Annotated in this window: 57 protein-coding genes (2 of these 57 cut by a window edge); 32 read left to right on the plus strand and 25 right to left on the minus strand. The window is 66.7% G+C overall.

All coding sequences use genetic code 11. From position 1 onward, the window contains the following. Positions 1-263, plus strand: the final stretch of a protein-coding gene (gene hpnD / locus LGM89_RS20350) for a presqualene diphosphate synthase HpnD (protein ID WP_226273750.1). 571 nt of this gene lie to the left of the window's left edge; only the last 263 of its 834 coding nucleotides appear in the window; its start codon lies off the left edge, out of view; it ends in the stop codon at positions 261-263. Between the two features lie 17 nt (positions 264-280). Here the strand turns inward: hpnD and LGM89_RS20355 are convergent, their stop codons facing one another. From LGM89_RS20355 to LGM89_RS20365, 3 genes are all read right to left on the minus strand, one after another. Then, positions 281-1,501, minus strand: coding sequence for a DUF1501 domain-containing protein (locus tag LGM89_RS20355; protein ID WP_089495056.1), 1,221 nt, complete (start codon positions 1,499-1,501; stop codon positions 281-283). A gap of 67 nt (positions 1,502-1,568) precedes the next feature. Continuing rightward, a complete protein-coding gene (locus tag LGM89_RS20360; protein WP_226273751.1) occupies positions 1,569-3,071 on the minus strand; it encodes a DUF1800 domain-containing protein in 1,503 nt (500 codons plus the stop codon). A gap of 132 nt (positions 3,072-3,203) precedes the next feature. Further along, positions 3,204-3,482 carry a hypothetical protein gene (locus LGM89_RS20365; RefSeq protein WP_011352385.1) on the minus strand — a complete coding sequence of 93 codons (279 nt, stop codon included), beginning with the start codon at positions 3,480-3,482 and terminating at the stop codon, positions 3,204-3,206. A gap of 258 nt (positions 3,483-3,740) precedes the next feature. On the opposite strand from LGM89_RS20365, the gene ompR reads away from it, so the two are divergent. From ompR to LGM89_RS20385, 4 genes are all read left to right on the plus strand, one after another. After that, positions 3,741-4,475 (plus strand): two-component system response regulator OmpR, encoded by a 735-nt coding sequence (gene ompR, locus LGM89_RS20370; protein ID WP_006478565.1) that lies wholly within the window; start codon positions 3,741-3,743, stop codon positions 4,473-4,475. Between the two features lie 40 nt (positions 4,476-4,515). Beyond that, entirely contained in the window at positions 4,516-5,877 is a 1,362-nt protein-coding gene (locus LGM89_RS20375) for an ATP-binding protein (RefSeq protein ID WP_089445825.1), read from the plus strand. A gap of 189 nt (positions 5,878-6,066) precedes the next feature. Next, the gene (locus LGM89_RS20380; RefSeq protein ID WP_034181176.1) at positions 6,067-6,615 is read left to right on the plus strand and encodes a peroxiredoxin; all 549 of its coding nucleotides are present in this window, start codon (positions 6,067-6,069) and stop codon (positions 6,613-6,615) included. A gap of 76 nt (positions 6,616-6,691) precedes the next feature. Continuing rightward, the gene (locus tag LGM89_RS20385) at positions 6,692-7,219 is read left to right on the plus strand and encodes a carboxymuconolactone decarboxylase family protein (RefSeq protein ID WP_011352388.1); all 528 of its coding nucleotides are present in this window, start codon (positions 6,692-6,694) and stop codon (positions 7,217-7,219) included. Between the two features lie 131 nt (positions 7,220-7,350). On the opposite strand, the gene ispF is transcribed toward LGM89_RS20385, so the two are convergent. After that, the gene (gene ispF, locus LGM89_RS20390; RefSeq protein ID WP_226206875.1) at positions 7,351-7,836 is read right to left on the minus strand and encodes a 2-C-methyl-D-erythritol 2,4-cyclodiphosphate synthase; all 486 of its coding nucleotides are present in this window, start codon (positions 7,834-7,836) and stop codon (positions 7,351-7,353) included. 28 nt (positions 7,837-7,864) lie between these two features. Then, on the minus strand, positions 7,865-8,575 hold the full coding sequence (gene ispD, locus LGM89_RS20395; protein ID WP_011352390.1) for a 2-C-methyl-D-erythritol 4-phosphate cytidylyltransferase: 711 nt from the start codon (positions 8,573-8,575) through the stop codon (positions 7,865-7,867). Between the two features lie 107 nt (positions 8,576-8,682). Here ispD and mfd point away from each other — a divergent pair, with 107 nt between their 5' ends. The 4 genes from mfd to LGM89_RS20415 all read left to right on the plus strand — a co-directional run bounded on the left by mfd (position 8,683) and on the right by LGM89_RS20415 (position 15,136). After that, complete coding sequence (gene mfd, locus LGM89_RS20400) at positions 8,683-12,153, plus strand: transcription-repair coupling factor (RefSeq protein WP_089495058.1); 3,471 nt, start codon at positions 8,683-8,685, stop codon at positions 12,151-12,153. Between the two features lie 105 nt (positions 12,154-12,258). Beyond that, positions 12,259-13,479 (plus strand): acetylornithine deacetylase, encoded by a 1,221-nt coding sequence (gene argE / locus LGM89_RS20405; protein ID WP_226273752.1) that lies wholly within the window; start codon positions 12,259-12,261, stop codon positions 13,477-13,479. 60 nt (positions 13,480-13,539) lie between these two features. Continuing rightward, positions 13,540-14,559, plus strand: coding sequence for a threonine/serine dehydratase (locus LGM89_RS20410; RefSeq protein WP_089495060.1), 1,020 nt, complete (start codon positions 13,540-13,542; stop codon positions 14,557-14,559). 145 nt (positions 14,560-14,704) lie between these two features. Next, on the plus strand, positions 14,705-15,136 hold the full coding sequence (locus LGM89_RS20415; RefSeq protein WP_226273753.1) for a DUF3574 domain-containing protein: 432 nt from the start codon (positions 14,705-14,707) through the stop codon (positions 15,134-15,136). Positions 15,137-15,223: 87 nt separating this feature from the next. On the opposite strand, the gene LGM89_RS20420 is transcribed toward LGM89_RS20415, so the two are convergent. Beyond that, positions 15,224-17,740, minus strand: coding sequence for a penicillin-binding protein 1A (locus tag LGM89_RS20420; RefSeq protein ID WP_226273754.1), 2,517 nt, complete (start codon positions 17,738-17,740; stop codon positions 15,224-15,226). Positions 17,741-18,184: 444 nt separating this feature from the next. Between LGM89_RS20420 and LGM89_RS20425 the strand changes: the two genes are divergently transcribed. From LGM89_RS20425 to LGM89_RS20440, 4 genes are all read left to right on the plus strand, one after another. Further along, positions 18,185-18,865, plus strand: coding sequence for a PspA/IM30 family protein (locus LGM89_RS20425; RefSeq protein ID WP_226273755.1), 681 nt, complete (start codon positions 18,185-18,187; stop codon positions 18,863-18,865). Positions 18,866-18,953: 88 nt separating this feature from the next. Then, positions 18,954-20,120, plus strand: coding sequence for a tetratricopeptide repeat protein (locus tag LGM89_RS20430; protein ID WP_226273756.1), 1,167 nt, complete (start codon positions 18,954-18,956; stop codon positions 20,118-20,120). Between the two features lie 232 nt (positions 20,121-20,352). Further along, entirely contained in the window at positions 20,353-20,784 is a 432-nt protein-coding gene (mscL, locus tag LGM89_RS20435; RefSeq protein ID WP_006487991.1) for a large conductance mechanosensitive channel protein MscL, read from the plus strand. 333 nt (positions 20,785-21,117) lie between these two features. Further along, positions 21,118-21,564, plus strand: coding sequence for a hypothetical protein (locus LGM89_RS20440; RefSeq protein WP_027784713.1), 447 nt, complete (start codon positions 21,118-21,120; stop codon positions 21,562-21,564). A 66-nt stretch (positions 21,565-21,630) separates the two neighbouring features. Here the strand turns inward: LGM89_RS20440 and LGM89_RS20445 are convergent, their stop codons facing one another. Beyond that, entirely contained in the window at positions 21,631-22,524 is an 894-nt protein-coding gene (locus LGM89_RS20445; protein WP_226273757.1) for an NAD(P)-dependent oxidoreductase, read from the minus strand. A 135-nt stretch (positions 22,525-22,659) separates the two neighbouring features. Between LGM89_RS20445 and LGM89_RS20450 the strand changes: the two genes are divergently transcribed. Both LGM89_RS20450 and LGM89_RS20455 read left to right on the plus strand, forming a co-directional pair. Next, a complete protein-coding gene (locus tag LGM89_RS20450; RefSeq protein WP_089495065.1) occupies positions 22,660-22,869 on the plus strand; it encodes a dodecin in 210 nt (69 codons plus the stop codon). A 220-nt stretch (positions 22,870-23,089) separates the two neighbouring features. After that, positions 23,090-24,019 (plus strand): LysR substrate-binding domain-containing protein, encoded by a 930-nt coding sequence (locus LGM89_RS20455; RefSeq protein ID WP_006762467.1) that lies wholly within the window; start codon positions 23,090-23,092, stop codon positions 24,017-24,019. A gap of 92 nt (positions 24,020-24,111) precedes the next feature. Here LGM89_RS20455 and LGM89_RS20460 read toward each other — a convergent pair whose 3' ends face one another. Beyond that, positions 24,112-25,524, minus strand: coding sequence for an 8-oxoguanine deaminase (locus tag LGM89_RS20460; RefSeq protein ID WP_089425650.1), 1,413 nt, complete (start codon positions 25,522-25,524; stop codon positions 24,112-24,114). Positions 25,525-26,045: 521 nt separating this feature from the next. Between LGM89_RS20460 and uraH the strand changes: the two genes are divergently transcribed. Further along, positions 26,046-26,399, plus strand: a complete 354-nt coding sequence (gene uraH / locus LGM89_RS20465; protein ID WP_011352401.1) for a hydroxyisourate hydrolase — start codon at positions 26,046-26,048, stop codon at positions 26,397-26,399. A gap of 52 nt (positions 26,400-26,451) precedes the next feature. Then, positions 26,452-27,645 (plus strand): urate hydroxylase PuuD, encoded by a 1,194-nt coding sequence (locus LGM89_RS20470; protein WP_039342830.1) that lies wholly within the window; start codon positions 26,452-26,454, stop codon positions 27,643-27,645. Between the two features lie 92 nt (positions 27,646-27,737). Here the strand turns inward: LGM89_RS20470 and LGM89_RS20475 are convergent, their stop codons facing one another. Together LGM89_RS20475 and LGM89_RS20480 are read right to left on the minus strand one after the other, a co-directional pair. After that, complete coding sequence (locus LGM89_RS20475; RefSeq protein ID WP_089495068.1) at positions 27,738-28,154, minus strand: ACT domain-containing protein; 417 nt, start codon at positions 28,152-28,154, stop codon at positions 27,738-27,740. A 72-nt stretch (positions 28,155-28,226) separates the two neighbouring features. Then, positions 28,227-29,147 (minus strand): LysR substrate-binding domain-containing protein, encoded by a 921-nt coding sequence (locus LGM89_RS20480; RefSeq protein ID WP_226273758.1) that lies wholly within the window; start codon positions 29,145-29,147, stop codon positions 28,227-28,229. Between the two features lie 133 nt (positions 29,148-29,280). On the opposite strand from LGM89_RS20480, the gene LGM89_RS20485 reads away from it, so the two are divergent. Further along, positions 29,281-30,096: an aminotransferase class IV family protein gene (locus tag LGM89_RS20485; protein ID WP_226273759.1), complete on the plus strand. Its 816-nt coding sequence runs from the start codon at positions 29,281-29,283 to the stop codon at positions 30,094-30,096. A gap of 31 nt (positions 30,097-30,127) precedes the next feature. Here the strand turns inward: LGM89_RS20485 and LGM89_RS20490 are convergent, their stop codons facing one another. Beyond that, positions 30,128-30,532, minus strand: coding sequence for a RidA family protein (locus LGM89_RS20490; protein ID WP_226206885.1), 405 nt, complete (start codon positions 30,530-30,532; stop codon positions 30,128-30,130). 151 nt (positions 30,533-30,683) lie between these two features. On the opposite strand from LGM89_RS20490, the gene LGM89_RS20495 reads away from it, so the two are divergent. Continuing rightward, positions 30,684-31,649, plus strand: a complete 966-nt coding sequence (locus LGM89_RS20495; protein WP_226273760.1) for a LysR family transcriptional regulator — start codon at positions 30,684-30,686, stop codon at positions 31,647-31,649. A gap of 81 nt (positions 31,650-31,730) precedes the next feature. On the opposite strand, the gene LGM89_RS20500 is transcribed toward LGM89_RS20495, so the two are convergent. From LGM89_RS20500 to LGM89_RS20550, 11 genes are all read right to left on the minus strand, one after another. Further along, positions 31,731-32,243 (minus strand): ureidoglycolate lyase, encoded by a 513-nt coding sequence (locus LGM89_RS20500; protein ID WP_043187989.1) that lies wholly within the window; start codon positions 32,241-32,243, stop codon positions 31,731-31,733. Continuing rightward, positions 32,240-33,253 carry an allantoicase gene (gene alc / locus LGM89_RS20505; RefSeq protein WP_011352409.1) on the minus strand — a complete coding sequence of 338 codons (1,014 nt, stop codon included), beginning with the start codon at positions 33,251-33,253 and terminating at the stop codon, positions 32,240-32,242. Before alc ends, LGM89_RS20500 begins: the two co-directional genes overlap by 4 nt. Before the next feature lie 62 nt (positions 33,254-33,315). Continuing rightward, a complete protein-coding gene (uraD, locus tag LGM89_RS20510; RefSeq protein ID WP_089473075.1) occupies positions 33,316-33,837 on the minus strand; it encodes a 2-oxo-4-hydroxy-4-carboxy-5-ureidoimidazoline decarboxylase in 522 nt (173 codons plus the stop codon). After that, positions 33,834-34,787 (minus strand): allantoinase PuuE, encoded by a 954-nt coding sequence (gene puuE, locus LGM89_RS20515; protein WP_089456400.1) that lies wholly within the window; start codon positions 34,785-34,787, stop codon positions 33,834-33,836. The genes uraD and puuE overlap by 4 nt, the downstream gene beginning before the upstream one ends. A 148-nt stretch (positions 34,788-34,935) precedes the next feature. Next, positions 34,936-35,727 carry an aspartate/glutamate racemase family protein gene (locus LGM89_RS20520; protein ID WP_226273761.1) on the minus strand — a complete coding sequence of 264 codons (792 nt, stop codon included), beginning with the start codon at positions 35,725-35,727 and terminating at the stop codon, positions 34,936-34,938. Positions 35,728-35,737: 10 nt separating this feature from the next. After that, positions 35,738-37,222 carry an NCS1 family nucleobase:cation symporter-1 gene (locus LGM89_RS20525; protein ID WP_226206887.1) on the minus strand — a complete coding sequence of 495 codons (1,485 nt, stop codon included), beginning with the start codon at positions 37,220-37,222 and terminating at the stop codon, positions 35,738-35,740. A 150-nt stretch (positions 37,223-37,372) separates the two neighbouring features. Then, positions 37,373-38,077, minus strand: coding sequence for a GntR family transcriptional regulator (locus tag LGM89_RS20530; protein WP_206136224.1), 705 nt, complete (start codon positions 38,075-38,077; stop codon positions 37,373-37,375). Positions 38,078-38,383: 306 nt separating this feature from the next. Next, positions 38,384-39,322, minus strand: a complete 939-nt coding sequence (gene ldcA / locus LGM89_RS20535; protein ID WP_089495075.1) for a muramoyltetrapeptide carboxypeptidase — start codon at positions 39,320-39,322, stop codon at positions 38,384-38,386. 111 nt (positions 39,323-39,433) lie between these two features. Next, a complete protein-coding gene (gene tadA, locus LGM89_RS20540; protein WP_089473077.1) occupies positions 39,434-40,030 on the minus strand; it encodes a tRNA adenosine(34) deaminase TadA in 597 nt (198 codons plus the stop codon). After that, the gene (locus LGM89_RS20545; protein WP_006478536.1) at positions 40,027-40,428 is read right to left on the minus strand and encodes a DnaJ family domain-containing protein; all 402 of its coding nucleotides are present in this window, start codon (positions 40,426-40,428) and stop codon (positions 40,027-40,029) included. The genes tadA and LGM89_RS20545 overlap by 4 nt, the downstream gene beginning before the upstream one ends. A gap of 282 nt (positions 40,429-40,710) precedes the next feature. Beyond that, a complete protein-coding gene (locus LGM89_RS20550) occupies positions 40,711-41,931 on the minus strand; it encodes an MFS transporter (RefSeq protein ID WP_226273762.1) in 1,221 nt (406 codons plus the stop codon). Positions 41,932-42,254: 323 nt separating this feature from the next. Here LGM89_RS20550 and LGM89_RS20555 point away from each other — a divergent pair, with 323 nt between their 5' ends. From LGM89_RS20555 to LGM89_RS20595, 9 genes are all read left to right on the plus strand, one after another. Next, entirely contained in the window at positions 42,255-43,025 is a 771-nt protein-coding gene (locus tag LGM89_RS20555) for a GntR family transcriptional regulator (protein WP_089495077.1), read from the plus strand. After that, the gene (locus LGM89_RS20560; protein WP_226273763.1) at positions 43,022-44,761 is read left to right on the plus strand and encodes a fumarate reductase/succinate dehydrogenase flavoprotein subunit; all 1,740 of its coding nucleotides are present in this window, start codon (positions 43,022-43,024) and stop codon (positions 44,759-44,761) included. The genes LGM89_RS20555 and LGM89_RS20560 overlap by 4 nt, the downstream gene beginning before the upstream one ends. 10 nt (positions 44,762-44,771) lie before the next feature. Next, on the plus strand, positions 44,772-45,017 hold the full coding sequence (locus tag LGM89_RS20565) for a ferredoxin family protein (RefSeq protein WP_089456406.1): 246 nt from the start codon (positions 44,772-44,774) through the stop codon (positions 45,015-45,017). A 31-nt stretch (positions 45,018-45,048) separates the two neighbouring features. Then, positions 45,049-46,044 (plus strand): HEAT repeat domain-containing protein, encoded by a 996-nt coding sequence (locus tag LGM89_RS20570; protein WP_226273764.1) that lies wholly within the window; start codon positions 45,049-45,051, stop codon positions 46,042-46,044. Continuing rightward, on the plus strand, positions 46,041-46,328 hold the full coding sequence (locus tag LGM89_RS20575) for a gamma-butyrobetaine hydroxylase-like domain-containing protein (RefSeq protein ID WP_226273765.1): 288 nt from the start codon (positions 46,041-46,043) through the stop codon (positions 46,326-46,328). Before LGM89_RS20570 ends, LGM89_RS20575 begins: the two co-directional genes overlap by 4 nt. A 97-nt stretch (positions 46,329-46,425) precedes the next feature. Next, positions 46,426-47,310, plus strand: a complete 885-nt coding sequence (locus LGM89_RS20580; RefSeq protein WP_226273766.1) for an NAD(P)-dependent oxidoreductase — start codon at positions 46,426-46,428, stop codon at positions 47,308-47,310. A gap of 50 nt (positions 47,311-47,360) precedes the next feature. Continuing rightward, positions 47,361-47,852 (plus strand): NUDIX hydrolase, encoded by a 492-nt coding sequence (locus tag LGM89_RS20585; protein ID WP_226273767.1) that lies wholly within the window; start codon positions 47,361-47,363, stop codon positions 47,850-47,852. Positions 47,853-47,968: 116 nt separating this feature from the next. Then, complete coding sequence (locus LGM89_RS20590; RefSeq protein WP_089495083.1) at positions 47,969-48,433, plus strand: acetyltransferase; 465 nt, start codon at positions 47,969-47,971, stop codon at positions 48,431-48,433. A gap of 255 nt (positions 48,434-48,688) precedes the next feature. Continuing rightward, positions 48,689-49,306, plus strand: coding sequence for a PolC-type DNA polymerase III (locus LGM89_RS20595; RefSeq protein ID WP_089461220.1), 618 nt, complete (start codon positions 48,689-48,691; stop codon positions 49,304-49,306). A gap of 393 nt (positions 49,307-49,699) precedes the next feature. Here the strand turns inward: LGM89_RS20595 and LGM89_RS20600 are convergent, their stop codons facing one another. Beyond that, on the minus strand, positions 49,700-50,614 hold the full coding sequence (locus LGM89_RS20600; RefSeq protein WP_226273768.1) for a LysR family transcriptional regulator: 915 nt from the start codon (positions 50,612-50,614) through the stop codon (positions 49,700-49,702). Between the two features lie 161 nt (positions 50,615-50,775). Here LGM89_RS20600 and LGM89_RS20605 point away from each other — a divergent pair, with 161 nt between their 5' ends. The 4 genes from LGM89_RS20605 (at position 50,776) to LGM89_RS20620 (ending at position 53,952) form a co-directional block, all read left to right on the plus strand. After that, positions 50,776-51,525, plus strand: coding sequence for an SDR family NAD(P)-dependent oxidoreductase (locus LGM89_RS20605; RefSeq protein WP_089461221.1), 750 nt, complete (start codon positions 50,776-50,778; stop codon positions 51,523-51,525). Positions 51,526-51,645: 120 nt separating this feature from the next. After that, positions 51,646-52,506: an alpha/beta fold hydrolase gene (locus LGM89_RS20610; protein ID WP_226206894.1), complete on the plus strand. Its 861-nt coding sequence runs from the start codon at positions 51,646-51,648 to the stop codon at positions 52,504-52,506. Between the two features lie 32 nt (positions 52,507-52,538). Continuing rightward, positions 52,539-53,285: an SDR family NAD(P)-dependent oxidoreductase gene (locus tag LGM89_RS20615; RefSeq protein ID WP_226273769.1), complete on the plus strand. Its 747-nt coding sequence runs from the start codon at positions 52,539-52,541 to the stop codon at positions 53,283-53,285. A 34-nt stretch (positions 53,286-53,319) separates the two neighbouring features. After that, positions 53,320-53,952, plus strand: a complete 633-nt coding sequence (locus LGM89_RS20620) for a glutathione S-transferase family protein (protein ID WP_226273770.1) — start codon at positions 53,320-53,322, stop codon at positions 53,950-53,952. A gap of 338 nt (positions 53,953-54,290) precedes the next feature. On the opposite strand, the gene guaA is transcribed toward LGM89_RS20620, so the two are convergent. Both guaA and LGM89_RS20630 read right to left on the minus strand, forming a co-directional pair. Then, positions 54,291-55,910 (minus strand): glutamine-hydrolyzing GMP synthase, encoded by a 1,620-nt coding sequence (gene guaA, locus LGM89_RS20625; protein WP_089431228.1) that lies wholly within the window; start codon positions 55,908-55,910, stop codon positions 54,291-54,293. Between the two features lie 116 nt (positions 55,911-56,026). Beyond that, positions 56,027-56,106, minus strand: partial view of a hypothetical protein gene (locus LGM89_RS20630; RefSeq protein WP_226273771.1) — the 3' end only. The gene runs 538 nt beyond the window's last position; the window shows 80 of its 618 coding nt (coding positions 539-618); its start codon lies off the right edge, out of view; it ends in the stop codon at positions 56,027-56,029.

A 56,106-nucleotide genomic window follows, 5' to 3' on the forward strand; every position in this document is an offset into this window, starting at 1 on the left:
TACTGAACCGCCGCTACAGCCCGGCCTTCACCGAATTGCTGCAATTCCAGACGGCCCGCGCGCGCGAAGCACTCGTGGCCGCCGAAGCGGCGATCCCGGCATCCGAACGCCGCGCCCAGCGCACGCTGCGCGCGCAGATCGCACTGGCCGGCGCGCTGCTCGACGAAATCGCGCGCGACGGATACCAGGTGCTGCATCAGCGCATCGCGCTGACGCCGATCCGCAAGCTGTGGATCGCGTGGCGCACCGCGCGCCGTCGCTGATCCTCACGCCTCACGCCTCACGCCTTCAACAACGGCAGCGTATCGAAGCGCTGCTGCAGCACGCGGGTGGCATCGAGCCCCCACCATGGCCCGAGCACGGTCGCGTAGAGCTGGCGGAAATCGACCGCGACCGGCAGGTTGCCGTTGCCGTCGAGCCGCCCGAGCGCCGGCGGCGCACCGTACAGCCCGCCGGCCACGCGGCCGCCCATCACGAAATGCGGCGCGGCCGTGCCGTGATCGGTACCGTTACTCTGGTTCTCGCGCACGCGCCGCCCGAATTCCGCATACGTCATTACGAGCGTCTGGTGCCAGCGCCCCAGTTCGATCAACGCGCCGCGCATCGCGCTCATCCCTTCCGCGAACTGCTTGAGCAGCGCGGCCTGCTGCCCCGGCTGGTTCTGGTGCGTATCGAAGCCGTTGAGCGTCAAGCGCAGCACCGCGACGCCATCCTGCGCGCCCGGCCCGGACGCTTCGCACGCGGCCAGCACCTGCATCGCGGTCTTGACCGACGTGCCGAACGCGCCGGCCGGAAAGGCAGTCTTGAATTCACGCATCCCACCACGCGGACGCAGCCGGTCGGCCGCCTTCACGATGTCGTTCTCGACGTCGATGATGTGGGCGAGCGCGGGGTTCTGTTCACGCAGCGACGACGGCTCGGCAAGCCGGGCCGCACGAATGAACTGCGCGGGATTGACGAGCGCGATCGCACGCGCACCGTTCGAGAGCGGCCCCATCTCGGCACTGCCGAGCACGACGCCGTCGGCGGCGAAACCGGGCGGCACGGGCGCCTGCGCGAACGTGCGCGTCAGCCAGCCTTCGTGCAGATATTGATCCGAGCGCGACGCGGTATCCCAGATCTCGATCGAGCGGAAATGCGACAGGTTCGGCTGCGGATAGCCGACGCCCTGCACGACCGCGACCTGCCCGTCGCGCCACAGCGGCATCAACGGCGCGAGCGACGGATGCAGCCCCGTGTGTGCGTCGAGTTGCAGCACCTGCTCGCGCTTGATGCCGATGCTGCGGCGGAACTGGTAATACAGCGGGTCCGCATACGGCACCACCGTGTTGAGGCCGTCGTTGCCCCCCTTCAGCTCGACGAGGATCAGCACGTTCGTGTACCCGGCCGCCGATGGGCGCCCCGCCTGCGCCACGGAAGCCGCCATCGCAGGCGCCTGCCACATCGACACGCCGGCCGCGGCCGCGGCGCCCGTCAGCGTCAGAAAATCACGTCGGTTCATCGCGCATCCTTTGGTTCACCGTCCGACACGTTTGCCGCACCGGCTCCCCGCTTCATCGTCGTTCGAATCATTTCAGTTGATAGGCCGGATCCATCAGCAGCGCCTCGAGATACGCGCTGCCGGTCGAATCCGTGTCGATCGCCGCGACCGGCGACAGTTGCAGCACCGCATGTTGCAGTTGAAGCTCGGTCGACAAACCGGCGATCGCCTGCGGCCGCGCGCGATATTGCGCCAGCCAGCGTTCGAGGTCGAATCGCAGGCCGGCGCGCGCGGGCTTGGCAGGTGTTCCGTGCATGCCGGCAGCGGACGCCGTCTCGACCGCCGGCATCGCATGCGCGCGGGCATTCGGCGGCGGCACCATCGCATGCGCCGGCGGGTGCATGCCGGCCGTCTCCGTCGCGCGGAACAGTTGCTCGACGAACTGCTTGCGCGCGAGCAGCGTGGCGCTGTTGATCCACAACGCGCCGCCCGGCCAGCCCTTCACGTTCGGCGGATAGAACAGGTTCTGCCCGAGCGTGCGCACGGTGTTCGCGAGCATCTGCGGATCGCCGTATGACACGTCGAACAGCCGCACCGACCCGACGACGAACTCCACGGGCGACTTGACGAGCACGCCGCGATTGCGAGGATCCCAGAAGGCGTCGGTCGACCACAGCGCGGCGAGCGTCGCGCGAATGTCGTAGCCGCTCGAACGAAACCGTTCGGCCACCGCATCGAGCGCGCCCGGATCGGGCGTATCCGACACGAACTCGCGCCACAGCTTGGCGGCGATGAAACGCGCGGTACCGGGCCGCTTCAGCAGGATGTCGAGAAAGCCGTCGCCATCGAACGGCCCGGTTTCGCCGAGGATCGTCTTGTCGCCGGCGTCGTGCAGATCCGGCCGAACCTCGAAGCGATACGTATCGGGATCGACCGTCCAGCCCGTCATCGCGCGCGCGGCTTCGGTCACGTCGTATTGCGTGTAATGCCCTTCGCCGAGCGTGAACAGCTCCATCACCTCGCGCGCGAAATTTTCGTTCGGGCGCCCCTTGCGATTGCTCGCGCCGTCGAGGTACTGCAGCATCGCCGGATCCTTCGCGACCGCATGCAGCAGCACGCCGAAGTTGCCGAGCGCCTCGCGGCGAAACAGCGCGTTCTGCACCGCCATCGTCTGCGGGTAAGGCACCTTGTCCTGCCCCGACGTGAAGTGCCCGTGCCAGAACAGCGTCATGCGTTCGGTGAGCGGCGACGGCGTGACGATCATCTCGTTGACCCACGCCGCGCGCAGCGCATCGTACCGAACGTTGCGCTCGCGCTGCTCGTCGCGCCGCATGTCGGGCGTCAGCGCCTGGCGCTGCGCGCGCGTCGGCGGCAACTCGGCGATCCAGTCGGGCCAGGTCGTGACGGGATCGCGGCGAACGTTGCCGAGCGTGTCGGCCACGACTTGCGCGCGCGTCATGCCGACGACGCGCGCGACATCGGCGGGCGCGGGAGAAAAACCGGTACGACTCAGGAAAAACAATGCATCGTCGGCGTCGAGCGGCGACTGCATGGCGGGCGACGGCGCCGGTGCGGCAGCGTTCGCTTTCATCGTCATGGACTCCCGGAGCGCACCGGCGGTGCGGATGCCGGTACAACGGCAATCGGCAGGCGAAAGTTGACGGAAAAATTGCTACGAAACTTTTCCGCGCGGTGAATTCCGCGCAGGGAGAAAGACGGCGTGTCAGCGCTTGTACAGCTCGCGAACGGCGTCCTCGATGTGCTGGCGCAAAAGGTGGCGTTCCTCGGGCGTCATGTGCCCGTCGCGGCGGCGCTGTTCGAGATCGGGAGGCACGGCGGAACGAACCGTCATCTCGGCGGTACGATCGGACTGCGGCGCTTTGCCGCGCGGCAGCTTGCGCGACGATGCGCCCTGCTCGGGGCGCTGCGCATACGCGAAGTTCGACGCATACGGACCGGCGAGCGCGATCGTCAGCATCAGTGCAATCCGGGCAGATCGCATGACCGTCCTCGCTTCTTTGGTCGATTTGTTCCCTTCGTCACGCGGCAACCGGCTACCTCTGGTACTTGAAAAACCCTGCGGAATTCGGGTGTGCAAAGATGAATGATGGAGTGCAGGGGAGTATCTACCGAATTTCGGCTTCGAGTAAAGGAATCTCTATAGCCTGCCTTTACTCGGCGCGACACTACGGGTAAATTTTGTAACCGACTGTAACGCACGAAAATTCACGGCCGTGCGTCAATTCCCATTCGCGATAAGATGCCGATCATGGAAACGAAAAACCCCTCCAAGATTCTCGTCGTCGACGACGACCCGCGCCTGCGCGATCTGCTGCGCCGCTATCTCGGCGAGCAGGGTTTCAATGTCTACGTCGCGGAAAACGCGACTGCAATGAACAAGCTCTGGGTACGCGAGCGTTTCGACCTGCTCGTGCTCGACCTGATGCTCCCGGGCGAAGATGGCCTGTCGATCTGCCGCCGCCTGCGCGGCAGCAACGACCGCACGCCGATCATCATGCTCACCGCGAAGGGCGAGGATGTGGATCGCATCGTCGGCCTCGAGATGGGCGCCGACGATTACCTGCCGAAGCCGTTCAACCCGCGCGAACTCGTGGCGCGCATTCATGCGGTGCTGCGCCGCCAGGCGCCGGCCGAACTGCCGGGCGCGCCGTCGGAAACCACCGAGGTGTTCGAGTTCGGCGAGTTCTCGCTGAATCTCGCCACGCGCACGCTGACGAAGTCCGGCCAGGAAATTCCGCTCACCACCGGCGAATTCTCGGTGCTGAAGGTGTTCGCGCGTCATCCGCGCCAGCCGCTGTCGCGCGAAAAGCTGATGGAGCTCGCACGCGGCCGTGAATACGAAGTGTTCGACCGCAGCCTCGACGTGCAGATCTCGCGCCTGCGCAAGCTGATCGAACCGGATCCGGGCAGCCCGCGCTTCATCCAGACCGTCTGGGGCCTCGGCTACGTGTTCATCCCGGACGGCGCCGCCTGATCTTTTTCCTTTCCGGTTTCGCCCGCCCTCGGCCCGTCCCATGCGTATCGACCGGCGCCTCCTGCAGCTCGCGTTCGGCGGGCTGTTCTGGCGCACCTTCCTGCTGATCGCGCTGCTGATCTCGGTCAGTCTCGCCGCGTGGTTCCAGAGCTTTCGCGTGATCGAGCGCGAGCCGCGTGCGCAGCGCGTGGCTCTCCAGCTCGTCGCGATCGTGAAGCTCACGCGCACCGCCCTGCTCTATTCCGATCCCGATTTGCGGCGTGCGCTGCTGCAGGACCTCGAGAGCAACGAGGGCGTGCGCGTTTACCCGCGCGAGAAGACGGACAAGTTCAAGCTGCAGCCCGATGAGTCGCTGAACCGCCTGATCGAACACGACATCCGCAGCCGCCTCGGCGACGATACCGTGATCGCCCAGTCGGTCAACGACATTCCCGGCGTGTGGATCAGCTTCAAGATCGATGACGACGATTACTGGGTCGCGCTCGACCGCGACCAGCTCGACAACGTCACGGGCCTGCAGTGGGCCGGCTGGGGGCTGTTCGCGCTCGCGTTGTCGCTGTTCGGCTCCGCGTTCATCACCAGCCTGGTGAACCGGCCGTTCTCGCGGCTCGCGCTCGCCGCGCGGCAGATCGGCTCGGGCCAGACACCCGAGCTGCTGCCCGAGCGCGGAATGGGCGTCGCGGCCGAGACCAATCGCAGCTTCAACCAGATGGTGCGCGACCTCGAACAGCTCGAGGCCGACCGCGCGCTGATGCTCGCGGGCATCTCGCACGACCTGCGCACCCCGCTCGCGCGGCTGCGGCTCGAAACCGAAATGAGCCCGTCCGACCAGGCGACCAAGGACGCGATGGTCGACGACATCGAGCAGATGGATCGCATCATCGCGGCCTTCATCGACTACGCTCGCCCGTCGCAACGCAAGCCGGAGCCGGTCGATCTGTCGTCGATCGCGCAGGAAGTCGCCGCCCGCGTGTCGGGCGAGGATGGCGTCGAGATCCGCACGCGGCTCGCGCCGAGCGCGGTGATCGAAGCCGACGAGACCGACATGCGTCGCGTGATCGGCAACCTCGTCGAGAACGCGCGCAAGTACGGCCAGAGCAAGCAGGACGGCGTGTCGCGCATCACGCTCGAGACACGCGTGTCGCACGCGCGCGTCGAGCTGTCGGTGAGCGACGAAGGCCCCGGCATCCCCGAGGATCAGTTGCCGCTCGTGATGCGGCCGTTCTACCGCGTGGACACCGCCCGCACCAAGGCGGACGGCACGGGCCTCGGGATGGCGATCGTGCTGCGTCTCGTCGGCCGCTATCGCGGCGCGCTGCGGCTGCGCAACCGCAACCCGGAGGCGGGCCTCGAAGTCACGCTCGAATTCCCCGGCGCCGGCAAGGCGCGTGCGACTGCGTGACGCGCTCGCGCACGCTTCTTGCGCTGCACACTATCGATCCGGTTGAAAAAAGCTATGATGTTCGTTAGTCAAAATCTATTGAAGCGCCTAACTAATAGTGTTATAGTTTTGCCCATGCTGTCACATCATCGTTGCAGCACCGAGGTAGCTTGACTCAGTCTTCTTCCCAACTCATACAGGAGTATCCGCATGAAAACCGTGGGCGATAAACTCGAAGCTTTCACCGTCGTAGCCGCGAAGCCGGGCTTCAATAATCACGAGGAAAACGGCCAGTCGGCGTTCGAGACCGTCACCGAAGCGTCGTTCCCGGGCAAGTGGAAGATCATCTACTTCTATCCGAAGGATTTCACGTTCGTGTGCCCGACGGAAATCGTCGAATTCGCGAAGCTCACGAAGCAGTTCGAAGAGCGCGATGCCATCCTGCTGGGCGGCAGCTCGGACAACGAATTCGTCAAGCTCGCATGGCGCCGTGAGCACAAGGACCTCGACAAGCTGAACCACTACTCGTTCGGTGACGTCAAGGGCGAGCTGATCGACCAGCTCGGCGTGCGCGACAAGGAAGCCGGCGTGGCCCTGCGTGCAACGTTCATCGTCGATCCGGACAACACGATCCAGCACGTTTCGGTGAACAACCTGAACGTCGGCCGCAGCCCGGAAGAAGTCCTGCGGATTCTGGACGGCCTGCAAACGGACGAACTGTGCCCGTGCAACCGTGCAGTCGGCGGCGCAACGCTGTAAGCGCATCGATGCACGAAGCCCGCGGCGCACGTCCTGCCTGCGGGCTTTTTTAACGGCCAACCCATAGGAGATATCAATGGAATTCATCGATTCGATTAAGGCGCGTATTCCCGACTACGCGAAGGACATCCGCCTGAACCTCGACGGCACGATCTCGCGCTCGTCGCTCGAAGGCACCGACGCGGTCGGCGTCGCGCTGGCGGCGGCCATCGCGGCGAAGAGCACGGTGCTCATCAAGACGATCCGCGAAGCCGGCGTCCTGTCGCCCGAAGAGACGAACGCCGTGCTGACGGCGGCCGCGCTGATGGGGATGAACAACACCTGGTATCCGTATGTCGAGATGGCCGACGATGCCGACCTGAAGACGCAACGCGCCGAGCTGCGGATGGGCGCGTATGCGACGCACGGTGGCGTCGACAAGCGCAAGTTCGAGATGTACGCGCTCGCCGCGTCGATCGTCGGCAAGTGCCACTTCTGCGTGAAGTCCCACTATGCGCTGCTGAAGAACGAGCAAGGGATGACCGTCACGCAGCTGCGCGACGTCGGCCGTATCGCGTCGGTGATCAACGCCGCCGCGCAAGTGATCGCCGCAGAAGGCGAATAAGCGGTTGTACCACCCGGCCGGCAACCGCGCCGGCCCGGTCGCCGCTCCAAACGAAAATGCCACGCACCCGCGTGGCATTTTTCATTTCCACAGCGCGGCGCGGCGGGCGAACCGCGCGCCGCAACCCGGCGTCAGCCGCCCTGCTTCACCAGGAGCGCGGCGGCCTGCGCCTCGATCCCTTCGCCGCGGCCGAGATAGCCGAGCTTCTCGTTGGTCTTCGCCTTCACGTTCACGCGCTCGAGCGGCAGCCCGAGATCGGCCGCGATGTTCGCGCGCATCCCGTCGATATGCGGCGCCAGCTTCGGCGCCTGGGCGATCACGGTGCTGTCGACGTTCTGGATCGTGAAACCGGCTGCCTTGACGCGTGCGGCGCACTCGCGCAACAGCACGCGGCTGTCGGCGCCCTTGAACGCCGCGTCCGTGTCGGAGAAGTGGCGGCCGATGTCGCCGAGCGCCGCCGCGCCGAACAGCGCGTCGGTGATCGCGTGCAGCAGCACGTCCGCGTCCGAGTGGCCGAGCAGGCCGCGTTCGTACGGAATCGTCACGCCGCCGATGATGAGGGGGCGCCCCTCGACGAGCTGGTGCACGTCGTAGCCTTGTCCGATTCTGAAATCCATGCGTATTCCGATTGTGAGGGGGTGAAAGTCAGGAAGCGTTCGTGGAACGCGCGAGGATCGCTTCCGCGAGCGCGAAATCTTCCGGGTACGTGACCTTGAAATTGCGCAGGCTGCCCTGCACGACGCGCGGCGTATGGCCGGCCCATTCGATCGCGCTCGCCTCGTCGGTCAGGTCGTGCCCTTCGCGCTGCGCGCGCAGGATCGCCTCGCGCAGCATGCCGATGCGGAACATCTGCGGCGTCTGCGCCTGCCACAGCGCGTCGCGCGACTCGGTGCGCGCGATCGCGTCGCCGCCGGCCGGCACGCGCTTGAGCGTATCGGCCACCGGCAGCGCGACGATGCCGCCGACCGGATCGTCCTTCAGCGTCGCGACGAGCGTGCGAATCAGCTCCGGCGTGATGCCCGGGCGCGCGGCGTCATGCACCAGCACCCAGTCGTGGTCGGTCGCGCCGAATTCCGCCAGTTCGAGCAGCCCGTTCAGCACCGACGCCTGGCGCGAGCCGCCGCCGCAGCGGCGCACCGCGAAGCGCAGGCCCGCGAAGCGGCGCGCGTCGAAGTGGGAATCGTCGGGCGCGAGGACGACGAGCGTCTGCGCGAATTCGCTGCACGCGTCGAACGCGGCAAGCGTGTAGTGCAGCAGCGCGCGGCCGGCCAGCGTGCGGTATTGCTTCGGCACGGCCGAGCCGGAACGGCTGCCGGTGCCAGCACAGGGAATCAGGGCGAAAAGTCGGGGAGTCACGAAGGGAAACGCCGGAAAGATGAAATCGAGAAGCGGATTTTATAATAGGTCTTTCGTCTCGACCGGCGCACCGCGATGCGCCCGTGCACGCCACCCCTGTCGTCCCTATGCCAGATAACGCTTCCACCCCGTCCGCCTCGCCCGTTGCCCGCGTCAAGCCCGGCCAGCGCTTCGCCTTCGACGGCGCGCATGGTTCCGCCGACGCGCTCGCCATCGCCCGTTATCTCGCCGACAACCGCCAGGACGTGCCGCTCCTCGCGGTGATCTGCGCGAACGCGGTCGACGCGCAGCGGCTCTCGCAGGAAATCCGCTACTTCTCGCCCGACGCGCGCGTGCGCCTGCTGCCGGACTGGGAAACGCTGCCGTACGACACGTTCTCGCCGCACCAGGATCTCGTGTCCGAGCGTCTGGCGACGCTGCACGACCTCGGCGAGGGCCGCTGCGACATCCTGCTCGTGCCCGCGACCACCGCGCTGTACCGGATGCCGCCCGCGTCGTTCATGGCCGCGTACACGTTCGCATTCGCGCAGGGCGAGCGGCTCGACGAGGCGAAGCTGAAGGCGCAGCTCACGCTGGCCGGCTACGAGCACGTGAGCCAGGTCGTGCGGCCCGGCGAATACTGCGTGCGCGGCTCGCTGATCGACCTGTACCCGATGGGCTCGCCGCTGCCGTACCGGATCGACCTGTTCGACGACCAGGTCGACTCGATCCGCGCGTTCGATCCGGACACGCAGCGCAGCCTGTATCCGGTGCGCGACGTGCGCCTCCTGCCCGGCCGCGAGTTTCCGTTCGACGAAGCCGCGCGCACGGCCTTCCGCAGCCGCTGGCGCGAAACCTTCGAAGGCGACCCGAGCCGCGCGCCGATCTACAAGGACATCGGCAACGGCGTGCCGTCGGCCGGCATCGAGTACTACCTGCCGCTGTTCTTCGACGAAACCGCCACGCTGTTCCACTACCTGCCGCAGGATGCGCACCTCGTGTTCACCGGCGATCTCGAGGCGTCGATCCGCCGCTTCACGGCCGACACGAAGCAGCGCCACGCGTTCCTCGCGCACGATCGCGAGCGGCCGATCCTCGAGCCGCAGCGCCTGTTCCTGTCCGACGAGGATTTCTTCGCGTTCGCGAAGCCGTTCGCCCGCGTCGTGCTGCCCGCGCAGCCGGCCGGCGGCTGGGCGACCGCGCTGCCCGAGCTGACCGTCGACCGCCATGCCGACGATCCGCTCGCGTCGCTGCGTACCTTCGTCGAATCGTCGGGCAAGCGCGTGCTGCTGACCGTCGAATCGGCCGGCCGCCGCGAGACGATCCTGCAACTGCTCGCCGAACACCATCTGCGCCCCGCGTCGAACGACCACTTCGCCGGCTGGCTCGAGAGCGACGCACGCTTCGCGCTCGGCGTCGCGCCGCTCTCGAACGGCTTCGCGGTGCCGGGCGAAGGCTACGCGGTCGTCACCGAAACCGAGCTGTACGGCGCGCTCGGCCGCCGCGCGGGCCGCCGCCGGCAGGAACAGGCGAGCAACGTCGACGCGATGGTGCGCGACCTGTCGGAGCTGAAAGTCGGCGACCCGGTCGTCCACGCGCAGCACGGCATCGGCCGCTACATGGGCCTCGTGTCGATGGATCTCGGCGAAGGCGAAACCGAATTCCTGCATCTCGAATATTCGGGCGACAGCAAGCTCTACGTGCCCGTCGCGCAATTGCACGTGATTTCGCGCTACAGCGGCGCCGATCCCGACAGCGCGCCGCTGCACGCGCTCGGCTCCGGCCAGTGGGAGCGCGCGAAGCGCAAGGCCGCGCAGCAGATCCGCGATACCGCAGCCGAGCTGCTGAACCTCTACGCGCGCCGCGCGGCCCGCGAAGGCCATGCGTTCTCGCTCGATCCGCGCGACTACGTGAAGTTCGCCGAAAGCTTCGGCTTCGAGGAAACGCCCGACCAGGCGGCCGCCATTGCCGCCGTGATCGGCGACATGACGAGCGGCAAGCCGATGGACCGCCTCGTGTGCGGCGACGTCGGCTTCGGCAAGACCGAGGTGGCGCTGCGCGCCGCGTTCATCGCGGTGCTGGGCGGCAAGCAGGTCGCGCTGCTGTCGCCGACCACGCTGCTCGCCGAGCAGCACACGCAGACCTTCGCCGACCGCTTCGCGGACTGGCCGGTGCGGATCGTCGAGCTGTCGCGCTTCAAGACCACGAAGGAAGTCAACGCCGCGATCGCGCAGATCAACGAAGGCAGCGTCGACATCGTGATCGGCACGCACAAGCTGCTGTCGTCGGACGTGCAGTTCAAGCGCCTCGGCCTCGTGATCATCGACGAGGAACACCGCTTCGGCGTGCGCCAGAAGGAAGCGCTGAAAGCGCTGCGCGCGGAAGTCGACGTGCTGACGCTCACCGCGACGCCGATCCCGCGCACGCTCGGGATGGCGCTCGAAGGGCTGCGCGATTTCTCGGTCATCGCCACCGCGCCGCAGAAGCGGCTCGCGATCAAGACCTTCGTGCGCCGCGAGGAGGAAAGCGTGATCCGCGAGGCGATGCTGCGCGAACTGAAGCGCGGCGGCCAGGTGTACTTCCTGCACAACGAGGTCGAGACGATCGAGAACCGCAAGGCGATGCTCGAGGCGCTCGTGCCCGAGGCACGCATCGTGATCGCGCACGGCCAGATGCACGAGCGCGAGCTCGAACGGGTGATGCGCGATTTCGTCGCGCAGCGCGCGAACGTGCTGCTGTGCACGACCATCATCGAGACCGGCATCGACGTGCCGAGCGCGAACACGATCATCATGCATCGCGCGGACAAGTTCGGCCTCGCGCAGCTTCACCAGCTGCGCGGCCGCGTCGGCCGCTCGCACCACCAGGCGTATGCGTACCTGCTGGTCCACGATCCGCAGGCGCTGACCAAGCAGGCGCAGCGCCGGCTGGAAGCGATCCAGCAGATGGAGGAACTCGGCTCGGGCTTCTATCTCGCGATGCACGACCTCGAGATCCGCGGCACCGGCGAAGTGCTCGGCGACAAGCAGTCCGGCGAAATCCACGAGATCGGCTTCCAGCTCTATACGGACATGCTGAACGACGCGGTGAAGGCGCTGAAGAACGGCAAGGAGCCCGACCTCACCGCCCCGCTCGCCGCGACGACGGAAATCAACCTGCATGCGCCGGCGATCCTGCCGGCCGATTACTGCGCGGACGTGCAGGAGCGGCTGTCGCTGTACAAGCGTCTCGCGAACTGCGAGCACGGCGACGCGATCGACGGCATCCAGGAAGAGCTGATCGACCGCTTCGGCAAGCTGCCGCCGCAAGCGCACGCGCTCGTCGAGACGCACCGGCTGCGGATCGCCGCGAAGCCGCTCGGCATCGTGAAGATCGACGCGAGCGAGGTGGCGATCGGGCTGCAGTTCGAGCCGAATCCGCCGATCGATCCGATGCGGATCATCGAGATGGTGCAGAAGCACCGGCACATCAAGCTCGCGGGCCAGGACAAGCTGCGCATCGAGACGCGCTCGCCCGATCTCGCGATCCGCGTGTCGACGATCAAGGAAACGCTGCGCGCGCTCGGACCCAAGCAGGGAGCGGCTGCCGCGGTGCGCTGATGCGCTGGCGGCAGATGCAGCGTTGCTGCACCGCACTGCGCTCGATGCGGGCGGGCCGTCGCGTTTTTGAGTATGATTTTCCCATTCATCAGACGGAGTTTTGCCATGTCCACTCTCGACGCGACAGCGCCGTCCGCCGCACCCCAGGGCGACGCGTCGCTCGTCAGCCTGCCCTGGATCAAGCAACTGGTGTCGATGGACACGACGAGCCGCGTGCCGAACCTCGGCCTGATCGAAACGGTGCGTGACGCGCTCGCCGCGAAAGGCATCGCATCGACGATCACGCACGATCCGCGTGAAGGCTGGGCGAACCTGTTCGCCACCGTGCCCGCACACGACGGCTCGACGAACGGCGGCATCGTGCTGTCGGGGCATACCGACGTCGTGCCGGTCGACGGCCAGCAATGGGACAGCAACCCGTTCGCGCCGGAAATCCGCGACGGCCGCCTGTACGGCCGCGGCACCTGCGACATGAAGGGCTTCATCGGCGCCGCGCTCGCGCTGCTGCCCGAGATGCAGGCGACGAAGCTCGCGAAGCCGATCCATTTCGCGCTGTCCTACGACGAGGAAATCGGCTGCGCCGGCGCGCCGCTGATGATTGCGGATCTGGTCAAGCGCGGCGTGCGGCCGTCCGGCTGCATCGTCGGCGAGCCGACCAGCATGCGGCCGATCATCGCGCACAAGGGCATCAACGCGTACCGCTGCTGCGTGCGCGGCCACGCGGCGCATTCGTCGCTGACGCCGAAGGGGCTGAACGCGATCGAGTATGCGGCGCGCCTCATCTGCCATATCCGCGACATCGCCGAGCGCTTTCGCGCCGAAGGCCCGTTCGACGAACTGTACGACGTGCCGTTCACGACCGCGCAGACGAGCACGATCCAGGGCGGCAACGCGATCAACACGGTGCCGGCCGAATGCCGGTTCGACTTCGAGTTCCGCAACCTGCCGACGCTCGATCCCGAGCAGATCTTCACGCGCATCGAAGCGTATGCACGGGAAACACTGCTGCCGCAGATGCTGCGCGAGCATCCGAATGCCGCGATCGAATTCTCGAAGATCGCCGCGGCGCCCGGCCTCGACGCCACCGAACAGGCCGCGATCACGCAGCTCGTGCGCGCGCTGACGGCGGACCAGGACAAGCGCAAGGTCGCGTACGGCACTGAAGCCGGTTTGTTCGAACGCGCGGGCATCCCGAGCGTCGTGTGCGGGCCCGGCAACATCGAGCAGGCGCACAAGCCGAACGAATATGTCGAGCTCGCGCAGCTCGCCGGCTGCGAACAGTTCCTGCGCAAGTTCATCCGCAGCATGTCGGTCGACGCGCACTGACTGCCCCCCGCCACGCCGGCCCGCGTGTGCGGGCCGGCCCACTTCGCCACCCGCCACGTCATGTCGACTGAACAACAGGGCGCCGCCCATACGACGATCGACGGCGAGCCGATCCCGACGCTCGACGAAATCGCCGCGCAGCATTTCGCGCTGTCGCCGTGGGTCGCGCGCACGCCCGTGTTCGAACGCGCCGACCTGCCATCGCTTGAAGGCACGCACGTCAACTTCAAGTTCGAGTTGCTGCAGGTCAGCGGCAGCTTCAAGGCGCGCGGCGCATTCACGCACCTGCTCGCGCTCGACGAGGCGCGCAGGAACGCCGGCGTCACGTGCGTGTCGGCCGGCAATCACGCGGCGGCCGTCGCGTACGCGGCGATGCGGCTCGGCAGCAGCGCCAAGGTCGTGATGTTCCATACCGCCAGCCCGTCGCGCATCGCGCAGTGCAAGCAGTACCGCGCGGAAGTCGTGCTGGCCGGCAGCGCATCGCAGGCATTCGACCTGGTCCGGCGGATCGAAGCCGAGGAAGGCCGCTTCTTCATCCATCCGTTCAACGGCTATCACACGATCCTCGGCACCGCGACGCTCGGCTACGAATGGGCGACCCAGACGCCCGACCTCGACGCGGTGATCGTGCCGATCGGCGGCGGCGGGCTCGCGGCCGGCATGGCGACCGCGCTGCGGCTCGCGAATCCGCGTGTGCACGTGTACGGCGTCGAACCGGAAGGCGCCGATGCGATGAGCCGCAGCTTCGCGGCAAATCACACGATCAAGATGAGCGCGATGCAGACGATCGCCGATTCGCTGATGGCGCCGCATACCGAGGAATACAGCTACCAGCTGTGCCGGCGCCACGTCGACCGCATCGTCACCGTGTCCGACGACGCGCTGCGGGCCGCGATGCTGTTCCTGTTCTCGCGGCTGAAACTGTCGGTCGAACCGGCGTGCGCGGCTGCGCTGGCCGCCCTGCTCGGCCCGCTGCGCGAAACGCTGCAGGGCAAGCGCGTCGGCGTGCTGCTATCGGGCACCAACACCGACCCCGCCACACTCGGCATGCATCTCGCGCACGCGACACTGCAGCACTAACCCCACATCGGGCACGCGTGGACGAACCTAGGGTTATCCCCAGATTATGTTGACAGCCCTGTTGATAACCCGCCGGACAAGCACGCAAGTGGTTGAGCGCGCAGCGTTTTGCGCGCGCGGAGGTCGATCGTCACGAAATGGGCAGATGCGGCCGCTGGCCGCCTGCGTCATGGCGGTCGCCCTGCTCGCCGGTTGCGCGGCAACGCCGTCGCCCGTCGTCGGCACGCCGTCGGCCTGCACGCAGCCGGGTGAAAACCGCATGCTGCAGGCCGACCTGCTGTTCGGGCGCGACGTCACGGGGCGCGGCCCCGTCACCGATGCGGAGCGCGCGGCATTCCTTGCCGACACGGTCACACCACGCTTCCCCGACGGCCTCACCTACTGGGACACACACGGCCAGTGGCGCGACCAGACAAGCGGCCGGATCACGCGCGAAGACAGCTTCGTGATCCGTATCATCGCCGACGATACGCCCGAGACACGTGCGCGACTTGCCGCGATCCGGCAAGCGTACATGCAGCGATTTCACCAGCAATCGGTCGGCATGACGGTCGTGCCGGCCTGCGCATCGTTCTGATTCACGCGTCTCCGTCTGCCTGCCGTTCGCACAAAAAAAACGGGCGCCCGAAGGCGCCCGTCGCATGCCGGAACCGCGGCGTGCCGCCTACTTGTTCTCGAACATGTCCATGATCTGCTGCTTCTCCTGCGGCGTGACGGGCGGCGGCGCAAGCCCGGCCGCGCCAGCCGAGCCGAGCGCATCGTTCGCGCTGATCGAATTCTCGGCCGGGTTGATGTCGACGTTGGCGACGAAGCCATTGCCCGGCGTGCGATCGGCGTAGTACAGCTCGCCGTCGATCGACGTCAGGCCGTCCGGCATCGGCATCTGCTGCTCGGGCACGCCGTTCAGCGCGGTGCGCATGTAGTTCACCCAGATCGGCAACGCGAGCTGCGCGCCGAACTCACGGCTGCCGAGGCTCTTCGGCTGGTCGAAGCCCATCCACGCGACCGCGACGAGCGATTGCTGGTAGCCGGCGAACCAGCCGTCCTTCGCGTCGTTCGTCGTACCCGTCTTGCCTTGCAGGTCGCTGCGGCCCAGTACGTTGGTGCCCGCGCCCGTGCCGGCCGTCGCGACCGAATGCAGCAGGCTGTTCATCACGTACGCATTGCGGCCTTCGATCGTACGCGGCGCCGTGCTGCCCGCGAGTACCGGCTGCGACTTCTGCAGCGCCTGGCCGCGTGCGTCGTCGACCTCGGCGATCAGGTACGGATCGACCTTGTAGCCGCCGTTCGCGAACACCGCATAGCCGGTCGCGAGCTGCAGCGGCGTCACGAGGCCCGCGCCGAGCGCCATCGGCAGGTAAGGCGGCGTCTTCGCGGGATCGAAGCCGAAGCGCTGCGTCACGTACTGCTGCGCATACTGCGTGCCGATCGATGCGAGGATCCGGATCGACACGAGGTTCTTCGAACGCTGCAGGCCGGTGCGCATCGTCATCGGGCCGTCCGGCTGGTCGTCGTCCTTCGGCTCCCAGGCGGTGCCGCCCGGGACGCTCGGCGGGAAGTACAGCGGCGCGTCGTTGATCATCGTCGCCGGCCCGAGCCCCTTGTCGAGCGACGCCGAGTAGATGAACGGCTTGAACGACGAGCCCGGCTGCCGCCAGGCCTGCGTCACGTGGTTGAACTTGCTCTTGTTGAAGTCGAAGCCGCCGACGAGCGAGCGGATCGCGCCATCCTGCGGCGCGATCGCGACGAGCGCGCCTTCGACCTGCGGCAGCTGCACGACCTGCCAACCCGTCTTGCCGTCCTTCAGCACGCGCACGACCGAGCCCGGCTTGATGCGCAGCGTGTCGTTCGCGCGGGGGCTGAGCGCGCCCGCCACGAAGCGCAGCCCGGCCGGGCCGATCGTCGTGGTCGCGCCGCCGACGAACTGCACCTCGACCGCGTTCGGCGATGCCGACAGCACGACCGCCGACTGCAGGTCGCCGTTGTCCGGGTGATCGGCGAGCGCGTCGTCGATCGCCTCGTCGCGGTCGTCGCCGGCCGCGGGCAGCTTGATCGACGCTTCCGGCCCGCGATAGCCGTGGCGGCGCTCGTAGTCGAGAATGCCGCGACGCACGGCCTGGTACGCGGCTTCCTGGTCGGACGAGTTGATTGTCGTCGTGACGGTCAGCCCACGCGTATAGGTTTCGTCCTTGTACTGCTGGTACATCATCTGCCGCACCATCTCGGCGACGTACTCGCCGTGCACCGCGTACTGGTTGCCCGGCGTGCGCACGTGGATCTCTTCCTTCACGGCCGCGTCGTACTGCGGCTGCGTGATGTAGCCGACCTCGAGCATGCGCTTCAGGATGTATTCCTGGCGCACCTTCGCGCGCTTCGGATTGACGACCGGGTTATACGCGGACGGCGCCTTCGGCAGCCCCGCGAGCATCGCCGCTTCCGCGAGCGTGATGTCCTTCAGGTCCTTGCCGAAATACACGCGCGCGGCGGCCGCGAAGCCGTACGAGCGCTGGCCGAGATAAATCTGGTTCATGTACAGCTCGAGAATCTGGTCCTTCGTCAGGGCCTTCTCGATCTTGTACGCGAGCAGCATCTCGTAGATCTTGCGCGTGTAGGTCTTCTCGCTCGACAGGAAGAAGTTGCGCGCGACCTGCATCGTGATCGTGCTCGCGCCCTGGCGCGCGCCGCCGTGCATCAGGTCGGCGACACCCGCGCGCAGGATGCCGACGAAGTCGACGCCGCCGTGTTCGTAGAAGCGGTAGTCCTCGATCGCGAGCACCGCCTTCTTCATCACGTCCGGAATGTCCTGGAAGCGCACGAGGCTGCGGCGCTCCTCGCCGAATTCGCCGATCAGCACGTGGTCGGCCGTGAACACGCGCAGCGGCACCTTCGGCTGATAGTTGGTCAGCGCATCGAGCGACGGCAGTTGCGGCGCCATCACGACCAGCGCGTAGCCGACGATCAGCGCGCCGACGATCGCCAGCGTCGCGATGAGGCCGGCGAACCACAGCATGACGCGCGAGCCGAACGAGCGGCCGCGCCCTCCGCCGCCGCTGCGCTGGGTGCGGCGGTCGTCGTCGCGATCGTCGTCATCGGGGTAATAGGCTCCGGACGGCGAACGGCGCAGCGTGTAGTGGGGTTCGTTCCTGTCGGAAGAAGAAGGCGGTCGTTTGATAATTGGCATGTCGGAATGGCGGGCGGTCGTGGCGCCCTCGGACGCATGCGGAAATGCAGGCGAATGAATCAGAGCGGATACAGCGTGATGCGGCTGTCACGTCGACAGACCCCGCCGCGCGGCGATCCGTTCCCGCGACGTGACAGCGCATTTTAATGAAATCGACCGGGTGCCTTCGCGATTTTTTGTAAAAATTCCCGCAATGCCGTGATTTAAGGAACGTATTGTCGGCATCCTCTGCCTATCATGGACACGCGATATCGCGCGCGCGCACCGGCTTTCTTTCAATCGCGAAAGGTTCGACATCCTGATGCGCAAGCCGCTTGAACTCGCGCGTTTAAGCCGTATTTAAGTGAACCGGTGGTGTAATATCCGCCGGCTCATGCGGGTCGGAACCGGCTCGCAACGGGCACTGCCGCTCTCACGCGGCGCCTTTCAACCACGGAGGATTTCATGTCGCTTTTCGACTCTGTTTCGCGCACGATCAAAGGCCTGCTGAACGATGCGGCCGATTCGGTACAGGATCCGTCGCGCGACGCACGGCAGATCGTGCGGGAGCTCGACGACAGCATCGGCCGTGCCGAGAATTCGCTGATCGAGATCGAGGCACAGGTCGCGACCCAGCGCAGCAAGCGCGATGCGGCCGACGACAAGGTGAAGAAGTACGAGGACGGCGCGAAGCGCGCGCTGCAGTCCGGTGACGAAGCGCTCGCCCGCGAGGCCCTCGCCGCACAGTCGAACGCGGAAGCCGAGCGTGACGCGCTCGCAGCCGAATTGACGACGCTCGAGCCGTCGGTCGACAAGCTGAAGGGGCAGATCGCCGACATGCGTCAGCGCCGCAACGACCTGAATGCACGCTCGAACATCCTGCAGGCCAAGCAGGAAATCGCGCAGGCGAAGGACGTCGCGGCCAGCGCCCTGGGCGGCATCGGCGGCAAGAACCTGTCCGAGGACTTCCAGAAGCTCGAGGACAAGGTCGCGCTGCAGAACGCCCGCTCGGACGCGCGCCTGAATTCGGCCGACACGTCGAGCGGCAACGCGCTCGACGACAAGCTCGCCGCGCTGAACAAGGGCCCGTCGGTCGAGGATCGCCTCGCCGCGCTGAAGAAGCAGCTCGACACGCCCGCGCAGTAACGGCCACTGCGGGCCACCGCGCCGCCGCCCGCCCCGGGCGCGGCGCGAACCGATCGTCAGGAGACGGGCGCCTGCGCCCGGTTCGACCATGAAGAAATCTCTCGCCGCACTCGGCCTCTCGCTGATGGTGCTGTCGTCCGCCGCGTTTGCGGTCCCGTCGCTCCAGCAGGTCGAGCAATCGATCGCGCAACGCAACTGGCAGCAAGCCGACACGCAGCTGTCGCAAGTCATCGACGCCCATCCGAACAACGCGCATGCGCGCTACCTGTACGCACAGGTGCTGGACCGCGAGGGCCGCGCGTCCGACGCACTCGAGCAGCTGCAGCGCGCGAAGACGCTCGATCCGCAACTCAAGTTCACCGACGCATCGCGCTTCGCGCAGACCGAGTCGCGCATCCGCGCCGACGCTGCGCGCGTGGGCGGCAACGTGCCTTCGGCCACGCAGGCCGGGACGCTGCAGCCGGGGCTCGCGCCCGCTGTCGCGCCGGCGGAAAAACACGGCCCGTCGACCGGCATGTGGATCGTCCTCGGGCTGATCGTCGCGGTGATCGCGCTGGTGCTGCGCTGGACGCTGAGGCGCGCACGCACGGCCGACGACAGCCGCGCCGACGAAGAACGCCGCACGCAGCTCAAGCGCGCCACCGACGTGCTGAACGACATCCGCCCGCTGAAACTCGACGCGAAGCTGTCGACGGCGCCCGGCGCCGCGGCGCTCACGGGCGAACTCGAGGCGATCGAGACCGATGCGCGCACGCTCGTCGAAACGCTGTCGAACGGCAAGAACCCGGTGCCGCCGTATCGCGTCGATGAACTCGAACAGCGTCATGCAAGCGTGAAGGCACGCGTCGAAGGCCGTCCCGACCCGGCCGCGCAACCCGCGGCACCGGCGAACGGCAGCGGCTCTGTGTATGCGCAGGAAGCCGACCGCATGACGGGCGCGCAAGGCCAGCCGTATCCTCAGCAGCCCTACCCGCAACAGCAACCGCCGGTGGTGATCCAGCAAGGCGGCGGCGGGTTCGGCGGCGGCATGGGCGGGTTGCTGACCGGCGTATTGCTCGGCGAGGCGATGTCCGGCGGTCGCGAGCGCGTGGTCGAACGCGACGTGATCGTCGACGGCGAGCGCCGCCGGCAGGAGAACGACCCGGGCTTCGACCTCGGCCGCGGCGACAGTTCGAACTGGAGCGACGGCAACGGCAGCGGCGGCGGCATGGATCTCGGCAGCAACGACGACGGCTGGACCGACGACAACACCTGAAGCTACGCAGCGCGTCGACGCCCCCGCGACGCGCTGCATTGCACGCCACGCTCCCCTGCAGGGCCGGCCGCGCCGACGCGCGGATTTGTCAATCATTTCAAGATGGACTACCGGCAATGGGGAGCGTTCGCTATCATGCGGCCATCGGCGTGCCACCGACCCTCATTCGACGCTCTGCATCCCTGCGCGTCGCGGCACGCCTCCCCTCGCCCCAAACAGGAGAAAGCCGCTCATGAGCATCATCAAGGAATTCAAGGAGTTCGCCGTCAAGGGCAACGTCATGGATCTCGCCGTCGGCGTGATCATCGGCGGCGCGTTCTCGAAGATCGTCGACTCGGTCGTGAAAGACCTCATCATGCCGGTCATCGGCGTGCTGACCGGCGGCCTGGATTTCTCGAACAAGTTCGTTCTGCTCGGCACCATCCCCCCGACGTTCAAGGGTAATCCCGATTCGTTCAAGGACCTGCAGGCCGCGGGTGTCGCCGCGTTCGGCTACGGCTCGTTCATCACGGTGGCAATCAATTTCGTCATCCTCGCGTTCATCATTTTCCTGATGGTGAAATTCATCAACAAGCTGCGCAAGCCGGAAGAAGCCGCACCGGCCGCGACGCCGGAAGATACGGTGCTGCTGCGCGAGATCCGCGATTCGCTGAAGCAGCGCTGATCGCCCAGCGCCCCGCCAGCCAGGCCCGCCCCGTGCGGGCCTTTTTATTGCGCGCGCGATGCACCGCCGCATGCGGCCTATCTCACTTTTTTGTGACGGGCGAATGCACGCGCGGGGAAAGCAGGTCTATGATGGAGACTAAACGACAGTACGGGCGCCAAGACGCTGGCTGTGTCGATCATGGCGAGCAGGTCGACGGGAGACATTGATCGTCGTACTGCACGAAGGCAGCATTTTCGTGTGCTATAAAGGATCGACATGCGGCGTACATAGCCGGGAGTGGGTCGCATGAAAGTGCCGCATTTCTTGCAATTGTTTTTGAGGCGAGTGTTTATGTCCTTCCCGAAAAAACGTCGGCGTGCCCAGCAGGATGGCCAGGAGTCATTCCTCGCGGTATTGCGCCACTCGAAACCGTTTGCCCAGCTCGACACCAAGATTGCCCGCGCCCGCGCGCAGGACGAACCCGTCCTGTACGCACATGTGCTGCCCGGTCTCGACGTGCTCCTGTGCAGCGTACGCGGCGCCCAGCCGCCTTATCCCGCCATCGCCGAGTTGCGCAAGCGCTGCATCGAATCGATCGCCAACGCGCTCGAGCAGCCGCTGGACGGCCTCGAGAACGGCGGATACTGGTATGAAGCAAACGGCTTCGGCTTCCTCGTGTTCGCGAGCCGTGCGCGTGCGCGCATCCTGCCCGAGTTTGGTGCAGGCACGAAAGCGAGCCTGCGCGGCGGGCTCGGTCGCCAGAACGCCGGCGACACGACACCACGCTCCCTCGGCTGATCACCCTGCCATTCGATGGGCCGGCTCCGGGCGGCCCATCTGTCATTCACGCGCCCCGCTTGCCCGTCACGACACCTGCTGACGCCCGTTGCCGGGTCGCACGATGTCGATGAATGCGGCGAAATCGGCACCGGCGAGCCCTTGCGCGGCGCCGAGCCGCAACACCTGCTGCACGGTGGCCGATACGGGCATCACGGCGCCCGTGTCGCGCGCCGCGTCGGCGATCGCATCGACGTCCTTCTGGAACGTGCCGAGCGCGCCGATCGGCGCATGACCGCCCGACGTCATGCGCGGCACGAACGTCTGCAGCAGCACCGAATCGGCCCAGCCGCCGGCCAGCGCTTCGGCGAGCCGCGCGGCATCGATGCCGCTCGCCTGCGCCAGACCGACGGCCTCGGCGATCGCGGTCACCGTCGCGGTGACGATCGCCTGGTTGCACAGCTTCGCCGTCTGTCCCGCGCCCGCGTCGCCCATGTGCGTGATCCGCGACGCGTAGGTATCGATCAGCGGCCGCACCGCGTCGAGATCGGCCGCGCGGCCGCCGGCCATCACCGCGAGCGTGCCGGCCTGCGCGCCGGGCACGCCGCCCGACACAGGCGCATCGACCCAGCCGACGCCGAGCGCCGCTGCACGCGCCGCGTAGTCACGCGTGGCGGCGGGCGCAATGCTCGAATGATCGACGATGCGCTGCAGGCGACGCGCACGCGCATCGCCGGACAGCAGGCCGTGCTCGCCGAACACGACATCGCCCACCGCGCGGCCGTCGAGCACGCACACGAATACCGTCTCGACGCGCTCCGCCAGTTCACGCGGCGTGCCGACCACCTGCGCGCCGTCCTCCACGAGCGCCTCGGCCTTGTCGCGCGAGCGATTCCACACGCTGACCCGATGCCCTGCCGCCAGCAAGTGCCGAATCATCGGCGCGCCCATCAATCCCGGTCCGCAAAATCCGACTTCCACGATGCTCCTCGTCTCCGATATGGGTTGAACTTGCTGCCCATCATACCTATCACTCAAGAAGCCGGGCACGCGCGGCGCCGCTTCGGGACCACGGCTTGCGCCGGCCATCCATACCGACATCCCAGGGAGCGCATCATGAGCGACCACGTGTACAAGATGATCGAGCTGACCGGCTCGTCGAAGCAATCGAGCGACGACGCCATCCGCAACGCGATCTCGAAAGCCGGCAAGACGCTGCACAACCTGCACTGGTTCGAGGTGACCGAAACGCGCGGGCACATCGAAGGCGATCAGGTCGTGCACTGGCAGGTCACGCTGAAGGTCGGCATGCGCATCGACGACTGACGCGCCCCCTGCATCACACGCCGCGCCGCTGACCGGATTCGTGCAACGCGCTTCCGCGCGGCGCCGCGCGCTTCACTTCGCCCCCGTTCGGGCCCCTTGTCGCGGCCCGGCCGGCGGGTACCTGCGGGTATCCATCTCTTGACGCTGATTTTCGTTCATATTAAAAACAATATACCCACCCCACCCCTCGATCAGCCCAGCCATATAAACCGGAGATAACATGAGTCAGCAACGCGAGGCGATCGACACGTACCTCTTGCGCGTCTTGCACACCTTGTTGATGGAGCGCAGCGTCACGCGCGCGGCCGTCAAACTGAACCAGTCGCAACCGGCGATCAGCGCCGCGCTGCGGCGCCTGCGCGACATCACCGGCGATCCGCTGCTGGTGCGCGGCAAATCCGGCATGGTGCCGACCGAATACGGGCTGCGCCTGCTCGAGCCCGTGCAGAACGCGCTGCGTGAAATCGAGCGCATCAAGTTCCAGCAGCACAATTTCGACCCGGCCACGTCGATCCGCTGCTACCGGATCGGCTGCCCCGACTACCTGAACGTGCTGTTCGTGCCGACCGTGGTCGAGCGCTTCCGCCAGGCCGCACCGAACGCGACGCTCGAGTTCCATTCGCTCGGCCCCGCGTTCGACTACGAGCTCGCGCTGGAAGACGGCAAGCTCGACATCGTCGTCGGCAACTGGCCCGAGCCGCCCGAGCAGCTGCACCTGTCGAACCTGTTCGTCGACGAAATCGTCTGCCTGATGAGCAATACGCACCCGTTCGCGAAGCGCGGCGGGCTCACGCTCGACCAGTACCTGAACGCCCCGCATCTCGCGCCGACGCCATACTCGGTCGGCCAGCGCGGCGCGATCGACGTGCACCTCGCGCGCGAACGGCTCAAGCGCCACGTGGTCGTCACGCTGCCGTACTTCAACCTCGCACCGTACGTGCTCGTGAAGTCCGACCTGATCTTCACGACGACGCGACTGTTCGCCGATCACTACGCGAAGTTCCTGCCGCTGTCGGTCGTGCCGGCGCCGCTCGACTTCCCGCCGATGCAGTACTACCAGCTGTGGCACGAGCGCTGCCATTACTCCGACGAAGTGCGCTGGCTGCGCAGCCTCGTCGCCGAAGCCACCCGCACGCTGATCGAAGCGTAACGGCGCGCACCGCCCGCGCCGTTTCGGCGCGGCGACAGCCGGCGGCCTGCCCCGGCGGCAACACCGCCGCCGGATGGCGCCTCAGCCTTCCTTCAGCGCGATGCCTCCACCAGTGCCTGCGCGAGCGCGTTGTGACGCGCGATGACGGGCGGCAGGTCGAGCGTCGCCAGACGTCCTTCCCTTACCACCACCTTCCCGTTCACAACCGTGTACGCCGTCTGCGACGGCGCGCAGAACACGAGCGCCGCGACCGGATCGTGCAGCGCGCCCGCGAACAGCGGCTGGCGCAGGTCGAATGCGGCGAAGTCCGCGGCCATGCCAGGCTTCAGCGCACCGATGTCGTCGCGGTTCAGCACCTTCGCGCCGCCGAGCGTCGCGATCTCGAGCGCTTCACGCGCAGTCATCGCATCGGGCCCGAAGCCAACCCGCTGCAACAGCAGCGCCTGCCGCACTTCCGCGACCATCTGCGCGCCGTCGTTCGATGCCGAGCCGTCGACACCGAGGCCGACCGGCACGCCTGCGAGACGCATCTTCTTCACCGGCGCGATACCCGACGCGAGCCGCATGTTCGAGCATGGACAGTGCGCGACGCCCGTGCCGGTGCGCGCGAACAGGCTGATACCCGCATCGTCGAGCTGCACGCAGTGCGCATGCCACACGTCGTGGCCGACCCAGCCGAGATCTTCCGCATATTCCGCCGGCGTCATCCCGAATTTCTCGCGGCTGTACGCGATGTCGTTGACGTTCTCCGCGAGGTGCGTGTGCAGCGACACGCCGTATTCGCGCGCGAGCACGGCCGCGTCGCGCATCAGGTCGCGGCTCACCGAGAACGGCGAGCACGGCGCGACGACCACGCGCAGCATCGCGTAACGGCCTTCGTCGTGATAGGTCTCGATCAGGCGCTGCGTGTCGCGCAGGATGTCGGGCTCGCGCTCGACGACCGAATCGGGCGGCAGCCCGCCGTCGCGCTGGCCGACGCTCATCGCACCGCGGCTCGCATGAAAACGCATGCCGATCCGCTGCGCGGCGCCGATGCTGTCGTCGAGGCGGCTGCCGTTCGGGTAGATGTACAGATGATCGCTCGAGGTCGTGCAGCCCGACTGCAGCAGTTCGGCCATCGCGGTGAGCGTCGAGACCTCGATCATCTCGGGCGTCAGGTGCGCCCAGATCCGGTACAGGTTCGTGAGCCAGCCGAACAGCTCGGCGTTCTGCGCCGCAGGCACCGCGCGCGTCAGGCTCTGGTACATGTGGTGGTGCGTGTTCACGAGCCCCGGGATCACGAGGTGGCCGCGCAGGTCGAGCACTTCGTCGGCCGTCTCGGGCAGCTCGGCGGTCGGGCCGACCGCGACGATCCGGTTGTCTTCGATGTAGAGCCCCGCATCGCGCAGCTCGCGACGCGTGTCGTCCATGGTCACGAGCACGTCGGCGTGCTTGACCAGCAGGGTTGTCGGGCGGGATGAGGAGGGGTTCGGCGCGCGTGCGCCAGCGTGCTGCTCGAGGTTCATGCGTTCTCCGCGTCGGTCTGCCCCCAGGGGCGGATCCTGGGGACGGTCACACAGCCGTTCGAACGCTGAATCGCGGCACGCTCCGGTGCCTGCGTCCGTTCGAACGCCCTGGCCCGGTTACCCGGCGTGCTCGCCGTCTTCGGGGTACGCGCGGGCCACAAGGCCGACGCGCACGCCGGGAGGATCGCCCAAGCGCGCGCCGCACACAATGCGCGATCCGGAATACCGCGTTTCACGGATTCGATATGGTACGCCGCGCAGCGCCCCGCCGGCGGCCCGAAATGCCCGCCGGAAGCCCGCCGGAAGCCGCCTCCGGCGTGCCGTCGACAGCCGCTCATGCGCGGCGCATTATCTTTGATATCGCGCCCGTATTTGCGTGGGGAACCTTTTTACAATGCCTGCACGGCGCTCGCTTCAATCTCGCCGACGGGTATGTAGCCACGTGACGTGGAGCCTCGATCCGCCGCACAGTCATGGATCGAGTCGCCGCCGAACCTCGCATTCACACAAGGACACAACGAATGGGAAAGCTCACTACCCACGTACTCGATACGGCGCACGGCCGTCCCGGCGCTGCAATCAAGGTGGACCTCTACGCGCTGGACGGCGAATCGCGCCGCGCGATCAAGACCGTGCTGACCAATAGCGACGGCCGCTGCGACGAACCCCTGCTCGAAGGCGCCGCGCTCGCCGCCGGCGAATACGAACTCGTGTTCCATGCCGGCGACTACTTCGCGTCGCTCGGCGTGAAGGTGCCCGAACCCCGTTTCGTCGATCGCGTCGTGCTCCGCTTCGGCATCGCCGACACCGGCTCGCACTACCACGTGCCGCTGCTCGTGTCGCCGTGGTCGTACAGCACCTATCGCGGCAGCTGACATTCGAATCAGCGCCCGCATCAAACAAACGATTTGAGTCTGGAGGAGTTTCATGGAAGGCTTCATCACCGACTGGCTGAACCTCGCGCTGCGATGGCTGCACGTCATCGTCGCCATTGCGTGGATCGGCGAGTCGTTCTATTTCGTCGCGCTCGACAACAGCCTGAAACCGCCGACCGACCCGAACCAGCGCAAGCGCGGTGTGTTCGGCGAGCTGTGGCACGTCCACGGCGGCGGCTTCTACAACATGCAGAAGTACACGGTCGCCCCGCCGGAAATGCCGGATGACCTGCACTGGTCGAAATGGCCGTCGTACACGACCTGGCTGTCGGGCTTCTCGCTGTTCTTCGTGCTGTACCTGCTCGCACCGAACACGTACCTGATCGACAAGAGCGTGCTCGACATGGGCCCGGTGGTCGCCGTCGCGTCCGCACTCGGCTTCCTCGCGGCCGGATGGATCGTCTACGACTCGCTGTGCCGCATCCTCGGCACCAACGACCGCGTGCTCGGCATCTGCGTCGGCATCTACGTGGTCGCCGCCGCGTACCTCGCGTGCCACATTTTCGCGGGTCGTGCCGCCTACCTGATCGTCGGCGCGATGCTCGCGACGATCATGTCGGCGAACGTGTTCTTCGTGATCATCCCCGGCCAGCGCAAGATGGTCGACAAAATGCTCAAGGGCGAAGAGCCGAACCCGATCTACGGCAAGCGCGGCAAGCAGCGCTCGGTGCACAACACGTACTTCACGCTGCCGGTCGTGTTCGCGATGCTGTCGAACCACTATGCGATGACGTACACGAACAAGTTCAACTGGGTCGTGCTCGTGCTGATCATGCTGGCCGGCGCGCTGATTCGCCAGTTCTTCGTGATGCGCCACCGCGGCAAGCAGCTGTGGTACCTGCCGATCGGCGGCGTCGCGCTGCTGGCCGGCGCACTGGTCTGGACGACGCCGAAGCCGGTCGCGCCGGAAGCGCAGGCCGCGAACGCGCCGAAGGTCGTGATCAACGACATCATGCCGATCCTGCAGCAGCGCTGCGTCGAGTGCCACTCGGCAAAGCCGACGCTGATGGGCAGCGCGCCCGCGGGCGTGATGTTCGACACGCCGGACGAAGTGTCGAAGAACGCGCAGCGTATCTATGAACAGGCCGTGCGCCTGAAGGCGATGCCGATCGGCAACGTCACGCACATGACCGACGACGAGCGCACGAAGCTCGCCGCGTGGTTCGAGGGTGGCGCGAACAAGTAAGCCGCCGTGCGCCGGGGTCGTGTTCCGGCGCAATCCTTTCCGTTCGCGGGCCCGTTACGGGCCCGTTTTTTTTGCGTGTTGCAGCGGCGTTGCTAGCGCTCACCGCGCATCGCGTCGCGCTGGAGCGCGACGAGCGCGTCGAGTGCGCGCGGGCCATCGTCGAACGGCACGAAGATGTGATCGTGGCAGGCAGCCGCCATCACGTTGCAACTGATGCCGGCCGCGCCGAGCGCGCGTGCGAACGCCGCCGTGAGGCCGACAGCGGCAAGGTCGGAATGCACGGTCAGCGTGATCCAGGCCGAGCGGAACAGCACGGGCCAGCCGTGACGCGCCGCCGTCTCCTCTTCGACCACGACCGTCAGCCCCTCCGCTTCGCGGAACGTTGCAATGACTTCGGATAACGATACGTCTGCGTCGGTCGGCAGCGATACGAAGGCGAACGCGCCAGGATGCAATTCGGGCTGCATCGTGCTCAGCAGGATCGCCAGGTCGTTTTCAGGTTGGCTCATCGGAGGAACATGCCCGGAATCGGGCGTCGCGCGGTGGAGATGCGGGCACGATAGCACGCGCCACCGTCACCGCTACGCGCGCATCGTCGCGACTTCATCCGCGAGCCAGTCGCGCAATGCGACGATGCGCGGATCGTCCTGCGTGTGCTCCGGATACACGACGTGATAGGCGAGCCCCGGCGCCACGTCGACGTTCACGTCGAACAGTTGCACGACGCGCCCTTCCGCGAGATCGCGCGCGATCATGTGCGGCTCCGCCAGCCCGACCGCCGTGCCATCCGTCACGGCCTGCACGACGTGGCTCGAATCCGGAAACGCGACGCACCGGCTGTCGTCGAAACCGTCGATGCCGGCAGCGGCCATCCATGCGGACCAGCGCGGCCAGGTCACGCCATCGACTTCGCAGTCCACGTGGCACAGCGTGTGGCGCAGCAGATCGCGCGGCTTGCGCAATGGCGGGCCGGCCGACAACAGCGCCGGGCTGCAGATCGCAACGACCGACGTATCGAACAGGCGCTGCGCGCACGCATCGCGATAACGCCCGGTGCCGAAGCGGATCGCGGCATCGACGTCGTCGTCATCGAAATCGCGCAACCGGTCGGTGATATCGAACGACAGCTCGAACGCAGGATGTTCGGCCCTGAAACGCGGCAGGCGCGGCAGCAGCCAGTGCGTCGCGAAGCGCGCGCCGACCGATACGCGCAACTCCGTCTGCTCGCGTGCGACGCGCCGTGCCCGGGCAGTCGCGCGCTGCAGACCCGCCAGCGCATCAGCGGCCGCGGCAGCCAGCACGACACCGGCCGGCGTCAGCCGGATGCTGCGGCTCGTGCGGACGAACAGCACCATGTCGAGCTGCGCCTCGATTTCCTTGATCTGGTGACTGACGGCCGCCGGCGTCAGCCCGACCTCGTCGGCCGCTCGCGAGAAATTCAGGTGCCGCGCCGCTGCATCGAACGTCCTCAGCGCGCGCGTACCGGGCCACATGCGTTCCATCGATCTTCAAACCGGATTTGATGACCGTTCCAAAACTACTCGTTTTTCAAGACGGCATCAATCGGCAAACAATAGGCTTTCTTGAAGATATCGCGCGCCGCCCCGTGCCCGCGGCCAACCTGGAGAGTCGCCGATGACCGCTGCATCATTCCCGTCCGTCGCCCAGATCAACGGCGTCGCCGCCACGCCCGACGCGCTCGCTGCGCTGGCTTTCGCGGGCCACGCGCATTTCACCGCCATGCAGGTACGCGACGGCCACGTGCGCGGCCTCGACCTGCATCTCGCGCGGCTGCGCGATGCGTCGAACACGCTGTTCGGCCAGGCCCTGCCCGACGACCGGATTCGCACGCTCCTGCGCGCCGCGCTCGAGCGCGCGCCGTCGGCGCTGTCGCTGACGGCGACCGTGCATGCGACGACGGGCGAATTCGTCGCGCCGCGCGACGACGAAACGCTCGACGTGCTCGTCCGCACCGCCGCGCCGTCGTCGGGGTCCACGGGCCCGCTCGATCTCGCGCTGTTCGAATACGAGCGCGTGCTGCCGGACATCAAGCACGTCGGCGAAGTCGCGAAGACGCACTTCCTGCGCCGCGCGATCGCGCAGGGTTTCGACGACGCGGCCTTCATCGATCGCCATGGGCGCATCAGTGAAGGATCGATCTGGAATCTCGCGTTCTGGACCGGCGACGCGGTCGTGTGGCCGGTGGCCGGCATGCTCGGCGGCGTCACGATGCGCATCGTGCGCCGGCAACTGGCGCGCCTGGGGGTCGCGCAGCACGATCGCGAACTGACGCCGGCCGACCTGCCGTCGATGGCCGGCGCCGTCGTGATGAATTCGTGGACGCCCGGGATCGCCGTGCGCCGGTTGGACGCGACGACGCTGCCTGACTCATCGTCGTTCGTCGCGCTGCTGCATCGCGCATACGCACAGGAGCCGCCGGTCGCGCCGTAACGTGCGCTGCCACGAGCCACGGATGCCCTGCTCACCCGTCGACCGTCTCCGGCAGCCGCGCGATCGCCTTGATCTCGAACTGGAACCCATAGAGCCAGGTCACGCCGACGGCGGTCAGCGTCGGATGCGGCGCGTCACCCCAATAGTCAGGAACGATCTCCCAGATCCGCTCGAACGTCGCTTCAGGGTCGACGAGGAACACCGTCACGTCGACGACGTCGTCGAACGTGCAACCGGCTGCGCGCAGCACCGCATTCAGGTTGTCGAACGCGCGGCGGACCTGCGCACCCAGTTCCGGCTCCGGCGAGCCGTCCTCGCGGCTGCCGACCTGCCCGGACACGAACAGGAAGCCATTCGAGCGCACTGCCGGCGAATAGCGGTTACGGTCGTACAGTGCCTGGCGACCGGGCGGGAAAACCACGCTACGCTTTACCATCTCCTACCTCCTTCGGTTGGTGGGGCGAAGCCGCCCCGGCATCAACGATGAAGGCACTTTAAGGATCGTTGCGCGGCGAATAAACCGGCAACCCTGTCCAACACTGTTTGCACGCACCAAACAATTCCGACCGACGCGGAGCCCTGACCCGATGGATCGATTCGACGCAATGCAGGCGTTCGCCCGCGTGGTGGAAGCCGGCAGTTTCACGAAGGCGGCCGAGACGCTGCACATGAGCCGCACCACCGTCACGCAACTCGTGCAGCAGCTCGAAGCGCGGCTGCGCGTGAAGCTGTTCAACCGCACCACGCGCAAGGTCGTCGTCACGGCGGACGGCGCCGCGTACTACGACCGCGTCGTGCGCTTGCTGGCCGACATGGACGATGCCGAAACGAGCCTGTCCGCGGCTTCCGCATCGCCCCGCGGGCGGCTGCGCGTGGACGTGCCGAGCCCGTTCGCGCGCCTGATCCTGATCCCTGCACTGCCCGCGTTCCATGCGCGCTATCCGGACATCCAGCTCGACATGGGCGTGAGCGACCGCGTGGTGGACGTGATCGGCGAGAACGTCGACTGTGTCGTGCGCGGCGGCGAACCGACCGACCGCTCGCTGGCCGCGCGGCGCGTCGGCGACCTGCGGCTCGGCGTGTATGCGTCGCCGGCTTACCTCGCACGCGCCGGCTCGCCGACGCATCCAGACGAGTTGGAGGATACGCATCACCGGATCGTCGGTTTTCTGTGGGCGCGCACCGGCAAGGCGCTGCCGTTCGCGATGACATGCGACGGCGAGCAGGTCACCGTGCGCGGACGCTACGTGCTCGCGGTCGACGACGGCAATGCGTACCTCGAGGCCGGCCTCGCCGGACTGGGCATTCTGTGGCTGCCCGACTACATGGCGGGCGCGCATCGCGCCCGCGGCGAACTGGTGCCGCTGTTCGAGCATTGGCAACTCGAACCGATGCCGATGTACGTCGCGTTCCCGCCGAACCGGCACGTCAGCGCGAAGCTGCGCGTGTTCATCGACTGGGTCGTCGAGCTGATGGCGCAGCATGCACCGATTGCGAACCGGCGTCGCGGCGCCGGCCGCTCGCGCGACACGCGCACAAACGCGGCGACCTGAATCTCGCCGAATCGGCCGCACATAAAAAAACCCGCGCATGATGCGCGGGTTTCATCAGACGCCGGCAGCAACGCCGGCGACTCAGGCCGTCAGCGCGTGCAGCGCCTCGTCGGTGAGCCACAGCGATTCCTGAAGGTCCTGCTCGTTCAGGTTCAGGCCATCGCCGCCGCGATCGACGACGATGAAGTCGCTGACGCCACCGAGCGCGATCAGCGGGTGATGCCACACGCCCTTCGCATAGTTGACGCCCTGCCAGCCGCTCGTCACGAACGCGCGGATCTTCGCCGGATCGAGATCGCCCGCGGGCGCGACGACGACGAGATACGGCTGGTCGTTCAGCGGCACGAACGCCTGGCTGCCGAGCGGGTGCCGCTCGAGCATCTTCACTTCGAACGGCAGCGTGCGCGGCTGGCCGCGGAACAGGTTGACGAGCGTGCGGCCGTCTTCATCGGTCACGTCGACTTTCGCGAGATCGTGAAAGCGGATCGTCGTGCCGAGGTTGATCGGAATCTGCTTCGCCCCTTCCGTTTCGATCACGTCGCCGAACGGCGCAAACGCTTCCTTGGTCAGCGGTTCGATGGCAAGCGTCTTCATTTGTCGAGCGTCCCCCACAGACGCAGGCGCGACACGCCGCCGTCCGGAATGATGTTCAGTCGCACGTGCGTGACGGGGCCGAGCGACGCGATGTCCTGTTCGAAGTAGTGCTGCTTGTCCATCTGCAGCTTCTGCTCGCCGAGCAGCACCGGCCAGAACATCGATTGCGTGATCAGCGAGCTGTCCGTGCCGCCCGACACGTACGCGGCCTGGATCGAGCAGCGGTCCGGGTAGTTGCCCTTGAAGAACGCGGTATCGACTTCGATCTTGCGGATCACGCCCGGCTGCGCGAGCGCGATGATCGCCCAGTCGTTGCCCGGTTCGCGGCGGCGGCGGGTTTCCCAGCCGTCGCCCATGTTCACGCCGCGGCCCGGCAGCAGCAGGTTCGACGCGACGCCGAAGTGCTGGTTGTTCGCGGCCACCACGTAACCGCCGTTTTCCATCGCCGCGAGATCGAACTGCTCGGTCGCGCTCGCGCCGGCCCAGTCGAGCTGCGGCTGGCCGTACACGCGCAGGCGTGCAATGCCGCCATCCGGATAGATGTTCACGCGCAGGTGCGTGAAGGCGCGCGCATCGCTCGCTTCGACGTAGTGATGGCTGTTGCCCTGCAGCGTCGTCGACGGCACGATCTCGACCCACTCGGTCGCATGCGTCGGCGCGCCGTCGGCCACGAACGCGGCCTCGATCGACGCGGCCGGCGGGAAGTTGCCGGTGAAGTGGCTCGTGTCGATGTCGAAGCCCTTGATCACGCCCGGGCGCGCGAGCTTGACGATGCACCAGTCGTAGCCCGTCGTGCGCTTGCGGCGCGTTTCCCAGCCGTCCATCCACTTGCCGTGGTCGTCGTACTTGCCGGGGATGAACACGGCCGGCTCGGGGTTCAGCATCCGGTCCTTCGGCGCGAAGAAATCGTCGCTGGCTTCGAGCGCCTGCGCACCGAGACGCGGGTCGGCCAGGTTCACGTAGCGCCGCGTGAAGTCGGGTGCGTTGGGATCGAGAAGCGGAACAGCCATGATGTTTCCTTGTTTCAGTGAGGCGATCAGGCCGCTGCGACGCAGCAGGCCGTATTGCGGTGTCAGGCGTCGATCAGGTCGTCGAGGCGGAAGCGCGCGATCCGGTAGATCTGGTCGAGGCTCGCCCGCAGTTCCTCGGTGCGCGAGTGATTCACGCGCGACTCGAAGTTCGCGATGATGCCGTGCCGGTCATAGCCGCGCACCGCGAGGATGAACGGGAAGCCGAACTTCTCGCGATACGTGCGGTTCAGCGTCAGCAGCTTGTCGAACTCTTCCTGCGTGCACTGGTCGAGGCCCGCGCCGCTCTGCTCGCGCGTCGACTCGGCGGTCAGCTCGCCGCGCACGGCAGCCTTGCCGGCCAGCTCCGGGTGAGCGTTGATCAGCGCGAGCTGGCGCGCTTCGCCGCTCGTTTCCACCGCACCCGACATCGTCTTGTGCAGCGCGTCGATGCTCGCGAACGGCCGCTGGCCCGCGGCGACTTCGGCCACCCACGGCGAATGTTCGAAGATCCCCGACAGTGCCGCGACGAATGCGCTCGGCGCCATCGTATTCAGTTGTTCCAACGTGTAGCGCATCGCCTTCATGCTTTCCCTTCGTTTCGATGATTGGGCTGATACGGATGATGTTCACGCCAGTGACGTGCGATATCGACACGGCGCGTCACCCATACGCGATCGTGCTTCTCGATGTGATCGAGGAAACGCTGCAGCCCGCGGAACCGGCCCGGCCGGCCGAGCAACCGGCAGTGCATGCCGATCGACAGCATCTTCGGCGCTTCGTCGCCTTCCGCGTACAGCACGTCGAATGCATCGCGCAGGTAGTCGAAGAAGTGATCGCCGGTGTTGAAGCCCTGCGGCGTCGCGAAGCGCATGTCGTTCGTGTCGAGCGTGTACGGCACGATCAGTTGCGGCGTTTTCTTGCCGCCCGACACTTCGACGTCCATCCAGAACGGCAGGTCGTCGCCGTAGTTGTCGGAGTCGTACAGGAAGCCGCCGTATTCCGCGACCAGGCGGTGCGTATTGGGGCTGTCGCGGCCGGTGTACCAGCCGAGCGGGCGCTCGCCCGTCACGCGCTCGATCGCTTCCATCCCGAGACGCATGTGCTCGGCCTCGAGTTCCGGCGTCATGCTCTGGTAGTGGATCCAGCGCCAGCCGTGGCACGCGATTTCATGGCCCAGCTCGACGAACGCGCGCGCGAGCTCCGGATGGCGTTCGATCGCCATGCCGACGCCGAATACCGTCAGCGGCAACCCGCGCTTCTCGAATTCGCGCAGGATGCGCCACACGCCGGCCCGCGAACCGTATTCGTAGATCGACTCCATGCTCATGTGGCGGTCGGGATACGCGGCCGCGCCGACGATTTCCGACAGGAACTGCTCGGAGCCCGGATCGCCGTGCAGCACGCAGTTCTCACCGCCCTCCTCATAATTCAGCACGAATTGCACGGCGACGCGGGCGCGTCCCGGCCAGTTCGCCTGAACGGGATGGCGGCCGTAGCCGATCAGGTCGCGAGGATAGTTGGGATCGAGTGACATGGTTCGAAGTGCGGCGAAAGCTCGCTGAAATAATGGGTTCGCATCGACTGCACGGGGGCCGGAGGCCGGCTGCGCAAGCCGATGCGATGACGGCCCAGTTTAGCGAAAACGTCCATACGCGCCCATACAGCGGCGCAGATAGTGCGTGTCAGACGGTGTGTATGTGCGGTTGCGGCAAATCCGGCACCGGTTCCGCCTGCGCCCCGTCCGGCGGGCTGAAGCGGGCGAACGCGCCGTCGTAGCGCTTCGGCAGCGGCCGCGCGTAGTCGCCGCGCTTCGCGGTCGCGAGGCGCAGCGCGACGAGCGCCTCGGCCCACTTGACGGCCGCCGTGACGCCCTCGACCACCGGCGCGCCGATCTGCTGCTCGATCTCGTGCGCGAACTCGGCCATCCCCGCGCAACCGAGCACGATCGCGTCGGCGCCGTCCTCGTCGAGCGCGCGCCGGCATTCGTCGACGATGATCCGGCGGGCAGCCGAGCCCGGCCGGTCGAGCTCGAGCACCGCGACGTCGGTCGCGCGCACGTTGCGGCAGAACCGTTTCATCCCGTAGCGCTCGGCGAGATGCCAAGCCATCCCGCAGGTGCGCGCGAGCGTCGTGACGACCGAGAAGCCCGGCGCGAGCACGCTCGCCGCATGCATCGCGGCCTCGGCAATGCCGATCACCGGCCCGCGCGCGAGCTCACGCGCGGCGTACAGGCCCGGATCGCCGAAGCACGCGATCACGTACGCATCGCAGCCGTCGCGCTCGCCCTGCACGATCTCGGCGAGCAGCCCCGGCGTCGCCAGCGCCTCGTCGTAATACCCTTCGATCGACGGCGGCCCCATCGGCGGACTCACCGCGACGATCTCCGTGCCGGCAGCGGCAACCTCGCGCGCGCAGCGGCCCATCGCGTCGGTCATCCGCTGGGTCGTGTTCGGATTGATCAGTCGGATCTTCATCGCATGCTCCTCAGGCCTTCGCGCTCACGAGCAGCCGGTAGAACACGAAGCCGAGCCCCGCGCCGATGAACCACGAGAAGTTCGCGACGCCCTGCCAGCCCGGCACCATCACGCAGACGATCGCGATCACCGCGGCCGGCAACAGCGCGGCCAGCGCGCGGCGGTTCACGCCGCCCGTGTACCAGTACGTGCCGCTTTCCGACATCGTGTACAGGTCGTCGCGCACGAGCCGGCCGCGCTTGACGAGGTAGAAGTCGGCGATCAGCACCCCGTACAGCGGGCCGATGAACGCGCCGAGCACGTCGAGCGTGTAGTGGATCACGGCCGGGTTGTTGAACAGGTTCCACGGCGTGATGAAGATCGACGCGACGGCCGCGAGCATCCCGCCCGCGCGCCAGCTGATCAGGCGCGGCGCGACGTTCGAGAAGTCGAACGCGGGCGACACGAAGTTCGCGACGATGTTGATGCCGATCGTCGCGATCGTGAAGGTCAGCGCACCGAGGATCACCGCGGTCGGATGGTCGATGCGACCGACCGTCTCGACGGGGTCGGTGATGAGTTCGCCGAACACCGGCAGCGTCGCGGCCGTCGTGATCACCGTGACGAGCGAGAACGCGAGGAAGTTGACCGGCAGCCCCCAGAAATTGCCGCGCTTCACTTCGCCGAACGAGCGGCAGTAGCGCGAGAAATCGCCGAAGTTCAGCATCGGCCCGGAGAAGTACGACACGACGAGCGACACGGCCGTGATCATCACCGGAATCACTTCCGCGCCGTGGTACTTCACGCCGCCCAGGTTGAGGCCGATGTTGCGCCAGCCCGCGCGCCACACCATGTAGCCAGCGAGGATGAACATCACGACGTAGACGGCCGGCCCCGCGAAGTCGATGAACTTCTTGATCGTCTCCATCCCGTTCCAGAACACGAACGCCTGGAGCACCCACAGCAGCATGAAGCCGGCCCAGCCGACCGCCGACAGCCCGAGGAAGCCGTAGCGATGCACGTCCGCGTAAGGCAGCCATTGCGGGAAGAACTTCAGCACGACGATCACCAGCGCGCTAGACGCGAGATAGGTCTGGATCCCGTACCACGCGATCGCGATCAGCCCGCGGATCACGGCCGGCACGTTCGCGCCGAGCACGCCGAACGTCGCGCGGCATGCAACCGGATACGGCACGCCGATCTGCTGGCTCGGCCGCGCGATCAGGTTGCACAGCAGGTTCACGAAGCCGATCCCGACGATCAGCGCGATCAGCACCTGCCAGCTCGTCAGCCCGAGCGCGAACAGGCTGCCCGCGAACACGTAGCCGCCGACGCTGTGCACGTCCGACATCCAGAACGCGAAGATGTTGTACGCACCCCATGTCTGGTTTTTCAGGGGTGCCAAATCTTCGTTGTACAGACGTTCGCTGTAACCCTTCGGCAGTGTCGGGTCGCCGCCCTCGCCGCCTTCATCCGCCGGATAGGCGCTGTCCTGCGCCACACTGAACTGAGCCATGACTTCTCCTTGACGCGGCCGCAAGGCCGCTCCACGGTCATCGATATCGCTCCGGATCGACGCCCGGAGTCGGACCAGCGGCCCGCGGCAAATGCCGCGGGCCTGCATTTCGCTCGTTCTTGTGGCGCGTGGCCGGGTTCGCGTCGCCGCTCAGGCGCCGCCGAACACTTCGCGCAAATCGACCTGCCCTTGCGCGGGCCGGTCCAGCATCTTCAGTTCGACATGCTGCAGGTGGTGCGCCATCAGCGTCACCGCCCGCTTCGGATCGCCGGCCTCCAGCGCACCGAGGATCTCGTCGTGGTCGTCGCACGAGCACGGGCTGCGCCCGTGCGACTCGTACAGCGCCGACATCAGCGTCGAGCGTGCGACGAGCCCTTCGAGGCACGCGCTGAGCGTCGCATTGCCCATCAGCGTCGCGAGCGCCGTATGGAATTCGCCGGACAGGCGGATCCAGGCCGCGAAGTCCTGCCGCTGGAACGCCTTGCGTTCCTTCTCGATCAGCGCGGCGACGCCCTTCAGCCGCTTCGCCCCGGGCCCGGTCGCGAGCCGCTCGACCACCGCGAGCTCGATGATCCGGCGCATCTCGAACACTTCGTGCACGTCCTGCAGCGTCGGGCTCGCGACGAACGCGCCGCGGTTCGGCTCGAGATCGACAAGCTTGTCGGTCGCGAGCTGCGCGAGCGCCTGGCGGATCGCCCCGCGCTTCACGTTGAACACGTCGCAGAGCTGCGCCTCCGTCAGCTTCGCGCCCGGCGCGAGCCGATGCTCGAGGATCGCCGTGCGGATCCGCTCGGCGATCGCTTCGGGACTGGCTGCACCGGACGGGTGGGATTCGGGCTCGTTCATGATCGGCATCGTGTGATGATCCTCATCCTAGGGCGGACATAAAGATTGTCAACAATTCTTTTCCGGCATTGCGCACAATCGGCGTGCATCGATGTGACCCTGTCCGGTGCACGATGCGTCAAATCCATGCACGACAAGGCTGGTACATATGATGGGCGCGCTTCTCGTCGTATACCCTCCCGGTCATTTTGTTGACAAAACTGGTGCAAGATCCGGCGACGAGCGTGCTGATGTCGACGAAAATATTTGACCGTTAGTTGCGCGTTTGCATAAAGAAAAAGGCGGGAACCCCGCCTTTCGACCGGCTGCACCGCCTCAACCGAGGTGCGGATAGTCCGACAAAGTGAGCCGGAAACCGTGTGCATTCGCGACCAGTTGCGCCTGTGCGCCGAACGGCAGCGTCAGCAGGTCAGGCACGTGACCGAACTGAAGCCCCGTCACGACCGGAATCCCGATCACCGCGCGCACCTGGTCGATCATCGCCTGCATGTCGTAGCCGTTGTCGTACTCGAACGGCCGCGCACCGGTGAACTGGCCGAGCACGAGCGCCTGCTGGCGCGCGAGCAGCCCCGAGAGATGCAGTTGATAGATCATCCGCTCGATCCGGAACGGCTGCTCGTTGACGTCCTCGATGTACAGGATGCCGCCCTCGATGTCGGGCATGTACGGCGTGCCGACGAGCGACGTGAGGATCGCGAGGTTGCCGCCCCACAGCGTGCCCGTCACGTTCACGCTCTGCACCTGCGGCGCTTCGGCGATGATCGTCGTGCTCGGCTGCGTCAGCGTCTGCCAGAAGTGCTGCATCGTGAAGTCGCTCGGCGTTTCCGCGCCGAAGTCGGCGGACAGCATCGGGCCGCCGAACGTCTTGATGCGCGCCTTCGCGTACAGCGCGAGCTGGAGCGCCGTGAAATCGCTATGGCCGACGAGTGCGACCGGCTGGTCGCGCAGCCTGCGCTCGAGCCCGCGATAGTCGAGCCCGTGCAGGATGCGCGCCGCGCCATAGCCGCCGCGCACCGCGAGCGCGATGTCCGGCAGCGGCCGCTCGGGATCGGCAAGACGGTTCAGGTCGCCTGCCCGCTCGCCGTCGGTGCCGCCGAACCGCTGGAAGCGCCGCTGCGTCGCCTCGATGTTCTCGATGCGATGCTGCGCGGTGCCGAGGCGTTCGAGCGCGCGATTGATCGCGTCCGGATCGTGCGGATAGCCGGACGGCGCAAGCAGGCGGATGGTGTAGGACGCGGCAGGCTGGAAGGACATGGCGAAGAAAGGTGTCGGGTCGTCAAACCTGCTTAGAGGGTCCGAACCGTCTCCGGTTCACGGAACCGCGCACGCCCGGCTCGCGGCGAGCGACGGGCGTGGCGGGCGTGCCTATGACGCGCCGGAGTCGGCGTCGCGGGCGAGCCGTGCTTCGCGCAACGCGCGACGGCGGTCGGCGAAGAACGACTTCAGCGCGGCGCCGCACTCGTCGGCGAGCACGCCGCCGGTCACTTCGGTATGGTGGTTCAGTTGCGGATTCGCGAATGCGTCGATCACGCTGCCGCACGCGCCCGTCTTCGGATCGGCGGCGCCGTAGACGACCCGCGCGATGCGCGCATGCATGATCGCGCCCGCGCACATCAGGCACGGCTCGAGCGTCACGTACAGCTCGCAGCCGGGCATCCGGTAGTTCTGCAAATGCTGCGCGGCCATGCGCAGCGCGGCCATTTCCGCATGGGCCGACGGGTCGTGCCCGCCGATCGGATGGTTGAAGCCGCGTGCGATCACTTCGTCGCCACGCACGAGCACCGCGCCAACCGGCACTTCGCCGGCCGCGCGCGCCTCTTCGGCGGCAGCCTGCGCAAGACGCATGAAATGCAGGTCGCGCGCCGATACGGGCGCGGCTTCGGGAACGGGGGAATCGGCGGCGGGTTCCGCCGCCGGGGCGGCTGCCGACCGGGCTGCGTCGTGCAGCGCGTCGGACGTCACATCGGCCCCGCTTCGGCGGACGCTTCGTCGAGCCCGCGCTCGCACAGGCGCTCGGCGATGCGCCGGCAGTAGTCGCGCGGCATCACCATCGGGCCGCCGCGCAGCGATTCGAGCGCCATGTCGAGCGCGAGGATCTTCGCCTGCAGCCGGCACCGTGCGGCGCGGTCGCTGACCGCCTGCACTTCGTCATGCAGGTTGCGCAGCGCGCGCAATTGCTCGACGGCCGGCGGCACGAAGCCCGCATTCTTCAGGATACGGTTGGCCACCCGCACCTCCTCGGGCACGAGCAGGTCGTCATCCAGCGCCTGTGGCGCGCCGGTACCCGGCAAATCGTCGAACTCGCCCCGCGCGGCGGCGGCGGCAATACGTTGTTCGACCAGGGCGTCAAGCAATCTCATCAGTCAATCGGAACAATGCGGCAGGCCGAATTCTAGCAGGGTGACGCGGGTATGACAGGCCCTTCGAATATATGCTCGATATTGTGTTTTTTAGGGGCCGAATCGCGGGGCATGCGCGCTGATCGGTCTCATATGCCGCTCTGCTGCGCTGCAGCGGGCTGCGGGCCATCTGGACACCGGCAAATGCGACCGGTGCCAGGCCCTGTTTTTATTTGCGACGATGCCAACCGAACCGTGCCGTCCCGGAAAAACGGACACGGCCCTGCTTCCAGTTTTCCCGGCTCAGGCAGCCGCCGCTTCCCGCCGCGCATTCGCGAACGGACGGAACATCATCGCGATCAGGAACGCGCCGAGACCGATCGCAAACGAGCCGAGATACAGCCAGCCGTAGCTGCCGAGCGTATCGACGATCAGGCCGCCGGCGACGGGCCCCGCTGCCATCCCCAGGCTGCCGGCCATCGCGCAGCCGCCGATCACGGTGCCCATCATCCGCAGCGGGAAGTTCTCGCGCGCAAGCACCGAATACAGCGGCATCACGCCCGCGTAGATGAAGCCGAACACGACCGCGACCGCGTAGAACCCGTCGAGCGTGCGCACGAAGTAGTACCCGAGCGCACCCAGCGCCTGCGCAAGCAGCCCGGTTACCAGCATGCGCTTCGCGCCGATACGGTCGCCCAGGATCCCGAACGCGATCCGTCCGCCCATGCCGGCGAGCCCTTCGACGCTGTAGATCGACACCGCGGCGATCAGCGGGATCCCGCACGTCACCGCGTAGCTGACCGTATGGAAGATCGGGCCCGAGTGCGTCGCGCAGCAGAAGAAGTTGGTCAGCAGCAGCACGATGAACTGCGGGGAACGCAGCGCGGCCGCGACCGACATCGCCGCCGGCTCGCCGGCGGGCGCCGACGCCGCCGGAGCCGCCTGCGCGCCGTCGAGCGCGGGCGCCCGGCGTACCAGCAGCGACACCGGAATCATCACGACGGCCGCCAGCGCCGCCATCAGCAGCATCGACGTGCGCCAGTCGCGCACCGACACGAGCCACGCGGCCAGCGGGGCCATCGTCATCGGCGCCATCCCCATGCCGGCCGACACGAGCGACACCGCGAGGCTGCGGTGCGTGTCGAACCAGCCCGTCACGCACGCCATCATCGGCGCGAATATCGCAGCCGTCGCGCCGCCGACGGCGAGGCCGAACGTGAGCTGGAATGCGAGCAGCGACGGCGCGCGGCTCGCCAGCGCCAGGCTTGCCGACAGCAGGACGGCGCCCGTCATGACGACCGGGCGCGTGCCGATGCGGTCCGACAGGCTGCCCCACCCCATGCTCGCGAAAGCCATCGCGATGAAGCCGAGCGTCATCGCGCCGGAAATGCCGGTCATCGACCAGCCCGTGTCGCGCGCGATCGCGCGCAGGAACACCGGCAGCGAAAACATCGCGCCGATCGCGATGCAGCCCATCAGGCCGCCCGCGGCGACGATGACCCAGCGGTATCGGGAATCCGGCATGGGGTGCCTCCTTGTCGTGACGGCGATCCTCGGGAACCGGGCGCCACCTGCTTCGCGCAAGGCCCGGTCGACATGGATACGACGGGCGACGCACCGCGAAATCGACATGCGCGGCACACGCGTCGCCGAATTTTTCATTGTCCGCCGATCCGCTCGGCCCGCAACGGGCGGAGCGAGCCGACGCTACATGCCGGGTGGTCCGTTCGGTCTGCCCCCTGTCGCCGCGCTTTTCCGGAATCGGAAAGTCGAAATCAGAAATAGTTGGTTGGGCCGCGCGACCCGGCTGACTACACTAGATCGATCTTGTCATAACAAGTTGACCGATGACCTCCCCCAACGTCGTGCCGCTGTCGGCGGCCCCGCTCTACGTGCAGATCAAGGACACGCTGCGCGCGCGCATTCTCGACGGCACCTATGCGCCGCACAGCCGGATGCCGTCCGAGCACGAACTCTGCGCGATGTTCGACGTCAGCCGCATCACGGTGCGCCAGGCGCTCGGCGATCTGCAAAAGGAAGGACTGCTGTTCAAGCTGCACGGCAAGGGCACCTTCGTGTCGAAGCCGAAGGCGTTCCAGAACGTGACGTCGCTGCAGGGCTTCGCCGAGGCGATGTCGTCGATGGGCTACGAGATCGTCAACCAGGTGCGCAGCTTCCGCACCGTCAAGGCCGACCGCCATCTCGCGACAAAGCTGAACGTGCCCGAAGGCGCGCCGCTCGTCGAGATCCATCGTGTGCGGCTGCTCAATCGCGAGCCCGTGTCGCTCGAGCAGACGTGGGTGCCCGAAGCCCTCGGCAAGCGCCTCGCGGGCGCCGACCTCGCGACGCGCGACATTTTCCTGGTCCTGGAAAACGACTGCGGCATCCCGCTCGGCCATGCCGACGTGTCGATCGACGCGATCCTCGCCGACGACGAGATCGTCGATGCGCTGCACGTCGAGGAAAGCAGCCCCGTGCTGCGCATCGAACGCCTCACGCATGACGCATCGGGCGCACCGATCGACTTCGAATACCTCTACTTCCGCGGCGACGCCTTCCAGTACCGGCTGCGCATCGATCGGCAGAAACCGCGCCAACCTGCAAGGAAACAGCAATGACTACCCATGTGCTCGAATACGACATCGTCGTGGTGGGCGGCGGCACGGCCGGCCCGATGGCGGCGATCAAGGCGAAGGAGCGCGACCCGTCCATGCGCGTGCTGTTGCTCGAAAAGGCCAACGTGAAGCGCAGCGGCGCGATCTCGATGGGGATGGACGGCCTGAACAACGCGGTGATCCCCGGGCATGCGACGCCCGAGCAGTACACGCGCGAGATCACGATCGCCAACGACGGCATCGTCGACCAGGAGGCCGTGTACGCATATGCGACGCACAGCTTCGAAACGATCGAGCAGCTCGACCGCTGGGGCGTGAAGTTCGAGAAGGACGGCACCGGCGACTACGCAGTGAAGAAGGTCCATCACATGGGCTCGTACGTGCTGCCGATGCCGGAAGGACACGACATCAAGAAGGTGCTGTACCGGCAACTGAAGCGCGCGCGCATCGCGATCACGAACCGGATCGTGGCGACGCGCGTGCTGACCGACGCGCAGGGCCGCGCAAGCGGCGTGCTCGGCTTCGACTGCCGCACCGCCGAATTCCACGTGATCCGCGCGAAGGCCGTGATTCTCTGCTGCGGCGCGGCCGGTCGCCTCGGCCTGCCGGCCTCGGGCTACCTGATGGGCACCTACGAGAATCCGACCAATGCGGGCGACGGCTACGCGATGGCGTATCACGCCGGTGCCGCGCTCGCGAATCTCGAATGCTTCCAGATCAATCCGCTGATCAAGGACTACAACGGCCCCGCGTGCGCGTACGTGACGGGCCCGCTCGGCGGCTTCACCGCGAACGGCAAGGGCGAACGCTTCATCGAATGCGATTACTGGAGCGGCCAGATGATGTGGGAGTTCTACCAGGAACTGCAAAGCGGCAACGGCCCCGTGTTCCTGAAGCTCGACCATCTCGCGGAAGAAACGATCCAGACCATCGAGCAGATCCTGCACACGAACGAGCGGCCGAGCCGCGGCCGCTTTCATGCCGGGCGCGGCACCGATTACCGCAGCCAGATGGTCGAGATGCACATCTCCGAGATCGGTTTCTGCAGCGGCCACAGCGCGTCCGGCGTGTACGTGAACGCCCGCGCGGAGACGACCGTGCCGGGGCTCTACGCGGCCGGCGACATGGCGGCCGTCCCGCACAACTACATGCTCGGCGCATTCACGTACGGTTGGTTTGCCGGGCAGAACGCGGCCGACTACGTGGCCGGCCGCGCGCATGCGCCGGTGGACGACGAACAGGTCGCCGCCGAACGCACCCGTGTGCTTGCGCCGTTGCTGCGCGAGCGCGGCCTCGCACCGGCGCAGGTCGAATACAAGCTGCGCCGCATGGTGAACGACTATCTGCAACCGCCGAAGGTGACGCGCAAGATGGAAATCGGGTTGCAACGCTTTGACGCCATTACTGACGATATCGAAGCGATAAAAGCGAACCATCCGCACGAACTGATGCGCGCCGCCGAAGTGCGTGCGATCCGCGACTGCGCGGAAATGGCCGCGCGCGCGTCGCTGTTCCGCACCGAGAGCCGCTGGGGGCTGTACCACCACCGCGTCGACTTTCCGCATCGCAACGACGCCGAATGGTTCTGCCACACCTGGCTGCGCAAGGACGCCGCGGGCGCGATGCGCAGCGAGAAGCGTCCGGTCGAACCGTACGTCGTGCCGCTTGCCGACGACGAACGCGGCGCCTACACGAATTTGCGCATCCGCGAACCGGCCGCGCTCGCGGCCGCCCTTTGAGGAACCTGCCATGTCCCATACGCCGCACGACATCTTCCAGCGCAGCAGCGCACCCGTGACGATCGACGAGAACCTCTGCATCGCCGACAAGGGCTGCACCGTCTGCGTCGACGTGTGCCCGCTCGACCTGCTCGCGATCGACGTGACCAAGGGCAAGGCCTACATGCAGTTCGACGAATGCTGGTACTGCATGCCGTGCGAACGCGATTGCCCGACCGGCGCCGTCAAGGTCGACATCCCTTACCTGCTGCGCTGACCGCGTCCCTCAACGCTCATTTGAGTCGCCGATGACCAACCCCTCCTTCGCTCCCGTATTGCCGCGCGCAGACGCCCCCGACGAAGCCGCACTCGTCGCCCGCCTCGCCGCGCCCGATGCCGCCGTGCGCCGCGTCGCCCTGTTCGAACTCGCCGACCTCGAGGACGCGGGGTTCGTGCCCGCGTTCGTCGCCGCGCTGCGCGACGATCCGTCGGCCGACGTGCGCGGCGAAGCCGCCCGTGTGCTCGGCGCATGGGAGCAACCCGACGTCGTCGACGCGCTGTGCGGCGCATTGCTCGATCCGGACGACGACGTGCGCGCCGCCGCCGCGCAGAGCCTGTCCGAACTGAAGGACGCGGCATCGGGCGCCGTGCTGTGCCGATGGGCCGACCGGCCCGAGCCGTTCGTGCGCCGTGCCGTGCTGCGCGGATTGCGAGAGCTGCGCGACCCCGGCGCGTTCGCGCCCGCGCTGCACGCGCTCGATGCCGAACACGCCGAGGTGCGCGCCGAAGCCGTGGCGGTGCTCGGCTGGCTCAAGGATCCGCGTGCGCTGCCACCGCTTGCAGGCATCGCGACAACCGATGCCACTGCGGACGTGCGACGCATCGCGGTCGGCGCGATCGGGTTCGCGACGCCCGACGACGCGCTCGTCATCCACGCGCTGTTCGCCGCGCTGGGCGACCGCGAATGGCAGGTGCGCGAGGAAGCGGCCACGACGCTCGGCAAGCTGCGCATTGCGACCGCGCGCGAACCGCTCGTCGCCGCGCTCGACGACGACTACTGGCAGGTGCGCCTGCGTGCCGCGCGTGCGCTCGGGCAACTGCGCGACGCGGCCGCGGCGCCGGCCGTCGTCGCGCTGCTCTCGCACGCGATCAGCAACCTGCGCAAGGAAGCCGCGCTTGCGCTCGGCGAATTGCGGGACCGCGCGACGTTGCCCGCACTGACCCGCGCACGGGAGGATCACGATCCGGAAGTCCGCAAGGCCGTGCGGATCGCGATCCGGCAGATCGACGAGGCGTCGCGATGATCTCCCCGACCGAAATCGTGCTCGATCATCCGGCGCGCACGCTGACCCTCCGCTGGCCGGACGGTCATACGCAACGCGTCGGCTATGCACGGTTGCGCGGCGATTGCCCGTGTGCCGAATGCCGGAGGATCCGGCACGACGGCGGTCGTGTCGATGTGCGGCCCGACCTGATGCTGGACAGCATTGAAGCAGCCGGCTACGGCATCCGCGTGGTGTTCGGCGACGGTCATGCGCGTGGCATCTATCCGTGGCCGTATCTGGCGGGCATGACGGCGCGGCCGTGACGTCGCTCCCGCGGCTGCGCGGACGACATGGCAGGCGTGCGGAAACGCTGCGATACTGACGCCCACGATCGTCTCCACCCATCGTGGGAGCCAGAACATGCAAACCGCAGTCGGATTCATCGGCCTCGGCGTGATGGGCACGCCGATGGCGCTCAATCTTGCGCGGGCCGGCACGCCGCTCGTCGTATGGAGCCGGTCGCACGGCAACGACGATGCACTGCGCGACGCCGGCGCGCGCGTGGCCGAGCACATCGACGACGTGTTCACGGCCTGCCGCACCGTGATCCTGATGCTCGCGAACGACGCGGCGATCGACGGCGCCCTCGCGCGCGGCACGCCCGGTTTCGCCGCCCGTGTCGGCGGCCACGTCATCGTGAACATGGGCACGAACGCACCCGAGTATTCGCGCGCACTGGCCGATGACATCGCCTCCGCGTCGGGCCGTTATGTCGAAGCGCCCGTGTCGGGGTCGCGCAAGCCGGCCGAAGCCGGTCAACTCGTCGTGATGCTCGCCGGCGCACCGGACGACGTCGACGCCGTCCGCGCGCTCGTGAAGCCGCTGTGCCGCGACAGCTTCGTGTGCGGCGACGTGCCGTCGGCGCTGACGATGAAGCTTGCCGTGAACCTGTTCCTGATCACGATGGTCACCGGCCTCACCGAAGCCACGCATTTTGCGCAACGCCACGGCATCGATCTCTCCCGCTTCGCCGACGTGCTGAACGCGGGCCCGATGGCGAGCGACGTGTCGCGCGTGAAGCTCGGCAAACTCGTCGCGGCCGATTTCTCGGTGCAGGCCGCGATCACCGACGTGCTGAAGAATGCGCGCCTCGTCGCCGAATCCGCGCGCGGCATCGGCGTCGCGTCGCCACTGCTCGACATCTGCCATGCGCTGTACGGCGAGACCGAGCGGGCCGGACATGGCGCGGACGACATGGTCGCCGTGATCCGCGCGATCGAGCAGCGCACCGACGGCGCGCAATGAATCGTCGCCGGCCGCCCCAACCACTCGAACGCACCCGCACGTAGCGTCCCATGTCCGACTCACCCCGCTCCCCGACCATCGTCCCCGCTTCCGTCCGCCCGGTTCCCGCCGTGATCGGCATCGTCCTGCGAGAGCGCGACGTGCTGCTGGTACGTCGCGCCAATCCGCCCGATGCGGGCTGCTGGGGCTTTCCCGGCGGCAAGATCGAAGCGGGAGAATCGATTGCGAACGCGGTCGTGCGCGAGATTGCCGAAGAGGCGACTGTCGACGTCGAGGCGCTCGACACCTTTACCGCACTGGATGCGTTCGACTACGATGCCAGCGACGACGTGCGTCAGCATTTCGTGATGGTCGCGGTGCTGTGCCGATGGTTGCGCGGCGCGCCTGCTGCCGGCGACGATGCACTCGACGCGCGCTGGTTCGATCTCGCCGAACTCGATCGCGATGACTTGCCGATGAGCGTGGGGGTTCGTGATGTCGCGCGACGCGCGATCGAGCGTGCGGCGGCACTTGGTCATGCGCAGCGTCCGGCCAATACTTGAATGCGTGAAGCTACGCTGTCTTTCTCGCAGCGCTTGCGCGCGGCCCGATCGGAACCATAACGGTGCCGGCTACGCGCCGACGAACCGCCAATTACAAATCAAAGATGGGCCAACCCATGATCCGAATTCGCAAGTCCACTCCGGCCGACGGCGCACGCGTGCTGGATATCTGGCGCAACGCGGTCGACGCCACGCACCACTTCCTCAGCAACGACGACCGCCGCGCGATCGAATCCGAAGTCGTCGCGTTCCTGCCCGGTGCACCGCTCGATCTCGCCGTCGACGAAGCCGACCGCGCAATCGGCTTCATGTTGCTCGACGGTAGTCACATGGAAGCACTGTTCGTCGATCCGGCTCACCACGGCGCGGGTGTCGGGCGCCTGCTCGTGGGAGAGGCGCTCAAGCGTCACCCCGACCTGTCGACCGACGTCAACGAACAGAACGAAGCGGCGGCAGGATTCTATGAACGGCTCGGCTTCGAGCGCACCGGGCGATCGGCGCTCGATGGGCAGGGGCGCGCCTATCCGTTGATTCACCTGCGCTATCGAGCGGCACCCCTGTCCTCGCCGCAGCACGCATAACGGTGGCCGGCGCGGGATAGCGCGCCGCCCTCCACGTCATGCGCTCCGGGCACGCGAACGCGGCGACCTGATACCAGGTCCGCTCCATGCATGCCGCATGCGGCCACGTGACGCGTCATGCACGACGCACCGGCACCACGCGCTCGACCCTTGCACGGATGATCGTTTCCCGGACGGAACGAGCCTGTCGCGGGCCGGGAGATGCTAACCTCTCGGCCACTCTAACGACACCGCGTGAAGCCACAGGATTCGACCATGCAAACCGTTGCGGTACTGGACTTCGAAACAACCGGACTTTCGCCGAACATGGGCGACCGTGCGACCGAAATCGCCGTCATCCTGCTCCGGGACGGTGAAATCGTCGACCGTTTCCAGAGCCTGATGAATGCAGGCAGACGCATACCGTCCGATGTCGTCGCGCTGACCGGCATCACGAACGAGATGATTGCAGCGGCGCCGCCAGCGTCGAAGGTCATGAAGGAAGCCGCGGCGTTCGTCGGCAAGCATGCGGTCGTCGCCCACAACGCCGGGTTCGACAAACGGTTCTGGCAATCCGAACTCGGGCTGCTTGGCGTGTCGGCCGAGCATGCCTTTGCGTGCACGATGCTCGTGGCAAGACGTATCTATCCGGATGCCCGGAGTCATCGCCTGTCGAGCCTGGTGGATATGCTGCGGCTGCCGAAATCGGGCCGCGCACACCGGGCGATGGTCGATGCCGAGATGGCCGGGCACCTGTGGTGCCGGCTGCAGCAGGACATTGCGCGGACGTACGGACTGAATCGTATCGATCACGCGCTCATGGCCCGTGTGCAGGCAACGGCCAAGGCGAAAGTGCCGACGTACTTGCGTTCGCTCGTGGGCGCACACGCGTGAGCATCCGGGTCGCGATGCTTCCGATTCGCGCAATCCATTGATGAAAAACGGCTTGGCAACCTGCCAGGCCGTTTTCTTGTCGCAGCAGTCTTCCGGTTGATTCCAAATATAAGGCAACGGCAGGACGGCCATTTTGTGGCCGCCCACGACGCTGACTGACTGAGCTGCGATGTGTTCGTGTCATGCAAGGCCTCTTCTTGCACATGATGATGCAGATGGACAGGCTCTCGTCGTCCTGACGCGCCTGCGCGCGCTTGCAGCGCGACATGATGAGCAGGGTGTGCGCCCAACCGATTTCTCCAACCCGTGCGCGGAGCTTGGGCTCGGCACTGTATTGCAAAAAAATTGACGCAGCACCACAGGTTCTGCGCCGAACATGGCAAACCCCTGTCCTTACGACACTCTCGGCTGCTTGGCTTGTTTGGCGGCCGCTGGCACCAGTTCGCTCAACCGGGACAGGAAGAGCTTGAGGATTGGAGAGGTGTTGGAACGGCTGTGACCGACAACGAGGTCGATTGTCGGCGCGTCTCCCGCCAACGGGCGGCTTACCACGGACCACGGCAGCAGGTTCTCGACGTAGTCGGGAATCAACGTCAGCCCGCGCGTCGACGCCACGAGCGACATCACCATCGCTGGATTGTCCACGCCCTGGGTGGGCGTAAGCGTCACACCTTCGCGCTGCAGGTACGTGTCCACCACGGAACGCAGCACGCGCGCCTTGTTGGCCATGGCCACGAAGGGCTGTCCCACGAGTTGTTGCGGTCGGATGCGCTCTTGCGAGGCCAAGGTGTGATCGCTCGGCATCAGCACGACCAGCGGCTCTTGCCCAACCGTCGTGTAGTCCAGATCGAAGCCCGGCTCGGCGCGCAGGAAGGCCAGGTCCAGCCTGCCACGCGCCAATGCATCCGCCAGGTCCGGTGAGTAATCGCTGGAGACCGTCACGTCGATGTTCGGCAACTCGTCGCGTAGCAAGTTCAGCGCCTTCGGCAACCAGGTCATCTCCTGTCCGGTCAGGAAGCCCAGTGCAAAACGCTGCTTGCTCGGCTGCGCCGCCCGGCGCGCGGCCTCGATCGCCGCATCGACCTGACTCAGGGCCAATCGCGCGTGATCGATGAACGCTTTCCCCGCCGGCGTCAGTTCGACGCCGCGCGTGCTGCGGCTCAGCAGATCCACGCCGACCTGATCCTCCAGGTCGCGGATCTGCCGGCTCAGCGAAGGCTGGGAGGTATGCAGCCGCCGCTCGGCGGCCACCGTCAGACTGCCCGTTTCCGCCACAGCGATGAAGTAGCGCAGATGTCTCAGCTCCATGCTTGCTCCCATGCTTTTTAGGCATCCCCACCCGCTTACAAAGTCTTTTTGTTTCTGAGGGGGAGCCCCTAAATTCTCACCCATGGCGGCGGGGAAAGCAGATTCGGAACGACAGCAACCCATCGCCCGTACGTCAACCGTCATACCTCAAGGAGCATATCATGAGCCACCACCCCGTCATTCTCATCACCGGCGCGTTGACCGGCATCGGTCGCGCCACCGCCTTGGCGTTCGCGGACAGCGGCGCCCGTCTCGTCATCTCCGGCCGCCGGTCGGCGGAAGGCCAGGCACTCGAGTCCGAACTCCGTCAGCTGGGCGCCGAGGCCCACTTCATCCAGGCCGATGTCCGGCATGACCAGGAGGTTCAGGATCTGGTGGACCAGACCGTGGCTCACTTCGGCCGCCTGGACGTGGCCGTCAACAACGCCGGCACCGAAGGCCAGCCCGGCCTGATCGTGAACCAGACCGCCGACAGCTACGCCGCCACCTTCGACACCAACGTGCTCGGCACGCTGCTGAGCATGAAGCACGAACTGCGCGTGATGACTGCCCAGGGCAGCGGCAGCATCATCAACATCTCTTCGACTTACGGCCATGAAGGCGCGGCCTACGCGTCGGTGTACGCCGGCAGCAAGCATGCCGTCGAGGGCATGACCAAGTCCGCAGCGCTGGAAGTGGCGGCCGCAGGCGTTCGCGTCAACGCCGTGGCTCCCGGTCCGACCGACACCGGCATGCTGGACCGCTTCACCGCCACGCCGGAGAACAAGGCTGCGCTCGCTTCACGCGTGCCGCTGGGCCGCGTCGGCAAGCCGGCCGAGATTGCAGCGGCCGTGCGCTTCCTGGCTTCGGACGCCGCAGCGTTCGTGACCGGCCAGATCGTCACCGTCGATGGCGGCAAGACAGCCGGCTGATCCGGGCCGCGCCGAGCCGGCGCGGCCCTGCCTGTCACCCAGGCAACGCCCGGCTTTTCACCGAGGCGGGGCAGCACCTTGCCCGCTCAAGGATCCGTCAGCCTCATAGGGAATACGACCATGCACACCTTCACTCATCACACCGCCCCGACCCAGTACATCGAGGCCAATGGCATCCGCTTCGCCTATCGCCGGTTCGGTAAGTCAAGCGGCGTGCCAATCGTTTTCAACCAGCACTACACCGGAACGATGGACTATTGGGATCCGGCCGTGACCGACGGCCTCGCAGAGACGCGCGAGGTGATCCTGTTCAACAACGCCGGCGTGTCCAGCTCGTCCGGCGAGACACCGGCAAGCTTCCCCGAAATGGGCGCCAACGCCATTGCCTTCATCCGCGCGCTCGGCCTCCCCCAGGTCGATGTGCTGGGCATCTCGATTGGCGGTTTTGTCGCGCAAGAGATCGCACTTCAAGGCGGGGATCTCGTGCGCAAGCTCATCCTCGTCGGCACCGGCCATCGCGGCAACGACATGACGGCCAGCCGCTCGGCGGAGATCTTTGCGGGCCGCTACGAGCCGCCTGAACATCTCTGGCTGTCGGTGCACTTCGCTCCGTCCGAGGCCAGCCAGAAAGCCGGCATCGCCTTCCTTCAACGCAAGTGGCGCCGCCAGGATCGCGACCCGGAAGTGAGCGCGCAAACCGTCGCCGCCCAAGGCGCCGCCATCGGCAAATGGATCGCGCCGGACGAGAATGCGCTGGCCTACCTGGAGTCGATCCGGCAGCCCACGCTGATCGTCCAGGGCAGCCACGACGCGATCATCCCGACCGCGCACTCCGTCACGCTGCAGCAGCACCTGCCGAACGCCCAGCTGGTGCTCTATCCGGACGCCGGCCACGGCTCGATTTATCAGTACCCGGAGCGCTTCGTCGCACACGCCGTTCAGTTCCTGAACGAAGGCCCGGCCGGCATGGCCAGCGCTTGAGCGACCTCGCAACCTCTTTAGAGACGGACGTCATGAACTCACTCACGGGCAAGACCGCGCTCGTCACCGGTGCTTCGCGCGGCACCGGCCGCGCCACCGCCTTGACGCTGGCCGCGGCCGGAGCGCAGGTCCTGGTTCACTACGGCAGCGGCGAGACGGAGGCGAGCGCCGTGGTCGACGAAATCCGCCGGGCCGGCGGCAAAGCCGAGACGATCGCAACCGACCTGCGTTCGCCGGACGGTCCGCACCAGCTCGCCGAACGCGTTCGCACCATCATCGGCGGACGGCTGGATGTTCTGGTGGCCAATGCGGGCATCGCCAAGGCCGCGTCGATCGAGGAGACGACGGTCGAGGACTTCGACGCGCTCTTCGCCGTCAACGTGCGCGCACCATTTTTCCTCGTGCAGCAACTACTGCCTGCTCTGTGCAAAGGAAGCAGCATCGTCCTGCTGTCCTCGCTGGCGGCACACGCCTCGGTCGGCACGCTCTCTGCCTACTCGGCCACCAAGGGTGCGATCGATACGCTGGTGAAGCACTGGGCTGCGGCTCTCGGCTCGCGTGGCATCCGCGTCAACGCGGTGGCACCGGGCGTCGTGGAAACCGAGATGTCGAGTTTCACCAAGACGGACGCGGGACGCGAGGCAACCCTCGGCATGCAGGCCTTGCAACGCGTGGCCCAACCCGAAGACATCGCCAGCGTCGTCGCGTTCCTGGCCTCGGACCAGGCGCGCTGGATCACCGGTGACACGTTGCGCGTGGATGGCGGCTCCAAGCTCTGAGCCCGCACCCATTCAATCTCTCAAGGAAATTCAAATGAAGCTCTATCACTCCACGTCGTCGCCCAATTCCCGTCGCGTGCGTATCCTGCTCGCCGAGAAGGGCCTCACTCCCACCCTGGTGCCGGTCGACCTGGGCACGGGCGAACAACACGGCGACGCCTACCGCGCCATCAATCCGCGCCGCGTCGTGCCCACGCTGGTGCTGGATGATGGGACGGCCCTCGGCGAAGTGCCCGTCATCAGCCGCTACCTCGATGATGTGTACCCGACGCCGTCGCTCTTCGGCACGACGCCCGCGGAACAGGCCGTGGTCTCGATGTGGGATCGCCGCATCGAGCAGGAAGGTTTCGCGTCAGTGATGGAAGCGATTCGTAACAAGGCGCCCGGCCTGAAGGGTCGAGCGATCGCGGGACCGCACGACTACGAGCAGATCCCTGCACTGGTTGAGCGCAGCACGCAGCGCGTGAAAAATCTGTTCGCGGACATGAACGCGCGGTTGGCCGAGTCGCCCTTCGCCGCTGGCGAGAACTTCTCGGTAGCGGACATCACGCTGCTCGCCACAGTGGATTTCGCCGCCAAGGCGATCGACTTGTCGATTCCGGAAGAATTCCGTGCGCTGCGACGCTGGTACGACGCCGTCTCGCTTCGCGGCAGCGCAGCCGCTTGAACGCAGTCCGTTTCGCACATTCCGAAACATTCACCGCGTCCAATTTTTTGACGGCGTTACCGTCGGCTTTACCGTCAGGGATCGGGAGACCTGCGGATGCCCCGAAAGCCGAATAAAACAAGCTTCCCCGGGAAGACTTTTACCGTCGAAGACGGTAAAAGTCTGAATAGTGACCGGGAATGTCTTGATCCGGCCTCGACTTTTACCGCCCACTCTACCGCCAACTTGTTTTGCAGGCCGACGATAGCCACCGATAGACTCCGCGACGTATTGATTTGACAGTCAAAACGTTACGGCAGTTTTTCGATGGCTGGCGATAATCATCGAAGGACGTCAATTCACTCCCACTCGATCGTCGCCGGCGGCTTGCCCGAGATGTCGTACACCACACGGTTGATCCCGCGCACCTCGTTGATGATCCGGTTCGACGCGCGGCCGAGCAGCGCGTACGGCAGGTGCGCCCAGTGCGCGGTCATGAAGTCGGTCGTCTGCACCGCGCGCAGCGACGTCACGTAGTCGTACGTGCGGCCATCGCCCATCACGCCCACCGACTTCACCGGCAGGAACACCGCGAACGCCTGGCTCGTCAGGTCGTACCAGCTCTTGCCGACATCGGCTTCGCCGCACAGGCCGGCAGCCGCATCCTGCGCGGTCGCGGTCGTGTTGCGCAGTTCCTCGATGAAGATCGCGTCCGCGCGGCGCAGCAGGTCCGCGAACTCGCGCTTCACTTCGCCGAGAATCCGCACGCCGAGGCCCGGGCCCGGGAACGGATGGCGGTACACCATCTCCGGCGGCAGGCCGAGCGCAACGCCCAGCTCGCGCACTTCGTCCTTGAACAGGTCGCGCAGCGGCTCGAGCAGCTTCAGGCCGAGCGTTTCCGGCAGGCCGCCGACGTTGTGGTGGCTCTTGATCGTCGTCGCCTTCTTCGTCTTCGTGCCGCCCGATTCGACCACGTCCGGGTAGATCGTGCCCTGCGCGAGCCACTTCGCCTTCGACAGCTTCTGCGCCTCGGCCTGGAACACCTCGACGAACTCGCGGCCGATGATCTTGCGCTTCGCTTCCGGATCGGTCACACCGGCCAGGTGGCCGAGGAACTGTTCGGACGCGTCGACGTGCACGACCTTCGCATGCAGGCGGCCCTCGAACATGTCGAGCACCATCTTGCCTTCGTTCAGGCGCAGCAGGCCGTGGTCGACGAACACGCAGGTGAGCTGGTCGCCGATCGCGCGATGGATCAGCGCAGCCGCGACGCTCGAATCGACACCGCCCGACAGGCCGAGAATCACTTCCTCGTCACCGACCTGCTCGCGGATCTTCGCGACGGCTTCCTCGATGTGGTTGCTCATGATCCAGTCGGGCTTCGCACCGGCGATCTGCAGCACGAAGCGCTCGATGATCTGGCGGCCCTTCACCGTGTGCGTGACTTCGGGATGGAACTGCACCGCGTAGTAGCCGCGCGCCTCGTCGGCCATCCCGGCGATCGGGCAGCTCGGCGTCGACGCCATCAGCGCGAAGCCCGGCGGCAGTTCGGCAACCTTGTCGCCGTGGCTCATCCAGACCTTCAGCATCCCGTGGCCTTCGTCCGTCTTGAAGTCCTCGATGCCGTCGAGCAGGCGCGTGTGGCCGTGTGCGCGCATTTCCGCGTAACCGAATTCGCGGTGATCGCTCCACTCGACCTTGCCGCCGAGCTGCACGGCCATCGTCTGCATGCCGTAGCAGATGCCGAGCACCGGCACGCCGAGATCCCACACGGCCTGCGGCGCGCGCAGCTGATGGTCTTCGTACGTGCTCGCGTGGCTGCCCGACAGGATCACCGCCTTCGGCGCGAACTCGCGGACGAAGTCGTCGGACACATCGTTCGGATGGATTTCGCAGTAGACGTGCGCTTCGCGCACGCGTCGCGCAATCAGTTGGGTGACTTGCGAACCGAAGTCGAGAATCAGGATTTTGTCGTGCATGGCTGCGGACGGGATGAAGAGAATAAGAAAAGCAGCGCATCATTTTCATCATGCGCTGCGTCAATAGCATGGACAGCGGCGTCGGGCGGAAGGCAGCACGCGCGACGCATGGCCGGTCAATCCTGCATCGGCGGGCGCTCGTCGAGTGCGACGGTGCCGGACGACGATGAGCCGGATGCGGCCGGTGACGACGATG

The sequence above is a fragment of the Burkholderia sp. AU31624 genome, assembly GCF_020420065.1.
GTDB lineage: Bacteria > Pseudomonadota > Gammaproteobacteria > Burkholderiales > Burkholderiaceae > Burkholderia.

Bases quoted from the DNA above. Each gene is read 5' to 3' on its own strand.
- LGM89_RS20355 (WP_089495056.1), bottom strand. From the start codon at position 1,501: ATGAACCGACGTGATTTTCTGACGCTGACGGGCGCCGCGGCCGCGGCC.
- LGM89_RS20360 (WP_226273751.1), bottom strand. From the start codon at position 3,071: ATGAAAGCGAACGCTGCCGCACCGGCGCCGTCGCCCGCCATGCAGTCG.
- LGM89_RS20365 (WP_011352385.1), bottom strand. From the start codon at position 3,482: ATGCGATCTGCCCGGATTGCACTGATGCTGACGATCGCGCTCGCCGGT.
- ompR (WP_006478565.1), top strand. From the start codon at position 3,741: ATGCCGATCATGGAAACGAAAAACCCCTCCAAGATTCTCGTCGTCGAC.
- LGM89_RS20375 (WP_089445825.1), top strand. From the start codon at position 4,516: ATGCGTATCGACCGGCGCCTCCTGCAGCTCGCGTTCGGCGGGCTGTTC.
- LGM89_RS20380 (WP_034181176.1), top strand. From the start codon at position 6,067: ATGAAAACCGTGGGCGATAAACTCGAAGCTTTCACCGTCGTAGCCGCG.
- LGM89_RS20385 (WP_011352388.1), top strand. From the start codon at position 6,692: ATGGAATTCATCGATTCGATTAAGGCGCGTATTCCCGACTACGCGAAG.
- ispF (WP_226206875.1), bottom strand. From the start codon at position 7,836: ATGGATTTCAGAATCGGACAAGGCTACGACGTGCACCAGCTCGTCGAG.
- mfd (WP_089495058.1), top strand. From the start codon at position 8,683: ATGCCAGATAACGCTTCCACCCCGTCCGCCTCGCCCGTTGCCCGCGTC.
- argE (WP_226273752.1), top strand. From the start codon at position 12,259: ATGTCCACTCTCGACGCGACAGCGCCGTCCGCCGCACCCCAGGGCGAC.
- LGM89_RS20410 (WP_089495060.1), top strand. From the start codon at position 13,540: ATGTCGACTGAACAACAGGGCGCCGCCCATACGACGATCGACGGCGAG.
- LGM89_RS20415 (WP_226273753.1), top strand. From the start codon at position 14,705: ATGCGGCCGCTGGCCGCCTGCGTCATGGCGGTCGCCCTGCTCGCCGGT.
- LGM89_RS20420 (WP_226273754.1), bottom strand. From the start codon at position 17,740: ATGCCAATTATCAAACGACCGCCTTCTTCTTCCGACAGGAACGAACCC.
- LGM89_RS20425 (WP_226273755.1), top strand. From the start codon at position 18,185: ATGTCGCTTTTCGACTCTGTTTCGCGCACGATCAAAGGCCTGCTGAAC.
- LGM89_RS20430 (WP_226273756.1), top strand. From the start codon at position 18,954: ATGAAGAAATCTCTCGCCGCACTCGGCCTCTCGCTGATGGTGCTGTCG.
- mscL (WP_006487991.1), top strand. From the start codon at position 20,353: ATGAGCATCATCAAGGAATTCAAGGAGTTCGCCGTCAAGGGCAACGTC.
- LGM89_RS20440 (WP_027784713.1), top strand. From the start codon at position 21,118: ATGTCCTTCCCGAAAAAACGTCGGCGTGCCCAGCAGGATGGCCAGGAG.
- LGM89_RS20450 (WP_089495065.1), top strand. From the start codon at position 22,660: ATGAGCGACCACGTGTACAAGATGATCGAGCTGACCGGCTCGTCGAAG.
- LGM89_RS20455 (WP_006762467.1), top strand. From the start codon at position 23,090: ATGAGTCAGCAACGCGAGGCGATCGACACGTACCTCTTGCGCGTCTTG.
- LGM89_RS20460 (WP_089425650.1), bottom strand. From the start codon at position 25,524: ATGAACCTCGAGCAGCACGCTGGCGCACGCGCGCCGAACCCCTCCTCA.
- uraH (WP_011352401.1), top strand. From the start codon at position 26,046: ATGGGAAAGCTCACTACCCACGTACTCGATACGGCGCACGGCCGTCCC.
- LGM89_RS20470 (WP_039342830.1), top strand. From the start codon at position 26,452: ATGGAAGGCTTCATCACCGACTGGCTGAACCTCGCGCTGCGATGGCTG.
- LGM89_RS20475 (WP_089495068.1), bottom strand. From the start codon at position 28,154: ATGAGCCAACCTGAAAACGACCTGGCGATCCTGCTGAGCACGATGCAG.
- LGM89_RS20480 (WP_226273758.1), bottom strand. From the start codon at position 29,147: ATGGAACGCATGTGGCCCGGTACGCGCGCGCTGAGGACGTTCGATGCA.
- LGM89_RS20485 (WP_226273759.1), top strand. From the start codon at position 29,281: ATGACCGCTGCATCATTCCCGTCCGTCGCCCAGATCAACGGCGTCGCC.
- LGM89_RS20490 (WP_226206885.1), bottom strand. From the start codon at position 30,532: ATGGTAAAGCGTAGCGTGGTTTTCCCGCCCGGTCGCCAGGCACTGTAC.
- LGM89_RS20495 (WP_226273760.1), top strand. From the start codon at position 30,684: ATGGATCGATTCGACGCAATGCAGGCGTTCGCCCGCGTGGTGGAAGCC.
- LGM89_RS20500 (WP_043187989.1), bottom strand. From the start codon at position 32,243: ATGAAGACGCTTGCCATCGAACCGCTGACCAAGGAAGCGTTTGCGCCG.
- alc (WP_011352409.1), bottom strand. From the start codon at position 33,253: ATGGCTGTTCCGCTTCTCGATCCCAACGCACCCGACTTCACGCGGCGC.
- uraD (WP_089473075.1), bottom strand. From the start codon at position 33,837: ATGAAGGCGATGCGCTACACGTTGGAACAACTGAATACGATGGCGCCG.
- puuE (WP_089456400.1), bottom strand. From the start codon at position 34,787: ATGTCACTCGATCCCAACTATCCTCGCGACCTGATCGGCTACGGCCGC.
- LGM89_RS20520 (WP_226273761.1), bottom strand. From the start codon at position 35,727: ATGAAGATCCGACTGATCAATCCGAACACGACCCAGCGGATGACCGAC.
- LGM89_RS20525 (WP_226206887.1), bottom strand. From the start codon at position 37,222: ATGGCTCAGTTCAGTGTGGCGCAGGACAGCGCCTATCCGGCGGATGAA.
- LGM89_RS20530 (WP_206136224.1), bottom strand. From the start codon at position 38,077: ATGCCGATCATGAACGAGCCCGAATCCCACCCGTCCGGTGCAGCCAGT.
- ldcA (WP_089495075.1), bottom strand. From the start codon at position 39,322: ATGTCCTTCCAGCCTGCCGCGTCCTACACCATCCGCCTGCTTGCGCCG.
- LGM89_RS20545 (WP_006478536.1), bottom strand. From the start codon at position 40,428: ATGAGATTGCTTGACGCCCTGGTCGAACAACGTATTGCCGCCGCCGCC.
- LGM89_RS20550 (WP_226273762.1), bottom strand. From the start codon at position 41,931: ATGCCGGATTCCCGATACCGCTGGGTCATCGTCGCCGCGGGCGGCCTG.
- LGM89_RS20555 (WP_089495077.1), top strand. From the start codon at position 42,255: ATGACCTCCCCCAACGTCGTGCCGCTGTCGGCGGCCCCGCTCTACGTG.
- LGM89_RS20560 (WP_226273763.1), top strand. From the start codon at position 43,022: ATGACTACCCATGTGCTCGAATACGACATCGTCGTGGTGGGCGGCGGC.
- LGM89_RS20565 (WP_089456406.1), top strand. From the start codon at position 44,772: ATGTCCCATACGCCGCACGACATCTTCCAGCGCAGCAGCGCACCCGTG.
- LGM89_RS20570 (WP_226273764.1), top strand. From the start codon at position 45,049: ATGACCAACCCCTCCTTCGCTCCCGTATTGCCGCGCGCAGACGCCCCC.
- LGM89_RS20575 (WP_226273765.1), top strand. From the start codon at position 46,041: ATGATCTCCCCGACCGAAATCGTGCTCGATCATCCGGCGCGCACGCTG.
- LGM89_RS20580 (WP_226273766.1), top strand. From the start codon at position 46,426: ATGCAAACCGCAGTCGGATTCATCGGCCTCGGCGTGATGGGCACGCCG.
- LGM89_RS20585 (WP_226273767.1), top strand. From the start codon at position 47,361: ATGTCCGACTCACCCCGCTCCCCGACCATCGTCCCCGCTTCCGTCCGC.
- LGM89_RS20590 (WP_089495083.1), top strand. From the start codon at position 47,969: ATGATCCGAATTCGCAAGTCCACTCCGGCCGACGGCGCACGCGTGCTG.
- LGM89_RS20595 (WP_089461220.1), top strand. From the start codon at position 48,689: ATGCAAACCGTTGCGGTACTGGACTTCGAAACAACCGGACTTTCGCCG.
- LGM89_RS20600 (WP_226273768.1), bottom strand. From the start codon at position 50,614: ATGGAGCTGAGACATCTGCGCTACTTCATCGCTGTGGCGGAAACGGGC.
- LGM89_RS20605 (WP_089461221.1), top strand. From the start codon at position 50,776: ATGAGCCACCACCCCGTCATTCTCATCACCGGCGCGTTGACCGGCATC.
- LGM89_RS20610 (WP_226206894.1), top strand. From the start codon at position 51,646: ATGCACACCTTCACTCATCACACCGCCCCGACCCAGTACATCGAGGCC.
- LGM89_RS20615 (WP_226273769.1), top strand. From the start codon at position 52,539: ATGAACTCACTCACGGGCAAGACCGCGCTCGTCACCGGTGCTTCGCGC.
- LGM89_RS20620 (WP_226273770.1), top strand. From the start codon at position 53,320: ATGAAGCTCTATCACTCCACGTCGTCGCCCAATTCCCGTCGCGTGCGT.
- guaA (WP_089431228.1), bottom strand. From the start codon at position 55,910: ATGCACGACAAAATCCTGATTCTCGACTTCGGTTCGCAAGTCACCCAA.